This is a genomic window from Catenibacterium faecis (assembly GCF_014306455.1).
Classification (GTDB): domain Bacteria; phylum Bacillota_I; class Bacilli_A; order Erysipelotrichales; family Coprobacillaceae; genus Catenibacterium; species Catenibacterium mitsuoka_A.
On record NZ_JACRWG010000007.1, the window covers coordinates 1 to 57,529 of the forward strand.

The following is a 57,529-nucleotide window of genomic DNA, read 5'->3' on the forward strand; positions in this document are numbered from 1 at the left end:
TCTGAATTGAGTTATAATATGTTATGTAGTTAGGTTCATTATTTAAACATTCATTCATAACCTAATTATATCAAAAAATGCGGCACTTCTCATTTATTTGAGATGTGTCGCATTTTTCTGTTTTAGAAAACTGTCATTTATTTCGAGACAGCCTCTTCTTTTGTGTCTTGTAGTATATTAATGGATTCAATATAATTTATATATAAGAGGTGAACAGATATGATAGAAACTATAATTAGATATATAATTATTGCGATTGTGCTAGGTGTAATTGGTGAAGTGATATCTCATTTATCTAGTAAAACGATTGATGAAAACATAAGTACTACACATTATAGAGTCAAAGCACCAGCGGTGTTGAAGTATGCGTGTATGTCACAGTTCATTCTAGGATTGATTATGTTTCTTGTATTTAGTTATTTTTATCTGAAAGGCAATGAAACAGTAGAAATGGGACATCTGTATGTTTCTTCTATCTTTGGGGCTATTGGCTTATATGGTGTGGCCTGGGCATCTATATGGGGTGTAAAAGTAGATGATTCGCAATTAGAGATACATAGAATATTTCATGTTAAGAAGGTATTATCTATCACTGATATTGGACAAGTAATTATTGATAAGAAGGAAGCAATGATCTTGTATGATAAGATGGGTAAGAAATTGATTAAGATAGATGCTTTATCGGATCATTATGATCATTTACTGAATCTATTAAAGTCACAAAATATAGAAATATCAAATAAGCACCTTAAATAAGGCGTTGTCAAAGGCTTACTTAACGTATCTAAGAATCATTTCTACTATAATTGAAATATAGAAGGGAGGTATTCTTATGTGGGATGATGTTGCAGGTAAAGCTTCACATGTTAATAGAGATAAGTATGTTGTATTGCAGGTGGTACTTACTGAAAAGTTTCTAGGTACAGGATCTGGTACAAAGAGTTTGACGAATTTACAGGCTGAAATCAATAAGCAGGCTGAAAAAGGATATAGGTTACACACTATTTCTACTTCATCTTCTGGATCAAAAGGATTCCTTGGAGGAGATAAGATTCAGGCAACAATGGTATTTGAAAGAATAGACTAAAAAATGAGCTGTAACGCATATGTTACAGCTCACTTTTTAATTGATTTTAATAATGATTTGTTTAAATCTAGAAAGTCGATGTTTATAATCGTTTGATGCTTCAACGAGAATATGTAGAATATCACCTGATTCAACATCTTCAGGTATATCAATCTTGATAGAATCATCTAAACTAACAGAAACATTTCCTTTATAACTAGAAGCCTCTTGATAATACTTTGTTTTATAGAGCACATGTTCATCTTTAGTTATATGAAGCTCTACAGTTGTACCTTTATCAGCTTTGATGTCAAGAGATTCCTGGATAGATAGTACTGGCGCTTCTTCTTTATCATCAGTGATACACCAAGAGGCTCTTGCTGCAAGATCTCTTTGAATAGAAGAAACATAATACCACATAGATTCTGTATGTTTATCATTATAGAGGTCTTCTACAGGATTCCAGTAATTTAAAATAATACCCTTAGAATTTTTCTTAGTATTATCTTTTATATATCTTCCAGACAATCCTCCATATGAGAAATCTTCAAGACATCTTAACCCCCATGGCAGTAAACAGAAGAAAGTAGGGGAATCACCTTCAGATAAGAAATCATAAGGAATATGTGTACCCATACCATATTTCTTTCCCCACCAGTCAACAAGAAGGTTCTTGTTTGAACCAAATTGTGATCTATTTTCTTCACCTTCATAATACTTATCATCAGCCCAGGTAGCGTAACCACTCATTAAAGCACCCTTATTAAGAATATGTTTTTTCATGAAATCAGCTCTAAGAGTCTCTTTACTGCTTCCTTCAGGCATATTATTCCAGCCGTATCCATAACTATTCATCATCACACATTTCACAAACTGAATGTTTGGATAAACTTCTGAAATATAGTTCTGATACGTATTATCCTGTTCACCACAGGCAGTTAAAACAACTTTCTTTTCTATTTTTTCTTTGATTGATAACCAGTTTTCATCATCTTTATATTCCTGCTCTATATCATAAAGAGCACGGGCGATTGTATTAGTACCACCCCAAACTTGAATATAAAGTGGTCTAGGATCATCATCTAATATTTTTTCTCTAATTAATTCTGAGCCTGGTGTAGAAGCATCCATTTCTCCTGGATATCCAATATTCCCGATTTTGATAAGACTTCTTAAATGATCAGGAGAAGGGTATTTGGCATCATGAGTCACAAGATGTTTATAGTCTACAGCATAATCATCCATTACGTCCTGCATCCATTTTATGCCAGTCCAGCGATAAGGCTGATCATAATCAGCCTTATCACTTGGTCCAGTCTTTCCTGGTTGTCCTTTCCAATGAAAGATGGATGATGTCTGTACGATACCCTGTATTTCTATATCATTAGCATAAAGTAGAATATGTCTTAATGAGTTCTGATCATCTACTTCAGCATCCTGAGTAATAATTGTTCGTAACATAATTATTTACCAACTTTTACTTCAATGATTTCTTCTTTTGCAGTTTTAGCACCATAAGATGCAGGAACAATTTCTTTATATTCAGTAGTGTTAGTAATAATGACAGGAGTTACATTATCATAACCAGCTTTTTCGATAGCTTCTAGATCAGCTTCAACAAGTAAATCACCAATACTCACTTTTTGCCCTTCTTTGACTAAGACATTAAAACCTTTACCATTCATATTTACAGTATCCATACCAATATGAATAAGTACTTCAGCGCCATTATTAGACTTTAATCCAATTGCATGTCCAGTCTTGGCAGCCATAATGACTTCACCATCAACAGGAGAATAGATATGACCATCGGTTAATTTAAAAGCAACACCTTCACCCATCGCTTTTGAAGAGAAGATAGGATCATTCACATCTTCTAAGGCAATCATCTCACCAGTGGCAGGAGAACTGATTGTTTCATCTTTTAAAGTAGTGTCTTTTTTTGTTTTAACTTTATTTTGTGGAAGCATAGAATCATTAAAACCAAATAAATAAGTACAAATAGCTGAACCAAAATAAGCAATCGCACAAGCAATCACAAAACCTACAAAACCAGGACCGATATAGCCAGGAAGACTTAAAATTGATGTACCAAGTAAAGTAGGACAGCTAGTACCAGCGGCAGCTACAATCATACCGGCAATAGATGAAAATACAGCAGCAATCGCAAATGGTCTCTTATAAGGTAATGTAACACCATAAATAGCTGGCTCTGTAATACCTGCAAGTACTGCAGAGAATGCAGCAGAACCAGATAATTCTTTTAATTTTTTATCTTTAGTTTTTAAGAATACACCTAGTGTAGCACCAGCCTGCGCCATGTTGTTAGGTCCAGTAATAACGAATAATGTATCTCTACCATAAGTGGCGATATTATTCATAACGATAGGTACAAAGCCCCAATGAAGTCCAAAGATAACGGCTGCAGGCCAGATCAAGCCGACAAAACCACCAGCGATAATAGGGTTGAATCCCATAATAGCTGTATAACCTGATGCAAGTAATTTACCAAACTTATCCATAACTGGACCAATCACTAAGAATGTAGCAGGTACCATAATAGATAGTTCTAATAATGGTGTTAAGAATAGCTTACATACTTCTGGTATGATTTTCTTTAATAGCTTTTCTAATTTACTTTGAACATATACAGAAATAATGATTGGCATGACAGAAGAAGCGTAGCTTACAAGAGTGACTGGTATAGTAAGGAATGTCAATTTCGTACCCTCTGAGTATGCGGCAGTCATAGTTGGATAAAGAAGTGACATGGCAATAGACATCGCAATAAATGGATTACATTTAAATTTCTTTGCAGCAGTATAACCTAAGATAATTGGCATAAAATTAAACACACTATCTGCAGCTGCATAAAGAATTTTGTATGTTCCCATATCAGCAGTCAGTATATTCAATGTAGTACATAGAATAAGTAATGCCTTCAACATACCGGCACCACACATAACACCAAGCATTGGTGAGAAGATGCCAGAAATAGTTTCTAATAATGTATTAAGAAGGTTTTTCTTTCCTGTATCTTCAATTTCTTCAGTGTTACCAGTATTAATATTTGTACAGCTAAGTACAGCATCATAGACAGTATCTACTTTATTTCCAATAACAACCTGCACCTGTCCTCCTGCTTTCATTACAGTAATAACACCTTCGGTCTGGTTTAAAACATCCATATTAACTTTGTTTTCATCAATAAGCTTAAATCTTAATCTTGTTGCACAATGTACAAGTGAGATCACATTATTTTCTCCACCAACATTTTCTACAATCTTTTTAGCTAAAGAAGTATAATCCTTTGCCATTTGTATTTTCCTCCAAAATTGATATTTGTTAAGTTAACTTACATGCATATCATAATCTTCTGTGAAAGCGATTAAAATATCATAAACACACTTGCAGACTGTCAAAATCAGATGTTATAGTTGAAATAGGTGATAATGATGAAAATAGAAGAATTAAGAAGTAGGATTACTCCTCTAACTAAAAAAGAACAATATTATAAAAGTCACCCGAATCATTCAGGTGACTATATTGAAAAGTATTTTAATGAAGATGATGAAAATCTCATTCAATTCACAATTGATAGGAATAAAAACACAAAAGGAAAACATACTTTATTTTATGATGGGCAGATAATTACAGATGAAATTCTTTCATTTCCTATTTATTGTTCAAAACAGACAAGATATTCATTTGTGCCACTACATACAAGAAGCTATGTAGAAATGAAATATGTCTATTCTGGACATTGTTATGCAATTGTTAATGATAAAGAAGTGATACTTCATGCAGGAGATATGATTCTTTTAGATGTTAATTCAAAGCATACAGTCTTAATGCCTGCAGAAAATGATATTATCTTTAATTTTCAAATGGATCGTTCTTATTTTAGTGACTCATTTATTAGCAAATTTTCTTCAGTCAACCCGATTGTGACTTTCCTGACAAATATTATAGATCAAAAAGCACAGCATAATGATTATATTATTTTTAATAATAGAGAAGATGATCATGATTATGTAGTGCACCTTATAGAAATGATTTTATGTGAGTATTTAGATCCTTCTTTGTTTGCAATTTCTATTCTTGATTCTTATTTTTCTCTTCTGTTTATAAAAATGGCTCAAAGATATCAGATGAATATGGAACAACAATTTAAAGAAAATAATAAGAGCTATATGACAGAAATCATTCAATACATAGAACAACATTATCAAGATTGTACTCTTATGGAAACGGCTGAGAAGTATGGCTATAATCCGGATTATCTTTCACGCGCTATTCAAAAAGCAACAGGATATACCTTTAAGAAGTTAGTAAACTATTATCGTATGGAAGCAGTAGGAAAGGAACTTATCAGTACTAATAAACCTATTTATCTTATTGCACAGGAGAATGGTTTTTCTAATTTAAACTACTTCTATAAGAAATTTAATGTTTATTTTGGTGGTTTTCCTGCAGACTATAGAAAACAATTCCAGGCAAAATAAAAAGAGGCGAATGCCTCTTATAATTTTGCGGCTTTCTGGAAGAAGTAGAATCCAATCACAAACATTACTGAAATTATTGCTACGCCATAGTTCATATGTCCTGTAAGCTGTGAAATGAGCCCTACAAGAGTTGTACCCATGAAGGAAGCCCCCTTGCCACAGATATCAAATAAACCAAAGTATTCACCTGATTTATTAGGTGGAATAATCTTCGCAAAATAAGAACGAGATAATGCCTGAATAGCTCCCTGGAACATACCTACAAAAATAGCTAAGATCCAGAATTCCCATTGTTTATCTAACTGAATCGCAAATAAGGCAATACCAGTATAGGCAATAATACATACTTTAATAAGTTTATCTGTTGGGTATTTCTTAGATAAACGTCCAAAGATGAGCGCAAATGGGAAAGCAACAATCTGAGTTACTAATAAGGCAATTAATAATCCATTTGTATTAAGTCCAAGGGCACTGCCATAGGCAGTGGCCATTTCAATGATTGTATAAACACCATCGATATAGAAGAAGAAAGAAATCAAATAGAAGAATACTTTCTTGTCTTCGTTTAAAGTAGAAAGAGTATGTCCTAAACGTTTAAAACTATCACGAATAGGATGTTCCTGTTTCTCTACGAAATTTACCTGTTTATAGTTCTTTAAGAGTGGTAATGTCATGCCCAGCCACCATAATGCATTGATTAAGAAGGCGATTGTCATAGCACCGTTAAATGGAATACCCATCTTTTCATAGAATAAGACGAACACTAAGCTGACTACAAAAGGCACACAGCTTCCAATATAACCCCATGCATATCCTTGAGATGAAACATAGTCCATACGCTTGTCATCTGTAATATCTAGAAGCATGGAATCATAGAAAATCAGACTTGCATTATAACCAATCTTCGCAATAACGAATACACCTAAGAATATAATCCAAGACTTAGGAACTGAAAAACAAGCTAAGCCCATTACACCTATGATCATACTAATAGTAAAGATTGGTTTCTTGTACCCCTTTGTATCCACAATAGAACCAAGCACTGGTCCAATAATAGCGACAATAAGAGTTGTGAAAGAAGATGCATAACCCCAATAAGCTAAATAGTTGACTTCACTGATCTTTGCGAGAGATGCAAGATAGTTAAAGTAAATCGGGATGATAGTAGCAACAAGTAGGATAAAGGCACTATTACCGACATCATACAAGATCCAGTATTTTTCTAGTTTAGTTAGTTTATTCATAGTTTCTATTAAACCTTTCATTTAAGTAATCATCATCAAGATGGTCAACATACTCATTAATGAGTGATACAGCTAAAGGTACTGCTTCATCCTTCATTTCTATTAAATGATTGATATCATTGGCAGCATGTTCATCTTTTTCATAGTTAATAAGTAATCCTTTATATTCTTCATACATACCACCTAACTTCATTACACTTAAGACAAAGTTTCTCTTTAATTTAGTAGGAGCAACAAGCCACTTTAAGATAAATAGTAGATCATGTAATGCTTTATCTACTTCTTCAGCCTTTAAATCAAAGAAAGGTGCAATGCCCAACGCAATTGCATAATCAGGATGAATATGAGTTGTTAAATTGGCAGTTAAAGGATCTTTTCCAACTCTTACAAGTAATTCTCTATCTAATTCAGATTCTAGTAAGCTATGAGTCATAGATAAAGTATTCTCTAATACACCAATTTCAGGATGTAAAGAACTATCTAATGTAAAGTGAGTAATAAATCCAATAGTATAAGCGAGTGTTGCATCTGTGGCATCCTGTTTAATTAGTTCTTTTGCATGTTTAAAGAAAGAATTGGCAGGAAGCTGATGCATTCCAAATCCTAATGATTTAACTGGATTCTTTTTATAGACGTCATAATAAAAAAGAATATCTGGACCATGAATCCCAATATGATATAAATCAATATAGGGCATAATCCTCTTCTTGATGCTTTCATCAAGCTGATCTAAAACCTGTTCACCAAAAACATAATGTGTATAACCTGCTGGCATAAAAAAACCTCCTAGAACCTATTATAAGCAAACATTTCTTAACATATATCAATTTTAGATTACAATTGTGTTAAGATTGTGTATCTTTATTATACAGTAAACATTCTATTTTGTTGAAAATTTCAATCATTTCAAAAAAATAAATACAAAATTTATGCAAAAGACAATAACTGTTAGGAAATAGAGTATGTTAAAATATTAATTTTATGCTATAATGTTTTATACAGACAAAATGAAAGGGGTTACTTTATGGAAAAGACACTCGAATATGCAGGAATTAAAAACTATACAGGAAAAGCACATTATAATTTATGTCCTGCTAAATTAGTAGAATGCGCTTTAAAGCGTAAAGAAGGATTATTAACTGACCAGGGTGCGTTAGTTGTAAAAACAGGAAAATATACTGGTCGTTCACCACATGATAAATTTATTGTAGATACACCAGAGGTACATGAACAGATTGCCTGGGGTGATGTCAATGTAGCCATGAGTGTAGAACACTACAATGCATTAAAAGAAAAAGTACTTGAATATATGAGTGACAAGGAATTATTCGTATTTAAAGGCTTTGCTGGAGCTGATAAGAAATATCGTCGTAAATTCACTGTCATCAATGAACTTGCATGTCAGAACCTATTTATTCATCAATTATTGATTAGGCCTACAAAAGAAGAATTAGATAATTTTGGTCTGACTGATTATACAATTCTCGTTGCACCAGGGTTCCATTGCATTTCTGAAGTGGATCATACTAACTCAGAAGCAGCTATCATCATTAACTTTACAGAACGTACTGTTATTATTGTAGGTTCACAATATTCAGGAGAAATCAAGAAATCAGTATTCACAATCATGAACTACTGCATGCCTTTACAGGAAAACATTCTCCCTATGCATTGTTCAGCAAACATGGATCCTCGTTCTGGAGAAACAGCTATCTTCTTTGGATTATCTGGTACAGGTAAAACAACACTTTCTACAGACCCTAATAGAATGTTGATTGGTGATGATGAACATGGATGGAGTGAAGAAGGTATCTTTAACTTTGAAGGTGGATGTTATGCAAAGACAATTAACTTATCTCCTACAGGAGAACCTGATATCTATCGTGCCATCCGTTTTGGCTCAGAACTAGAAAATGTAGTTGTAGATGCAAAAACTAGACAGCCGGATTATGATGATGGTACACTTACAGAAAATACACGTGTCGGTTATCCTATTGAATATATTCAAAATGCCCAGATTCCAGGAGTAGGTGGAGTGCCTAAAGTTGTTATTTTCTTAACTGCAGATGCCTTTGGTGTATTACCACCAATCTCTAGACTTGATCATGATGCTGCAATGTATCAATTCGTTACTGGATTTACATCTAAAGTTGCAGGTACAGAAAGAGGCATCAGCGAACCACAGCCTACATTCTCTACATTATTTGGAGAACCATTCATGCCTCTAGATCCAGGTATCTATGCACAGCTACTTGGGTCACGTCTAGAAGCTTATGGTACTAAGGTTTATTTAGTGAACACTGGATGGAATGGTGGACCTTATGGTATTGGATCACGTATGAAATTATCATATACACGTGCTATGGTCACTGCAGCAGTCAATGGATCATTAGATAATGTCATCTATTATTATGATTCACGCTTTAATCTTCATGTCCCACAATCATGTCCTGGAGTCCCAGAATATGTATTAAACCCTAAGGATACATGGGCTAATAAGGAAGCATATGAAGATATGGCTAATGAACTTGCTATGATGTTTGAAGCAAACTTTAATACTAAGTATCCACATATGCCAGAAAATATTAGAAAAGCAGGACCACATCCTAAGAAATAAAAGCCACTTTATGTGGCTTTTTTGGAGGTTTTATGAGAGAAATAGGTAAGAGTAGAATAGAATATCCAGATACTTATATCGTGGTAGATATAGAAGCAACAGGATTAAATCCTGAAACAGAAAGACTTATAGAAGTTGCAGCTATTAAGTATGTCAACCATAAAGAAGTGGCACGCTTTAGTGAACTCATTAACCCTTTAAGAGATCAATTACCTGTAGACTTACTAGATAAGGATAAGACTATCTATATAAGTGATTTTATTGAGAATCTCACTGGCATTTCTAATCATATGTTACATGGTGCAAGAGGAGAAAAAGATGTTCTTAGAGAGTATATTAAGTTTATAGGGAATGATGTGATCATTGGTCATAATGTCCGCTTTGATATTCGTTTCATCTATGATGCACTTCTAAGAGATTATGGAGTCCTCTTTCAAAATGATTATATCGATACATTGAAGATTGCAAGAAAACTATTGCATGAAGATTTGAAACGCTATAGACTTAAGGATCTTGCAGATCATTATCATATTGATTATTCTCATGCACATCGTGCAGTGAATGATTGTGAAATCACGCATGATGTATATGAAATGATGATGGAAGATATCTTTGATAACTTTGGGACAATAGAGAATTATCGTAAGAAAAGAAAGAATAAGAAATAGAAAGGATGATCATAAGATGTTTGTTGAAGAAGATGAATTAGAAAGAAATAAACAACTATTAGACTTGCGTACAAGTGTATTGGAAGCTGAAGAAGAAAGATTAAAAGGAAAACCTACAATGAGTATTTCTGAAGCTAGAAAGGCACTTGATAAGAGAAGGGATTAAATTATCCTTTGCAGTATCGTATAGGAAAAAGAAAAAGATATTAAAAATAATTGTCATAATCATAAAAATATAATATAATTCTTCTCACATATATAAATAAGGGGGGGGAGAAATATATATGAACAAAACAAAAGGACACTTTATTGGTCTTGTCCCGTTGATCATCTTTCTAGTACTTTATATGGGTGTAGGGCTATTTTCAGGAAGCTTTGATAATATGCCACTTATGGTGGGTATATTAATCGCAACAGCGGTTGCTTTATCGCTCAATAAACCTAGCGAAAGACTATCTTTAAATGAAAATATTGAAATCTTCTGTCATGGCGCAGGAGAAAGTACTTTAGTACTTATGGTATTGATCTTTATTCTTGCGGGTGCCTTCTATGGTGTCGCAAGTGGTATGCATGCTGTAGATTCAGTTGTTAATTTGGGGTTATCTATATTGCCAAGTAATATGATCTTACCAGGTTTATTCCTTATTGGATGCTTACTAAGCTTTTCAATGGGAACTTCTATGGGTACAGTCACTGCATTAATGCCTATCGCTATTAATATTGCGTCTAAAACAGGTATCAATGTCGCATTTGTCAGTGGTATTGTCGTAGGTGGGGCTATGTTTGGTGATAACTTGTCTTTTATCTCAGATACTACAATAGCCGCTACGAGAACGCAGGAAGTACAGATGAAAGATAAATTCAAGACAAATATCATTATGGTTTTACCTGCAGTTATTGTGAATCTTGTATTATTGCTTGTTCAGAATCCATCTATTTCACAAAGTGCAGCGAATCATTCATACTCATTAGTGAATCTGATTCCATATGTACTTGTTATTGTATTATCACTAGTCGGTATGAATGTCTTACCTGTTATGACCATTGGTGTGATTTCAGGTATTATTATTGGTGTGATTCATGGAGATTTCACTCTGCTTAAATCTTTGACTGTTATCCATGATGGTATGAAGAGTATGCAGGATATGGCATTAATTGCCTTATTTGTAGGTGGACTTGTAGGACTTATGCATCATCTAGGTGGTATTGATTACTTACTAGATAAGCTTACAAGCAAAGCGCATTCTAAAAAAGGCGCAGAATTATCTATTGCCGCATTAGTCAGTTTCTTGGATATTGCGACTACCAATAATACAGTATCGATCATTACAGCAGGTCCTATCGCAAAAGATATTGCAGATGAATATGGTGTATCTAGAAAAAGAGTCGCCTCTATTCTAGATGTCTTCTCATCAGCGTTTAATGGTCTATTACCTTACGCAGGACAATTACTTGTCGCTGCAGGACTTGCAAAAGTCTCACCAACTGATATTATGGTATATAATTGGTATTCAATGCTGATGATAGTATCAGGATTGGTATTTATACTAATTGGAGATAGAAAGGAAAAGAACTAACATGAACAAAATCGCAAGCTTTACAGTGAATCATTTAACTTTATTACCAGGTATTTATGTATCTAGAAAAGATAAGGTAGGAGAAGAAGTCATTACTACTTTTGATATTCGTATGACAGCACCTAACAGAGAACCTGTTATTAATACAGCTGAAATCCATACAATGGAACATTTAGGTGCTACTTTCTTAAGAAACCATAAGGAATGGGCTGAAAAAGTGATTTACTTTGGTCCTATGGGATGTCGTACAGGATTCTATATGATTCTTGCAGGAGATCTAGAATCTAAGGATGTTGTAGGATTAGTGACTGAAATGTTTACTTTCATGGCTGAATTTGAAGGTGATGTTCCAGGTGCTGCAGCAAGAGATTGTGGTAACTATCTTGATATGAACTTACCTCTTACTAAGATTGTTGCGAAAAGATTCTTAGATAATACTCTTAAGAATATTACAGAAGAACATTTAGTATATCCAGACTAAGACTTCCCTGGAAGTCTTTTTACCTGTACGTACATATATTGATTAATTACTTACTTGTATGTATACTAATAAAGAGAGGTATCATTATGCATTTATTTCTAACAAGCTCAAACTTAACATTAAATGGTCAATATATTAATGAAGAGAATGGTTTCCGTTCTCTTCTTTTTGATGTTCTTCCACATCATATTCGTTGTCTTTATATAGCATCTGATCCAATTGATACGATTCATAATGATGAATGGGGAAATTATCAAAAGAAAGCCTTGATGAATAGTCATTTCTTAGTAGATATATTTACTATCCTGGATGATCGAAACAAAGAGAAGACAGAAGAACTAGTGAAAGAATCAGATCTTATCATACTTGGAGGAGGGCATGTTCCTACCCAAAACAAGTTCTTTAGAGAAATCCACTTAAAGAAGTATTTAAAGGAGTATGAAGGTGTGATAGTAGGTGTCAGTGCCGGTTCTATGAACTGTGCTAAGACTGTATACGCCATGCCTGAACTTCCAGGAGAATATCTTGATAAGAAGTATCAAAGATATCTTCCGGGATTAGAACTCACCCAAACAATGATCATTCCGCACTATAATGAAATACATGATGATTGTTTGGATGGTGTTCATATATTCAAAGATATAGCTTATCCTGATAGTGCCAAAAGAACATTTATAGTATTAGTGGATGGTAGCTTTATACATATTCATGAAGGAAAAGAAGTCATTTATGGGTTATCTTATAAAATAGAAAAAGGAAAACAATCACTTATACAAGAAAAAGATTGTATGTTCACATTGGATTCATAAAGAGGGGTTATATTATAAATGTATTAAGAAACTCCCTTAAAAAATATCTTAATACACAAGAGCAAAAGAAAATTGTTTTTAACTCTCCCCTTAAAACATAATTGTATACAAGAAGGACGTTTCAATGCGAAACGTCTTTTTTGTATATATTTGCGATTGAATGTATATAATATAAGTGATGAAAATATCAAAAGGGGGGTGTTTTATATTACTGCAATGTCCACTCATCTATATGCAAGAATTGAATCTAAAGTAAAGTCTTCTAAGAGAATAGTTGATATGAGTGTATTATCAGAAGAAGAGTTGAATGAAGAATTAGAAAAAGGATATGCTGATGTACAGGCTGGACGTACAAAAAACGCAAAAACAGCTTTCGACAATATTCGTAAGGATTATCAGTTGAACACATAAAAAACAGTAAACAGTCTTTCATTTTCCGATTGACTGTTTTCTTTTTGTAGAAAAAAACAAGCTGGATAACCAGCTTGCTCGTTATTCTATTAATCCTGTATCTCTTAATAAGAGTTCTAGATCTGTACCTTCTACATTCTTTAATACAGTCTTTAAAAGCATCTTTTCCTTGAAGTTTAATGGTAACTCATTAATCTTCTTTTTATCTACTGCATAATAAGCTGCTCGTAATAATTCTCTGATATCATATTGAGAACCCCATACTTCAGGTACACCACGATCTACATTCAGTAATGTATAAACACTTTCCATACCTGTACGCATAGAATACTCAGTAGTAAAGATAGTATCTCTTGGTGTTTCTGCGAACTGTCCAATAAATGCAAAGTTCACTGCACCTTCTGGTACAACTTTAGGACGGTCTACATTCTTTCTAGGCTGGAAGAAGGCATTGATATAAGGCATAAAGCATGTTGTTGTATTACATGCATTTTCTGAATAGTCTTTGATCTTGCTTTCATCCATACCAATATGGTAAAGCCATTCCTGACAGATTTCTTCACCTGTACAATCTCTCATAGCTTTCTTGATATAGTTACCTTCTGTATCAGTATGAAGAGCATAGAGCCATACAAGTACTGTATCTTTATTCTGAGATCTAAACTGTGGCTGACGGTTAATAGTCCATGATAAGAACCAATTATTAACGCTATCCTTAACAGTCACAATACCACCAGTAGTCACTTTACCAGCACGAGGATCACGTTTACAAATATTCATAATATGTTGAATAATATCTTCATTAGATGTTTCTACAGTGGCACTCATCCAGTTAGTCGCTTCTGTATCACTGCAGAATACATCAGGATGTCCATATTCGTCATGTTTAGCCTGTTTCGCAATATTTTTCCACAAATCCCATGATTCACCTTGACCATTCACAATACCAGATAAATCAGGTGCATGTGTCTGATCACCATAACATGATGTATCAGTACAACATCCATTAGTAATAAAGACTAAATCATCTGCAGTTAAAGGAATAGACTGTTCTTTATTATCTTTTACATAAATGAGTTCTTTAGCTGTTTTCTTACCATCTACATCCTCAATAATGACATTCTTGACATTCATACCAAACTGAACATCTACATCATGTTTCTTTAAATATTCAATTAAAGGTAAAATCATACTTTCGTACTGATTATACTTAGTAAATCTTAAAGCACTAAAGTCTGGTAAACCATCAATATGGTGTACATAACGGCATAAATAACGCTTCATTTCTAATGCGCTAGACCATTTCTGAAATGCAAACATAGTCTGCCAATACAACCAGAAATTAGTTTCCCAGAATGATTCAGGTAATACATCTGAAATCTTCTTATCTTCAAGATTTGCTTCAGGTGTAATAAAGAGCTGAGACAATGCCATGGCACTATCTTTATCTAGTTTAAATAGTTTATCAGTATGCGCATCTTCACCCTTATTGACTGTTGCACGACATAAAGAGTAGTTAGGGTCATGCTTATTAAGCCAATAGTATTCATCTAATACAGATACGTTAGGTGTTTCAATAGAAGGTACATCACGGAATACATCCCACATGATTTCAAAGTGGTTATCCATTTCACGCCCTCCACGCATATAGAAGCCTTTGTGAACATCTTTATAACCATCACAGCTTCCTCCTGCAAGCTCTAGCTTTTCTAATAAATGAATATGATTGCCAGGCATCTGTCCATCTCTTACGAGATAGAAGGCAGCAGTTAAACCTGCTAAACCTGTACCAATAATATAAGCTGATTTCTTTTCAACACCCTCTGGTTTTTCTGGGTGTGCAAATGCTTCATAAGTTCCTGATGAATAATACATAATTCATACCTCCTTGATATGACTCTAGTATAAATCAAGTATTAAAATTTTTATTTAGACAAACAAAAAGCCATGATAAATATCTTATCATGACCAATCAAGTGTAAAAATTTTAATCAAACTATTAGTTTTGATGAATTTCAAATCTTTTAAGTGCTCGATGAATACAACCATCCATAATTTCATTCATTTTATTAGACAATAACTCAGGAATTTCTTTCATCTTAAGAGAAGACGGATAAATCTTTCAGGGTAGATATTTGTATCTAATAGTAATTTATGTATTTTATCTAAGATAATCCATGAAAGAAGATGATGCATATCAGTAAAGTGATAATAGAATGTCATACGGTTAATACCACATTCTTTTGTGAGATCACCAATCGTAATCTTATTGAAAGGTTTTCTTAAGAGTAATACTTTTAAAGAATCTTCTAATGCATGTTTTGTAATTTCACTCATAAGTTAAATGAATCTTTCTTTTTCTTCTTATATATAAGTAGAGAAATAACTGCAGTAAATACTTCTGTAATCCAGAAAGCATGCCATACACCAGTTGGTCCAAGTAGTGAAGAAAGAATATAAGCACATGGAAGAATAATGACAACATATCGACATAAAGAGATAATGAGTGATGGAATACCCATACCTAGTCCTTCGAGTACACCTCCTGAAGTAAGTGAGAGTGAAGAGAAGACAAAAGAAATACTGATAATACGTAAGGCAGTCACACCGGCATCAAGTGTTTCTTTATTCTTAGTAAAGAGTCCCATGATTTCTTTAGGGAATACAAAACAAAGAAGTGTTCCAGCAATCATAATAATTAAACTTAAACCAAGAGTGAGCTTATAGATCTTATTAATACGATCATATTCTTTAGCCCCATAGTTATATCCAACAAGTGGTCTAATACCTTGGATGATTCCATTAGATGGCATAAAGACAAATGTCTGAAGCTTATAATAGATACCTAGTACTACGACATAGATAGCTGAATAAGAAATAAGAATCGCATTTAATACAGAAATAAGAACAGAAGGTAAGGCAATATTAAGAGTGGCAGGAATACCAATGCCATATAACTTTTTATAATATTGAGTACTTTCTAAAGCTTCCTTATGAATACGTAGTGGTAAATCTACCTTATAATAATATAGATATAGAATAAAAGGAACTGTCTGACCAATACCAGTCGCAATTGCAGCTCCCGCAATACCCATTGCAGGAATAGGACCTAAACCAAATATTAAAATAGGATCAAGAATAATATTTGTGACACATCCTATAATCATAATCTTCATAGTGAGAGCCATACGTCCTAAAGACTGATAGATCTTTTCAAAGGCAATACCTACCTGAATCACAAAAGAGAATGAGAAGGCAATACGTCCATATAATATCCCATCCTTTAATACAACAGGATCATTTGTAAAGAACTTTAAGAAGTTAGGAATAAACACAACACAGACAACCATTAAAATTAGACCATGGATTGCTGAAAGTAATAATCCCTGTGCCATAGAATTTTCAGCTTTCTTATGATCCTCTGTACCTAGATAGAACGCAATCACAGCATTCATGCCCACACCAAACCCTACGGCAATCGCAGTAATAAGGTTCTGAATAGGGAATACTAGAGATAAAGCATTCATCGCATTCTCACTAATACGCGCTACAAAGAAGCTGTCTACGATATTGTAGAGAGAATTAACAAGCATGGATAACACCATTGGTAAGCTCATCGATAATACTAAAGGGAGTATAGGTTTTGTTTTCATATAATCTTGATTCATAATTTTCCTCCTAAACATACAAAAAGCCACACAACGTAAAAAAACGCTGTGTGGCGAAAATAAGATTTCTCTGACAAAAATCCACAACCAAAAGGTTTTGTACATAGACACTATCATATATGGGATATGATGTCAACTTTTTTATGCATACGGTATATATAATACAAAAGTATGGTATTTATAATTCCTAAATCGGGATTATTGCAATGAAAAATGATAGTGATATAATGGGGGCATAGTAAATAGGAGATATATTTCGAGGAGTAACTGTATTTATCTAGAATTATAAGTTGATAGGGATTAGATGAATATATAAGTTATATGTATGAATGTCCATATACATATTGAGTATATCTTCGCTACTTACTTACAATTATGAAAGGTAGGAGATAAAATGGTAGGAATTATCCTTGCGAGTCATGGTAAATTCGCAGAAGGCATTTTCCAGTCAGGATCTATGATCTTTGGTGATCAGGCTAACGTTAAAGCCTGCACATTAATGCCTAGCGAAGGACCAGATGATATTCGCAGAAAAATGGAAGAAGCGATTGCTGGTTTTGAAAATCAGGATGAAGTATTATTCCTTGTAGACCTTTGGGGTGGAACACCATTCAATCAGGCAAGTGCTTTACTTAATGGACATGAAGATAAGTGGGCAATTGTCACTGGTTTAAATTTACCAATGTTGATTGAAACTTATGCATCTCGTATGTCTATGGAAACAGCTCATGAAATCGCTACACATGTCACTGAAGTGGCAAGAGATGGTGTTAAACCAAAACCTGAAACACTAGAACCTAAGAAGGAAGAAAAGGCAGCAGCTGCTGCACCAGCACCTCAGGGCGCTATTCCTGAAGGAACAGTTATTGGTGATGGTCACATCAAGTATGTATTAGCAAGAATTGACTCACGTTTATTACATGGTCAGGTTGCGACTGCATGGACTAAGACAACTCAGCCAAACCGTATCATCGTTGTATCTGATGGTGTGGCTCATGATGATCTTAGAAAAGAAATGATTATTCAGGCAGCACCTCCAGGTGTTAAAGCTCACGTAGTACCAATCGATAAGATGATCCAGGTTGCTAAGGATCCACGTTTTGGTAACACAAAAGCATTAGTATTATTTGAAAACCCACAGGATGCACTTCGTGCAATCGAAGGTGGCGTTGACATCAAGACATTGAACTTAGGTTCTATGGCTCATTCACAGGGTAAAGTCGTTTGTACTAAAGCCGTATCAATGAGTCAGGATGATGTAGATACTATTGAAAAGATTATGGCTAAGGGTGTTAAGTTTGATGTACGTAAAGTACCAAATGATTCACCTGATAACATCAATGCAATCCTTAACAAAGCTAAAGAAGGATTGTCTAAATAAGGGAGGAAATAATTTATGTCAGCAATTTCAATTGTGCTGATTGCGATTGTTGCTTTACTTGCAGGTATGGAAGGTATTCTTGATGAATTCCAGTTCCATCAGCCTCTAGTAGCATGTACGTTAATCGGCTTAGTTACTGGACACTTAAAGGAAGGTATCATCCTTGGTGGTTCATTACAGATGATTGCCCTTGGTTGGGCAAACGTTGGTGCTGCTGTTGCACCAGATGCTGCTCTTGCATCAGTTGCTTCAGCAATCATCATGGTATTAGGTTTACAGGGTGGTAGTACAAACGTTACTAACGCTATCAATACTTCTATCGCTGTTGCAGTACCATTATCAGTTGCAGGTTTATTCTTAACAATGATCTGTCGTACTCTTGCAATCCCTATGGTTCACTTCATGGATGGAGCTGCAGAAAAAGGCGACTACAAGGCTATTGAAAGATGGCAGGTTGCTGCAATCTTAATGCAGGGTCTTCGTATTATGATCCCAGCAGTTATCCTTTGCTTCGTTCCAGCTAAGGTTGTAACAGGTGCATTAAATTCTATGCCAGCTTGGTTATCTGGTGGTATGGCTGTTGGCGGTGGTATGGTTGCCGCTGTAGGTTATGCAATGGTTATCAACATGATGGCTACAAAAGAAACTTGGCCATTCTTCGCTCTTGGTTTCGTTTTAGCAGCTATCTCAGAACTTACATTAATCGCATTAGGTGTTATTGGTGTTGTTCTTGCTTTAATCTATCTTGGATTAAAAGACAATGCTGGTAAAGGTAATGGTGGCACTGGAGGATCTGGAGATCCACTTGGTGACATCTTAAACGACTATTAATCTGAAGGAGGACGAACATTATGGCAGATAAGATTACACTATCTAAAAAAGATAGAATGGACGTATGCTGGCGTCATCAGTTCCTTCAGGGTTCTTGGAACTATGAACGTATGCAGAATGGTGGTTGGTGTTATTCAATTATCCCAGCTATCAAGAAATTATATAAGACTGAAGAAGATAGAGCCGCTGCATTAAAGCGTCATCTAGAATTCTATAATACACATCCTTATGTATCAGCTCCAGTTATGGGTGTTACATTAGCACTTGAAGAAGAACGTGCAAATGGTATGCCTGTAGATGACCAGACTGTACAGGGTGTTAAAGTTGGTATGATGGGACCTCTTGCTGGTGTTGGTGACCCAGTATTCTGGTTTACAGTAAGACCAATCTTAGGTGCATTAGGTGCTTCACTTGCATTATCAGGAAGCATTGTTGGACCATTATTATTCTTCGTAGTATGGAACATTGTACGTATCGCATTCTTATGGTATACACAGGAATTCGGTTATAAAGTAGGTACTTCTATTGCTAAGGATATGTCAGGAGGACTTCTTGGTAAAGTTACTGAAGGTGCTTCTATCCTTGGTATGTTCATCATCGGTGCATTAGTACAGAGATGGGTATCAATCAGCTTTACTCCAGTAGTATCTCAGGTTACTCAGTCTAAAGGTGCTTATATCGAATGGGATAAGTTACCAAAGGGTGCTGCAGGTATCAAAGAAGCATTAACTCAGTATAACTCACTTGGTGCTAATGGATTAAATCAGGTTAAGGTTACTACTTTACAGCAGAACTTAGACCAGTTAGTCCCTGGCTTAGCAGCATTATTACTTACATTATTATGCTGTTACTTATTAAAGAAAAAGGTATCTCCAATCGTTATCATCATCGCATTATTCGTTGTTGGTATCGTTGCAAGAGTTATCGGTATTATGTAATGACTAGAGGCAGTTTCACTGCCTCTTAATTTTAAGGAGGAAATAAAATGGCACAATCACAAAATACAAAAGTTGATTTTTCAATTAAAGCAACTTCACTCAATGGTTTAACTAACTATGGGGATGTCATGGTAGGGGATAAGGCCTTTGAGTTTTATAACGAAAAGAACAAAGAAGACTTTATTCAGATTCCATGGGAAGAAATTGATTATATCAGTGCTTCTGTATATTTTAGTAAGAAAATTGCACGTTTCGCAATTTTCACTAAAAACAATGGACATTTTACTTTCTCTACACGTGATAATGTGAAAACATTACAGGTGGTTGGAAATCATTTTCCAAAAGAAAAAATGTATCGTTCCCCTACGTTCTTTACCATTATTAAACGAGGATTAAGATACATTTTTGACTCCAATTATCGACATAAAGTAAATGGTCAGGCTTAATTGCCTGGCCAATTTTTTTGTATTCCATTAAGAATAAAGTCTGTTAGAAGACTAGATAATTCTTCTATAGAATAATCATAACTGTTTGTAAACCAATTCATATATACAGATATAATACCAGGAACACACAAATCAACTGCTACTTTAAATCTTTTTTGATCTAGTGTTTCTGTTTCTTCAATACGCTGTTGTACATATTTTTTAAGAATATCTACAATTTTTACAATAAGAAAAGAACGGTTATTTGTTTTAAAAAGTAAACCATAGAATTCTAAATCATGATTTACTGTTTCTGTAAACTTTATGAAGATTTCGGTTAAGAAATCAGCCATATTAGTAAACTCGATTGTACCGATATTTTTAATAAAGGCTGCGACTACTAGATTTTGTATTTCTTCCATAACACCATTGACATCTGAATAGTAGTTATAAAATGTCTTACGATTAATATTGGCTCTTTTCGCAATATCTGTAATTGTGATTTGATTTATATCTTTTTCATTTAACAGCTCTACAAAAGCTTTAAATATTGCATGCTTTGTTTTGATAACTCGTTTATCTGTTTTTTTCTCCACTATTATTACCCACTTTCTATACAATATGTATCTTTAGCAACATTTCTATTATGTTCTGACCATATATTGTTTCATTTATTTATATTATAATACAGGCAGATTGTAGGTTTCAACAAGAGGGGATATATAAATGACATATATTATTCAAAAAAAATTACGTTATTTAGAAACTGCTGGTCGCTTAAATGAAACTAAGAATTATATTCAACATGGTTCTATTACTGTCTATGCACATTGTGTTAATGTAGCGCGTATGAGTGTCAGAATAGCTAAATGGCTCCCAATACAGGTTAACATGGATGCTTTAGTCATTGGTGCATTACTTCATGATTATTTCTTATATGACTGGCATGATGGAAAAGGAAGACATTTCCATGGCTTTACTCACCCAGAATGTGCTAAAAGAAATGCAGAAATGGATTACACACTCTCACCACGAGTTAAAAATATTATAGCCAGACACATGTTTCCTTTAACTCCTGTTCCTCCTACATGCACTGAAGCATGGATAGTATGCATTGCAGATAAAATCTGTGCCATAGAAGAGACGTTGTTTAATAGATAAGCTAGAGTTTCTAGCTTTTTATAGGAGATGAGCGTAAAACCCATTACCTTTAGGTGATGGGATATAAGCGACAAGAAATTATATATTTTGCTGAAATGATGATATTACATTAGTATATGCGATATAATAGGTACATGGAGAACATCTCTCTAAATCTTTAGAAAGGAGAAACGCTATGTATCTTACAGTAAAGCAACAAGTAAAACATCTTTCAAAAGAAGATTACAAAAATATTAAGCATCTTTGCCATATAGCAAAGAATCTCACTAATCAAGCAATCTATAATGTAAGACAGTATTACTTTAACGAGGGCGACTACCTTAATTATGAAAAGAACTATGCTCTATTAAAAACGTCTAACAATTACAAGATGCTGAATTCAAATATGGCTCAACAGATACTTAAAGAGGTTAATGGCAGTTTCAAATCATTCTTTGGACTACTTAAACTTGCTAAAAAAGGCAAGTATTCTTTTAAGGATTGTCGTTTGCCAAACTATCTTCCAAAAGATGGATATACTACGCTTGTCATAGGTTTTGTAAGACTTAATGGTAATAAACTGATTTTACCATATTCAAATGCTTACAAGAAAACACATAAATGTGTAGAGATTACCATCCCACCCATATTACTTGATAAGAAAGTTAAAGAAATCCGTATCATACCGAAAGCAAACGCTAGGTTCTTTGAAATTCAATATATCTATGAAGCTAAATGTATTCAAAGAAACTTAAATATAAATAATGCACTGGCAATTGACCTTGGTATTAATAATCTTGTAACAGCGGTATCAAGTAATGGCAAGACATTCATCATTGATGGTAAGCGACTTAAATCCATAAATCAGTGGTACAATAAGCAAAATGCACATTTACAGTCTGTAAAAGATAAACAAAATATTAGGAAAAGACCTACCAATAAGCAAAAAGCCAATACTCGCAGCAGGAATAATAAGATTAATGATTATATGAACAAGACTGCTCGCACAATCATAGATTATTGCATCAATAATGACATTGGAATACTTGTAGTTGGCTATAATGAAACTTTCCAGAAGAACAGTAATATTGGTAAAGCCAATAATCAGACATTTGTAAATATACCTTATGGACAACTTCGTTTTAAGTTAGAGTACCTTTGTGAGATTAATGGCATTGTCTTTGTAAAGCAGGAAGAAAGCTATACTTCAAAAGCATCATTTTGGGATAAGGATGATATTCCTATTTACAATAACGATAACCCGCAAAGCTATACATTTAGTGGAAAGCGAATACATAGAGGTATGTATCAATGTTTAAATGGTAAATGTCTTAATGCTGATGTAAATGGTGCATTAAATATCTTGCGTAAAAGTAATGTTGTGTCCCTTGTGGGGCTATACAGTAGAGGCGAGGTGGACACGCCTGTAAGAATAAGGATTGCCTAGCAATAGGTGGAAACTTAAATATCAAACTTCTTAAAAAGAGCCGTTAGGCTCTCTGAAGCCCATTACCTTTAGGTGATGGGTAGTTCACTTTGATTTGAACACTAAAATAACGATATGAGTAATCATAACTGATCACTCCATGATACTTATTGACTATATTCATAATAGAACGCATTCCAAACCCATGACCATAATCTTCTTTAGTTGTATTGAAGTTTGGGTTATCAATAAGTGGATTATTGATGCTTGTATTCTTAATATCTATAACGAAATCATTACTCTCTTTATAAATATCAAGAATAATCTTCTTAATAGACTTTGATGTACAATTCTCAATCGCATTATCTAATAGATTACCTATTAATACATAGAAATCTACTTTATCCATAGGGATATCATCATTAAATTGACTGGCAATAAATTCAATATTATTATCTTTAATCTTAGATAATTGAGAAGCTAATATAAGATTTAAAGATGCATTACCCGTATTCACTGTTTGTGTTTCGTTGATTCTATGTAATTGGTTATTAATATGATTATGAAGTGATTCATAATCTTTTTTTTCACAATCATCCAGTAATGACAACAACATATGATTCATATCGTGTTTAATCTTTCTGATTTCGTTCATATGAGAAATGATATTTTCATAATTCTTCTTATTGAATTTCAGTTCTTCATTGTTTAATTTTACTAGATAATTCTCTTTTTCTATACTTAGTATTCTATTAACCATCTGGTAGATCAACATCACAAGAATGGTAATCAATAAAATTTCTATAGAACTTTCAAGGGGAAGAGAACCTTTTTTGAAAATAGTAATAAGATAAGACAAATAGATAAGTGTTAATACAGAATGGATACCAAGATAGAAGGCGGTATATTCTCTGATACGTTTCATATAATTTTTGAATAAATGTCCTGTAAGAATTAAGAATACACATAAAAGGATATCTGACCCTGAGATTGTATCATGAATAGGTAAGACTAAATCATATATAAAAATATTGATACCCCATGCTACAATCACATAGGTAAGAACCTTAAGAAAGATAAAATAGAGAGAGATAAATAGACATTCTAGAAGACTGTCCTGCTTAAAAATCATTAAGCATAAACCTAATATACATATACTTATAAGTCCATTATGTATGAACATAGAAGAAATAATAGAAACAGACGATAACAATATAACTGAACCAGTAAACTTGATTAGATTCTCTTTAATGCTGATAGAATAGACATAATAGAAGAATGACAACAACATCAAAGATAATGCGATGAAACTTATATTATTTGTTTCTAACATCAATGATGTACCTCCTTCATATACTCTAATACAAGCTTTTTCTTTCTTCTACTTATTGGTATCTGGTAATGCTCACTTATATATAATGTTGTACCTTCTAGCTTAGTCACCTTTTTCATATTTGCGAGATAAGAACGTCCAACTCTTTTAAAATGATTAGAATTAATTGTCTTTTCTACATCACCTAACTGCATATTGACAGTAATAGAAGATGTATCAAAATGTATCTCTGTTTGATGATTGAAGCTTTCACAATAAAGAATAGACTCTTTTCTTAATATATAGGCATTTCCATTGATATAGAATGTCACACTTGGATGTAAATGAGATAAATGATAGTTGATTTCTTCTAATACATCAGGCATTTCTATATCTAGATTCTCTTTTCTAATAAAGTCAAAAGGATGTATATTACATGCTTTATAAACCAGTTCATTATGACTGGTAATAAAGATAATTAACGTATTTTGATGTCTTTTTTTATACTCTTTCGCAAGTTCTAATCCTGAAACATGAGGCATATCGATATCAAGAAATAAGACATCAAAATATATATCTATAGGAAACTGTAAAGCATTCATATATGTATTAATCTCTATATCTGTAGATGAGAAGAAATCACTTATATGATGACAAACATGTTTTAAGTCATTTTCTTCATCATCTACAATCGCAATTTTGTATACCATAGCTATCATCCCCTTATCATTGACGCTTTTAAATAGACCATTAACGATCACACAATTGAATACATATTATGTATTATCTAAAATGAAATAAACAAAAGAACTATTAAATATATTCTAACATATTATGGAGACTAATTATGAAACAATTCTTCTACTTATTTAAATCCAAAAAGAAACTTCTCTTATTTTCTATTTATTTCATTGTAGTTGTTACAGGAATATTTATCAGTTATAAAGGGGCTTTTAGTTCTATTCCTAAAAAAGAAATGATACTCATGAAATCAAAGGATCCTGAAATGGGTTTAGATTTCTTCTATTACTTACAGGATTCAGGACTTACACTTATATTATATGTCCTCACTACTCTCATTGTACCTAATATCATTAGTGCTGATCTCTTACTGTATGAGCATAATAAATTCAATCATTTTCTGATAACACGTATGTCTTCTTCTCTTTATCATAAAAAAGAAAGACGATTCAATTTCCTTGCGTCATTCATTCTTATTCTTATGACTCATCTACTTACAATACTAATCATTCATCTTTTCTTCTTTAAGATATCTTTTTCTATTAATCCAATCTATATGAATGCGACAAGACAGACTAATCTATTATCTAGTTCATTATTTCTTAATCTTATTATCTATATGGTTCTTTCATCAATTGGTTATGCAATCTTTTCTCATTTCTTGTTCTCATTACAGTACTTTATAAAGAATGTTTACCTCTATAGAACGCTTGGATTACTTGTATCTCTTATTCTTTATATTGGGGCATCAGTTTTATCTCATACATTCTATAATACATCAGGAAGTTTGCTTGCTACATTGGCTTATTTCCTTAATATCATAAATATTCTTACTCCAAGCATTATTAAAAGTCCTGTTCTCAACAATAATCCTCATCTTTTCTATATTGGTACAGCATTACTCTATTATCTCTTGTCATCTATTCTTTTTGGAATGAGGGATTATCATGACTCCACTACTTAAGCTTATTAAGAAACAGGACACTATTTCACTTATTATTTTGATTCTTCTTATTCCTGTAGTCACAAGATTAAGTAAAAGAGTAAACTTCATCTATATTCTTCTTACAAGTAACTATATCACCTTGATTTAGAATATTACTTATCTAGTGATTATGTATAAGAAGGTGATGATCATCAATGGGATTAATCATACTTTGATTACACGTAAGGGCTATAAGAATTCAAAACAAAATATTTATGCCTTTATGATCATGGCTACACTTCTTTTTTTAGCTATTCTCTATGGCTTCTTATTTCTTGTATATGGTATCTCTCAAATGAGTATCAACCTTCTATTGATGTTAGTTATTTATACATTTCTATTTCTATTTGTACTTACAGTTCAATAGAAAATCAAATATTCTCTATATTGCTTTACCTATCATTATTAATTTAATTTGTCATTATATGTTCTTCTAGGAGGAGATAAATATGTTGAAAGTCAATCATATTAAAAAGAGCTTTAAACAAAACACTGTATTAGAAGATATCAATCTAGAAATTAATAAAGAAGAATGTCTCTATATACATGGAAAGAACGGATGTGGTAAATCTACACTCTTTAAGATCATCTGCGATATTATTCAAACTGATTCAGGCACTATTGAAAAGGAGTCTGATACATATATTGGTGCACTTATAGAAAATCCAGGATTTATTGAAAATGAATCTTTAAGATTCAATCTTGAGTTTCTTGCTTCAATCAATCATCACTATAATGAAGAAAGAATAAGAGAACTATGTCATATGTACTCATTAGATTATGATAGTTCTTCCACACTTAAGAATTATTCTGTAGGTATGAGACAAAAAGCAGGTATTATCCAAGCGGTTATGGAAGATCAGAATCTTATTTTCTTTGATGAACCAACTAGAGGGTTGGATGAAGAGAGTATTATCGTATTTGAGAATATGGTCAATACACTAGTAGAAGGTGGTAAAAGTGTAGTGATTGCATCACATGACCGCTTAGCACGTGTAAACTATACTCATATCTATTTACTAGAAGAGGGGAAGCTTCAATGTGAAGACTATTAAGAACTATGTTTCTCTCTTCATTCTATTTCTTATATGTAAAGAAGTATTTCATATCACCTTTATTGATTATGCAGATATCAAATACTTCTTTCCTCAAAGACCTATTTATATTGTTTTTTCACTTCTAGTTAACTATTTTTATTTGAAAATAGTGTTTGATTGTATCTTCCGGTATATTGAAATAGATATATTTTCAGTCATCAGAATGGGAAGAAAGAAGTATCATACAACGATGTTCAAAAGAATAGTAGATACACTAGTTGTATTTGTTTTGTTTTCTATTCTCACTGATTTCTTCTTCTATGATATTTGTATCTTAGGACTTATAGGAACAGTCTTCATTGAAATAGTTGTAGGACTATGTATGTCTTTATTCTATAAAAGATTAGGAACGCATACGTTCATGATTACATTTATACTTATCATTTTATTTAAATATCTCATTACTTTGGCTTTAGGAATTATGTCTTGAAGCCTTTTGTGTTATGATGGTTTCTAGGAGGTGTTCTATGAAACTCATATTTTGTGATATGGATGGTTCATTACTAAACCGTCGTTCTAAAATCTCACCACGAACACTAGAAACACTTATTAAACTACAAGAGAAGGGAATAGGTATTATTCTCTCTAGTGGTAGACATATTAATAGTCTAAAGAAGTATGGTAATATGCTTCATTTTGAAAAATATCCAATGAGTGGCTATTCCTGCAACAATGGCCAAGCTTATCATGATCATTTAGGTAATAAGATATTTGAACATGAACGTTTAAACTATGACGATTATCTAAAAGTAAGAAAATATGCGAAAGATCATCATTATGGCTTTATCGTATATATAAAGAATAAAAGAATCATGTTTCACTATAACGAATCATTACTTGTTCGATTACTACATTTGCATATTCCAATACACGTTGATACAATCTTTGATAAGTTTGTCTATTTTGGACGTCCTTCTTTTGACACACAAGGACTAGATTATTCTTGTTCTTTAGTTGATCCTTATTGGCTTGAAATAGGACCAAAAGGTGTAGATAAAGGAACAATGTTAGAAAGAATTGCAGAGTATCGCCATATAGATTTAAAGGATACCATCGCTTTTGGAAATGGTGAAAATGATCTCCCTATGCTTATAAAAGCAGGAACAGGTGTCGCAATGGGGAATGCACTTGAACATGTGAAAGAACTATCCAATGCAGTATGTGATGATTATGATCGTGATGGAATAGGTAAATATCTGGAGGAATTACTATTATGATGAATATGACAAGTTATTATGATTTTTCAGGACAGAAATTTGGTTATCCCCTCTCTTTAAGTATCAACAGCTTTGATCGTCATATCTTCTCTAGACAAAATAGTTTAGAACTCTCTTATGTCTTGCAGGGAGAATATCAGATAGTGACAGAGAAGCTTACTTCTAAACTATCTAAAGGTGAACTTGTGATGATTGCTCCGGGAGATATACATTTAATCTCTCATAAGAAAGATGGAGTGATTCTTACAATACATATAGATTTTGATCGTATGACTTCCGCTTTGAGTGGGAATAGTAATGAGGCTTTTTCTACAATGATTGTCACAAATCAGGCCTATGATCAATTAAAAAATAAGATATCAGGAATCCTCAAACTTATTAGACAGGAAAACTATAACCTCTATACTTTGAATGCCTATATGATGGATATCCTCTCTATTGCTTCTCAGGTCTCATTCTCTATGTCTTCTTTACCTTTACAGGATGAAGCCCATAAGAACTATATGCAGGCTATTTTATATATAGACTCACATTATAATGAAAATCTTACTTTAGGTGATGTAGCAGATACACTTTCATTTAGCTTAAGTTATACGTCTAAACTTTTTAAGAAGTTTACTGGTATTACTTTTATTAAATATTTAAACAGTGTACGCATTCGTGCTTCTCTAGAAGATCTATTAGAAGGAATAAAGAATATATCAGAGATATCAGATGAATGTGGTATGCCTAATTCTAAAGCTTATACAGAAGCATTTAAAGAAATCTATGGTATATCACCTAGCAATTATAGAAAACGTTTTAAGAAGAATTTTGCGCCTACTGTAGAAAAAGAAATGAAACTTCATGACTTTGATAGTATACTAGAAGAATTTATTAATGAAGAAGAAACAATCTATGAAGATGAAAAGTGTAAGATTACTTTAAATGCAGAACATATTAAACTAGAAACAGAAGAAGATATTAAAATATCAAATAAAGGTAAGCGTATACAAATTGTTTTATAACAGTCATATATTGTCTTCTCTTAACACTAAGAAGGCAAAATATGACTGTTTTTATATATAAGCATGATTTTTTATTCACAAGAGGAGTGATATAATGTGGACGAAAGAGAGGAAAATACAAATGAAGGAATTTTCACATTTATTTTCACCTATTAAAGTTGGTGAAACAGTCGTAAAAAACAGAGTTTTTATGCCTCCTATCAGTACAAACTTAGCTGATAAGGGTTATGTCACTGATGCACTTGTTGCACATTATGCAGCGCGTGCAAAAGGTGGTGTTGGTTTAATCGTTACTGAAGTTACTACAGTAGAACCAACATATATCTATTTACCAGGAGATATGTCTATTCATGATGATAGCTTTATTCCTGGATGGAAAAAATTAACTGAAGCTGTACATCAGTATGATTGTAAGATCTTACCACAGTTATTCCACCCAGCTTATATGGCTTTCCCAATTCCTGGTACACCAAGACTAATCGCACCAAGTAATGTAGGACCATATTATGCAAAAGAAGCACCCCGTTCAGTCACTAAAGAAGAATTAAAGGTTATTATTAAACAGTTTGGTGAAGCAGCTTTAAGAGTAAAGACTGCAGGAGCTGATGGTGTTGAAATCCATGCAGCACATGCGCATGGTTTATTAGGTGGTTTCTTATCTCCTTTATATAATAAGAGAACAGATGAATACGGAGGAGATATTTCTTGTAGATTAAGACTTACTTTAGAAGTTATTGAAGAAGTACGTAAGATGTGTGGTAAGGACTTTATTATTGATGTACGTATTTCTGGTGATGAATATACTGATGGTGGTTTAAACATCAACGATATGATCTATGTTTCTAAGACATTAGAAAAAGCAGGTGTTGATATGCTTCATGTTTCTGGTGGTACAACTATTGCGAGAGGAAGTTCTATTCCAGCACCAGGTACTAAGATGGGTTCACATGCATTATTAAGTGAAGAAATCAAAAAGCATGTATCTATTCCAGTGGCAACAGTAGGACGTATTACTGAACCTTGGATTGCGGATGAACTTATTGCGAATGATAAAGCAGATATCTGTATGATGGGTCGTGCTAACTTATGTGATGCAGAATTTGTAAATAAGGCAATGAATGGTCATGTAGAAGATATTAGACCATGTATTGGATGTTTACGCTGTTTAACAGGCATCATGTTTGGTAAACGTGTATCTTGTACAATCAATCCATCATTAGAAATTGAAAATGAAGATACAATTAAAGAAGCAGAAGAAAAGAAGAATATTCTTGTCATTGGTAGTGGGCCAGCTGGTATGGAAGCTGCATTTGTAGCTCATAAGAGAGGTCATCATGTTGTTTTATGCGAAAAGGATGATAAGTTAGGTGGAGAAATGAACTTAGCTGCAGTTCCTATCGCAAAACAGGATTTAACACTCGTTATCAAGTATATGGCTCATAAACTTGAAGGTGTTGATGTAAGATTAAATACAGAAGTGACATTAGAGATGTTAAAGAATGAGTTTAAGGATTATGAAGTTATTGCAGGTACTGGTGCATCTCCAATCGTTATTAATCCATTTACACAGTTTAAATCATGGATGACAGCTGATGATGTACTTGCTGGTAGAGCGTTCCCAGGTCGTAAGATCGTTATTATTGGTGGTGGATCAGTAGGATGTGAAACAGCTGATTACTTAGCACCATTAATTAATGACTTATTCCCTAGAAATAGAGATGTCACAGTACTTGAAATGGCCAATGGTGTTATGATGAATGAATCTGGACCAGGCAGAAGCTTACTTGTAAGAAGAATGATGCAGAAGGGTATCAAAATCATTACAAGTGCTAAGGTAGAATCAGTGACTGAAACTGAAATCAACTATACTCAAGACGATGTCACTCATACTATCAAGGATGCAGATACACTTATCTTTGCGGCTGGTTATAAGAAGAACCCTGCCGTAGAAGAAATGCTTCAAGCAAGTGGTCTAAACTATCATATGATTGGGGATGCCCATGAAATTGGTAATATCAAGACAGCTATTACAGAAGGATATAACATCGCAAAAGACTTATAAAATAATCGACCCTCTCAAAAATGAGAGGGTCTTATTATTTGTGATATACAAATGTCTTAATGATTGTCTGTAGTTCCTGTTTTGATTCCTTCTTATTACTATTGAGCCATCCCATCATAATATAGTGGAGGGGTGTTAAGAAAGAAATCATAAAATATTTGAAGTACTTCTTAGTAAAAGGATTATCAAATTCACGAAGAGAGACTTCATCTAGAAAACGCTGCTTCTCCTGTGATAAAAAATCCTGGTAATACCACTTCTCTAATGTAATGAATATGGTTGCATGCGCTTCATAGACATCAATTACTTTCATAATAAAATCATCAGACTCTATATAGTCTTTGTCGTCTATTCTATCTAGATAAGTATACTTAAATAGATTGAAATAGATTTCCTTTAAAACCTCATCCTTAGAACGATAATGGAGATAAAAGGATTGTCTTGATAAATCAGCATTATGACATATCTTTCCTATTGTCAGATCTTCATAATCACTCTCCTTTAGTAACTCCAAAGTACTTTCATAAAGTCTTTTCTTCGCTTCTTTTTTCATAGTGTGATCCGCCTTTAATTCAATTTTACCTTATTTCAAGGCAATAAAAAAGCATCAACTCTTTTGGAGTTGAAACTTTTCGCTTTATATGTCATATTTTACATTTATTTGTTTTGAAAAGCTCTGTTATCTATCTCTATCACATTCCAAAACAAAGCATATCCATCTTTACCGCCACTATTAGCCCAGGCACTTTCCTTGTGTATCTCGCCACGAGGACTCCAGTCATACTTATCTTCCTCACATGATTCAATGTCAATATTCAATGAATCAAATGTCTTAGATGCACTCTCGTACAATGCCTTCACTGCTTCAACGCGCGTTTGAAATAATCCTTCTACTTCGATGTTTTCTCCGTTTTCCATGTCACCATAAATGACTGCATACATAGTAACACCTTCTTTCTTCATCTATTATAGTCTCTTTACTTACGACTGTTAAATAATAAGAAATATAATTTCTTGTAAACATGATATTACTGTACTTATTTACACAAAATTATGCTAGAATGCATGTATATCATAACTAGGAGATTAATATGAAAATAACAGATTTGATGAGTAAAGAAGCTATCAAGATTCATGGACATGCCTCTAGCAAGATGGATGCAATTGAACAAATGGTATCTTTAATGTATAGACAGGGCAATGTCTCTGATAAAGAAGTATATAAAGAAGCAGTTATAAAAAGAGAAAATCTTTCTACTACAGGGATGGTAGATGGTATTGCGATTCCTCATGCAAGAACAAATGCGATTACTCAAGCAGGTATTGCGGCAATGACATTACCTGAAGGTGTTGATTATGAGTCTATGGATGGGCAACCTACTACTCTTATTTTCTTAATAGCTGCACCGGATAATGGAGATAATGTACATTTACAGGTATTAAGTGAATTATCTACATTATTAATGGATCATGACTTCTGTGAAGATTTAAAGAATGCAGGTAGTCCTGAAGAATTCTTATCTATTATTGATTTAGCACAAAGTGAGAAACATGAAGCAGAAACAGTAGAACATCCAGAAGTCTTAGCAGTCACTGCCTGCCCTACAGGAATAGCCCATACTTATATGGCTGCAGAAGCATTAGAAAAGAAAGCTAAAGAAATGGGTGTATCTATTAAAGTAGAAACACAGGGTTCAATAGGGGTTAAGAATGAATTGACTCAAGAAGATATAGAAAACGCAAAGGGTGTTATTATTGCGGCTGATAAGAATATTTCTTTAAATCGTTTTAATGGTTTACCACTTTATAGCTGTCCTGTGGCAAGAGGAATTGATGAACCTGAGAAGCTTATTCAGATTATCCTAGATGAACAAGCACCTGTTTATAAGGGTGGAAAAGTAAAAGTAGAGAATAACCAGGAAAAGGGATGGCGTATTCCTTATAAACATTTAATGAATGGTTTCTCTCATGCTTTACCTATTCTAGTGGCAGCAGGATTTATTAGTGTACTTACATATAGTTTTACATTTAATAATACACAATACTTTGATATATTGAATGTACTTGGAAATATCCTTCATTTATTTGTCTTGCCTGTATTTTCAGGCTATATTGCGATGAGTATTGCGGATCGTCCAGCCTTAGGACCAGGACTTGTATGTGGTTATATTGCCTATAGTGGCTATTCACTGAAATGGACCTATAACCCATATGACGCTCTAGCAAACTCATCAGGCTTCTTAGGAGCTATAGTAGGAGGTTTTCTTGCTGGATACTTAGTACTTGCAGTAAAAAGATTGTTTAAGAATGTTCCTGATATGTTTGATGGTATTAAACCAGTTTTACTTTATCCAGTATTAGGAGTACTTGCATCTGGTATAGCAATGACAGTACTTAATACATATTTAGTTAAGGGTCACGCATTCATTATCAATCGTCTCTATGATTTACCACTTATTTCAGTCGTTATTATTGGTGCATCACTTGGTGCGATGATGTCTATTGATATGGGTGGACCTATTAATAAGTTTGCTTATCTATTTGCGAATGCTTTAGTCTTTACTGAAGCTTCTAATTCAGATGTGATCATGGCAGCAGTTATGGGTGCTGGTATGATTCCACCTCTAGCAATTGGTTTCTCTACACTTATATTTAAGGAAAGATGGACTAAAGAAGAAAGAGGTACTACTTTAAAGAATATTATTATGGGCTTATCATTTGTATCAGAAGGGGCCATTCCTTTTATGAAGAAGGATCAAAAGCACATCCTACCTGCATGTATCTTAGGTTCATTCATTACAGGCGCATTATCTGCATACTATAAATGTGGTATAAAGGTACCTCATGGTGGTATCTGGGTTATCTATCTCATGACTAATCCATTTAAGTATGTCATAGCACTTCTAGCTGGTACAATTGTAGCAGGTCTTATTATTACATTTACACACAAGTCTGAGAATTAACTCAGGCTTTTTTGACGTAAAAAAAGAGGCGCCTTGGCACCTCCCTCGATTGCAGGCTTCACGAGTATCTGCAATCTGATCACAAAAGTAATATAACCTATATGGCACAGTAAGTCAATTGTGGATGATCTAAAATGTGCTTTTTAGACGACTATGATTATATTTTATGGAATTTTGTGATATGTTTCCAGTTAGATGGAAATCCCATATATTCATATAGCTTGTCTAGTCTTAAATTTGAAATCTTCTTCTCGTATTGATTGAAAATATGTACCAGTTGCTTTTTGAATACTAAAAAATCAGCTTGTGGTAGTAGATAACGAAAGGTGATAACTACACAAAATAAATCATTTTTTCCACATATATATTTTGAGCCACTTTTTGGTATGTTTAATCTTTTGTGTATCAATGTGTCAGGAATATCAATGTACGTGTGATAAGAAAAAAGTCTTTCATTATGAGCACATACGTTTCTATAGAGTGTTAACACTTTTAGATATTTAATCATTTCGTTTTTCTTGATATTTCCAAAATCCTGGCAGATGAGTCCTTGTATATTTTGAAGTAGAAATTCAAACATTTTGGATATCTGACCGAAAGTAAGGGCATTACAAGTCACCCACAGTGGAATGTTATGATATTTATTGCGCTGGTAAACAAGATATTTGTGATTCTTGTTTTTTGTTAGATATATTATCTAGCATTTGAATTAGTTTTATAATTCCACGCATATTTTTAGGAATCATGTTGTAGTTGTTGGGATTAAGGTATTCTTCTTGACGTTCTCCATGTTTTTGACAGAAGTGGTAAGAAATAGATGAACGTAGTTTTCTTTCTATACGGCATAAATACTTGAAGAATAATTCACGTAAATCTTCATCTAATTCGTAAAGAGCAACAATATCTTCAAAACAAGTATTATTGATGTATTTACGGGTATGAATATCAATAAATAGATGTTTGTAGCCATCGATTAATCCGTAGTAACTGAAATTTTTTAGGGTTGTAATCGCAAAATTAGTATCAGTAATTATTAAATTTTTTTCGTTTTGTAACTTATCAACCTGAGCGGTATACGTAATAAATGGTTTGTTCATATGCACCTCATAACAATATCTATTATGTGAACTATACAACTTGATGTTTTGTATTCGAAGTTGGTGTTTAAGTACCAAAGATGACTCCTCTACATTTAATATACCTTTTAAATTTGGAAATTACTTTTGTGATTTACATTATTTTTGCACAAAAAAAGAGAGGGGCCTCGGCACCCTCCCCCGATTGCAGGCTTCACAAGTATCTGCAATCTGATCGCAAATAAAATATAACCTATATGTCATAGAAAGTCAATTGTTAATAAGTGATAAATCAGAAAATTTCTGTTAATAAGTGATAAATCAGAAAATTGTAGAAATGCTTCAGAAAGATACAAGAATAATTTTACATTTTACGTTTCTCATGGAGGTATAAGTAAAAACTTTATATAATTAAGGTATATGATTACAATGAATAAATAATTGCTATTACATGAATTACTTAATATGGTAAATAAAGACAAGTGGGCTGAAATATATAATCCAGACAATTATTTCAATATAATCCCACATGATCATGATTCTTTAGAGAATTATCAAGAATCAATAGAAGATTAAGGTGATACTATGGGAAGAATATCAACACTATTTCAAACAATTAAAAATCTAAACAAAGATCGATGGGTCAGAAAATATAATCATCACCAACGATTTTTTGTCGATGTAGATTGGTATGATACTGAAGAAGACTATTTAAATGCACTACGTGATGATTGGAAATCTGAAGCAGATCCATTTGATGAATGTGATCATTATGTTGATGTAACTAAATATGATAATTTTGAAGACTATGAAAAAGCAGTTAATATATGTTTAGAACACCTTGAATGGATTGAAGAAGTATCTAGATATGGTGACTTTGATATTGACCCACAAAAATATAAGAATGAAGATACTTATCTAGATGCTCTGACAAAGAGAATAAAAGAGAAGTATGATCCTGAAAATGAATTTTATTGTATTGATCCTCTAGATTATGATTCACCTTATGAGTATCAATATGAAATAGATGAAAGAATACATTGGCTGGAATTATATGATCCAAATCATCAATATCCTGTTGATCCAAGTGAATTTAGTGATGAAGAAAACTATGTAGAAGCTGTCAATGAGTGGAAAGACTATGTTGCAAGTCTTGATGAAGAATTAGATGAAGAAGAAGCTTTAGAGTCTGATGATATGGATGATTATCGTAATAAAGCACTAAAACAAATGTCTAGAAAACGTCCAAACTCTGTTGAGTATCATTTGGATAATATAGTAGAAGTGCCTCAAAAGGAAAATATATCTGATGATGATAAAAAATCTTGGGAAGATAAACATAATTTCTATAATTCATTTAGTTCAGTTGATCCTACACAGTATGATCGTGAATTAGATTATCTTGATGATTTACGTAAACAATGGAAAGAATACTATGATCCTTCTGATATGTATGATGTAGATCCAAAGGATTATGATAATGAAGAGGAGTATATGGAAGCCATTAAACAATACATTAAATCCAAGTATAGGTAATATTTCTCTATGTATATTTGTTATACTCCGATATGTAACATACGCTTACATTTATGATAAACATAAAACATATAAACAAATTTGCTTTTTTCGCAATAAACTGTTGACAAATGAAAATATCAGACTATTATATAAGCATACATACGAAACAGAGCGATGAACAAGATACGATTTCTAATCCGCTTCCTATAGAGAGCATCCAGTTGGTGGAAAGGATGCAGGTAATGATTATGGGACCATCCCTTGTGAGCTGTTTTCTTGAAAATAATAGTAAAGAAATCCGTAATTTCTGCGTTAAAGAAATAGCATTCATGGGATGTGAAGTGGTGATGTAAATCACAATCTAAGTGGTACCGCGGAAACGAAGGTTTTCGTCTTAGGCAGTCATTCTAAGACGAAAGCCTTTTTTATAATCTGTTTTATATGTATAAAGTAATTCTGGGGGGAATTTATTTATGAATGGTTTACTTTTACTTGGATTAGCAGCCCTTGTCCTAGTAGTAGCTTATCTATGTTATGGTCGCTATTTAGTAAAAACTTGGGGTATTGATCCTAATGCAACAACACCTGCTGTTGCAAAAGAAGATGGCGTAGACTATGTACCAACTAATAAATGGACAGTCTTTGCTCATCAGTTCTCATCTATCGCTGGTGCCGGACCAGTTACTGGACCAGTTATGGCTATGATGTTTGGTTGGTTACCTGCATTCTTATGGGTAGTCATCGGTGGTGTATTCTTCGGTGCTGTACAGGACTTCGGTGCACTTTATGCTTCAGTTAAATCTGAAGGTAAGTCAATGGGTCAGATCATCGAAAAGTACATTGGTAGAACTGGTAAGAAATTATTCTTCTTATTCTGCTGGGTCTTCACATTAATCGTTATTGCTGCTTTTGCAGACATGGTTGCTGGAACATTCAATGGTTTCAGTGTTGAAGGAGTTAAGCTTGCACCTAATGCCAGTGCTGCTTCTATCTCTATTCTTTATGTATTTGTTGCTATGGCATTTGGTTTATTATTACGTAAAGTTAACCTTGAAGGTTGGCCAAAAGTAGTACTTGGAATTGTATTAATCGTTGCAATGCTTGCAGTTGGTATCAAATTCCCAGTATATGCAACTAAACAAACTTGGATCTATTTAGTATTCGTTTATATTTTCTTTGCATCTGTTACACCAATGTGGTTATTAAAAAGCCCACGTGACTATTTAACTACATTCCTATTTATCGGTATGATTGCAGCAGCAGTTGTAGGTGTATTTATGAGTAACCCAACTGTTACTGTACCAGCATTCACTGGATTCAAATCAGCTACAGGAAGTTACTTATTCCCAACATTATTCGTAACTATCGCTTGTGGTGCCGTATCTGGTTTCCATTCACTTGTATCTTCAGAAACATCTTCTAAGATGGTCAAGAATGAAAAAGATATGCTTCAGGTTGGTTATGGTTCAATGTTGTTAGAATCATTACTTGCAGTATTAGTTATCGTTATCGTTGGTTCATTACCAAACTTAAAACAGACTGGTGTCTTAGATTCAGCTCTTGCTAATATGGCTTTAGCTGATACAGCTACACCTTTCACTAAGTTCTCTGCTGGTGTTACTGGCTTAGTAGCACAGCTTGGTTTACCACAGTCTTGGGGACTTTGTATCATGACTATGTTTGTTTCAGCTCTTGCACTAACTTCTCTTGATGCAGTAGCTAGAATCTCACGTATGTCTTTCCAGGAATTCTTCGAAGTAGAAGAAGGAGAAACTCCATCACAGTTAGTATCTGTCTTAACTAATAAATACGTTTCAACACTTATTTCACTCTTCTTTGGTTATTTATTAAGCTTAGGCGGATATGTTAACATCTGGCCATTATTCGGTTCAGCAAACCAGTTACTTGCTGCAATGGTATTAGTATCTCTTGCTGTATTCTTAAAGGTTACTGGAAGAAAAGGCTTCATGTTATATGTACCAATGGTATTAATGTTCATCGTTACTATGACAGCTTTAGTACAGGCTATCTATGCAATTGTAATGAAGCTATTTGTTACTGGTGGATTTGTATTAATGACAGATGGTTTACAGTTAGTCGTTGCCGTATTATTAGTCGCTCTTGGACTTATGATTACTTTCCATTCAACTGGTAAGTTAGTTAATTCAAAAGCTGAATAATTTATACTAAAGTCCCTACATCTAGGGGCTTTTTTTCATGTTTTGAAAAGTGAAAAATTACTCATAGAATAACTTTACACATACTCATATATTTATAAAAAAGGATTATATTGATATAACCATTACGCTTAGGATAAATACAAATATTAGGATTTTTCAATCATGAAAATGTGAAATAATGCCAGTTTTGTAATTGTTAAAATCATAAATAACTATAATAGTGTTACATATTGAAAGAAATTTACAAAAGGGTATTGACGAGTAAAAAAATGTTTCTTAAAATAGACTTGTGTCTAGAGAGCGGACACAGCAAACTGCCCTGAAGCATGTTCTATAACTAGTCATGTAGAGCATGCTGGTTCCTAGAACCGGGGCACTTTGTTTTATATATTCAGACACGATTCTTAGGAGTCGTGTCTTTTTTTCTTATTGAGAAAATAGTTGTCCCCCTTTTGATAAATACTATATAATACCTAAGGTTATTGAGGGAGGAAATTATGAAACGCTTACAAACGAAATACAATTGTATCCAGTTCTTATATTGGATTACTAACTGTACGATTTTTGGTTATATAGCCATCTTTCTACAATATAAAGGTTTATCAAATACAGAGATAGGGATCGTTACTGCGATGGGAAGTATTATGATGCTTATACTTTCAGCTAATATTTCTAACTTACCAAATAAGTATGAAGCACTCACACCACATAATGTTATCTTAGGAATCTATGCTATACTATTCGCATCATTTAGTGCTCTTTATTTTATGACACTACCTAAAGTAGTCGTCATGGTACTATATATCGCATTATTATTCTTGAGTACTTGTGTTGTTCCATTTTTATCACAATTTGCGATGGATTATGTCAAGATGGGTCATGATATTAACTTTGGACTTGCAAGAGGACTTGGGTCATTCTCTTATGCATCAAGTGCCTTTTTAATGGGATACTTAGTAGAATGGTTAGAACCATCTGTTATTTATATTGTCTTTATTGTTTCAAGTATTCTATTTATCATTAACCTGCTTGTCCTACCACATTCTACTATTAAGAATGAGTCAACAGAAAAACCAGCCAATCCATTTGGCTTGATTACTAAATATAAGAAGTTCTTCTTCTTTCTATTAGGGTTTGGATTTGCGATTGCAGGTGCCACTTCTTTATCTACTTACTTAATTAATATAGTTAAGAAGCTAGGTGGGGATTCATCGTTCTATGGTATCGCCATATTCTTTATGGCAGCAAGTGAAACACCATTCATGACAATGACTTATCGCTTAAAGAAAAGATTTGGACCTGAGAAGCTTATTGTCTTTGGTCTCATTATGTATATCTTTAGAAACTTTCTGATTGCATTAGCACCTAGCCTATTTGTCTTATTAATAGGTATGGTATTCCAGGGATGTTCTTATGGATTGCTTTTTGCTACTTATACATATTATTGTAATGATGTCTTGTCTGAAGCAGATCAGATGGCAGGACAGACACTTATTACAATGATGGCTAATGGTTTTGGCTTCTGTTTAGGAAATTATTTAGGTGGTGTCTTGCAGGATACATTAGGACTACAAAGTATGTTGATTTTTGCAATGGCTGTTACACTTGTAGGTGCTCTTATTGGTGTATGTACATATAAGTTAATGAAGGAAGATTAGTCTTCCTTTTTTTTTTTTTTTTTTTGCTTCAAAAAAATGAGTGTTAGGGGTTACATAATGGTATTAAAATGTTATAATTACCACGTTATGAAAATATTACTGTTTTTTGTATTTTGTAATTATTTTTAAAACAATTACTATATAATAGTAGTATAAATAAGTACAGAAAAGGGGATTAACATGAGTTTTTTACAGAAATTAGGTAAGTCCCTGATGCTTCCAGTGACTATTATGCCTCTGGCTGCATTATTAAAGGGTATTGGCTATTGGATTGATCCTATTGGGTGGGGTGTCAATAATCCATTTGCGGCATTTCTTATATTATCAGGTGGTGTAGTCATAGATTATCTTCCTATCCTTTTTGCGATTGCTGTCGCAATCGGTATGACGGATAAGAAGAATGCATCATTGTCTTTAGCAGCAGTCATCAATTATCTCATGATTACTAAAATACTCTCTCCTGAGGGTATTTCATTGATCTCGGGTTTACATATAAGCCAAGTCTCTATAGCCTTTAGTGAGACTGATAATGCGTTTATCGGGATTATGGTAGGATTGATTGTTGCCTTCTGTTATAAGAAGTTCAATCATATAGAATTACCTGGTCCTTTATCATTCTTTAGTGGTGAAAGATTCATTCCTATTATTTCAGGTATGATTACACTTTTATTTGCTGGTGTTTTTATGTATGTCTGGCCGATGCTTTATGAAGCATTTATTCATTTTGGAACATGGATGGCAGGATTAGGACCAATCAGTGCTGGTTTATATGGATTTTTTAATAGACTCCTTATACCAACAGGATTACACCATGCCCTTAATTCTGTCTTCTGGTTTAATATTGCGGGTATTAATGATATTGGACGATTCTGGGGTACAGTATCAGGTGGTATTAAAGGTGTTACTGGTATGTACCAGGCAGGATTCTATCCTATCATGATGTTTGGTTTACCAGCAGGCGCACTCGCAATCTATCAATGTGCCTCACCTGATAAGAAAAAGAAAGTAGGCGCATTGATGTTCTCAGCTGCTCTTGCATCTTTTTTAACAGGTATTACAGAACCATTAGAATTCTCTTTTATGTTTTTAGCACCTAGTTTATATATCGCCCATGCAGTCATGACAGGAATTATGATGTTTATAGCTGCATCATTCCATTGGCTTGCTGGTTTTAGCTTCTCAGCTGGTCTTATAGACTATATATTGAGTTTTAAGGCACCATTCTCCTATCATGCAAACTATTTGATCCTTTTAGGAGTCATCTGTGGTGTGCTCTATTATATTGTATTTAGAACTATGATTCTGCATTTTAATCTCATGACACCAGGACGTATGAAAGAAGAAGTCAGTACAAAACAATCATTTGATTATGATGATCTGGCTATTTGTTTTGTGGAAGCTCTTGGTGGTAGAAGTAATTGTATATCTGCAGATGCCTGTATTACACGTTTGAGAGTAGAAATAAATGACATACATTCTATTAATAAAGACGAAATATCTCAATTAGGCTACGAACATGTCACAATTGCAGGTAACCATAATGTACAGATATTAGTAGGCACCAATGCCCAGTTCATTGCGGACGCAATGAACGATATATTAATGTAAAGGGGACTATTATGAGAATTATTAAGATCTTCAACAACAACTCCATTGCGGCTATCTCACCAGAACTAGGAGATATTATCCTAACAGGTTCAGGAATAGGATTCCAGAAGAAGGTAGGGGATAGTGTTGATTCCACTAAAATAGAAAAGACATATATGTTTAAAGAAGACCCTCATAAAAGATTAGAAAGAGAAGATGATATCTCTCCTGATTGTTATGAGATGACTGATAAGATTGTCTCTCGTGCAATTAAGAAGCTTAAATCACGCTATTATGGGGAAATATTCCTCACTATGACAGATCATATCTCCTTTGCCTTAAAACGTAAGCAGGAGAATATCAGAATCCCTTATGTCGTACTTGGAGATGTAAGTATTCTTTATAAGAATGAATATGAAATAGGTTTATGGGCATTAAGCTATATTAAGAAGAAAACAGGGATCACATTAGATCTAGAAGAAGCCAATTATATAGCCTTGCATTTAGTGAACTTTTCAATGGACAATAATACCCATAATGCGACTAAGATATTAAGCTTTGTGACTGATATTATCGGTATTATTGAAAATAGTATGAAGGTGACTATTTCTCCTCAGTCACTCAGTTATGCAAGACTCTCTACGCATTTAAAATACCTAGCTGAACGTATCTTTACAGGACAGGAAATAAACCTTAAAGACACAACAGAAGACATCAGACAACTATTAAAAGAGAATTTAAGACTCTCTATGTGTATTAACCGTATTGTGAAACATATTAAAGAGAAATATAAATATGATTTATCACCGGATGAACAGACATTTTTATGCATACATATTAAACGTATCATGCAGTAAAACTATAAAAAGATGCATGTTGACTTTGATTTTAGCGTAAACTATAATGAATATGAAAGAAGGAACAACCAGTAAGCGGTTGCCCTTGGATTTGTATGTTTGAAATAATTACCTCAAACTTTTGCCGAGAGCGAGGTAGTTATTTTTTTGCGTTCTTATCAATGATAATAAGAAGCATTTTGACAACAAGTGTCAGTAAAGAAACGATCAATGTTAAGAATGCTAACATAATCATGATTACTTAATAAATTGTCATTATGCATTACCTCCGTTCGCAACTGAAGAGAAGCGTTCGTTGGGTTGCGTACCTTCGTCATGATGACCAAGGATAACCACCTACTGTATACGGTTCTCCACATATGAGTTATATCAATTGATTATCAAGAAGTGTTAATAGAATATAATGTATTGGTATGATTAAATTATCAGTTTCATGTTCTGCTGACTTCAAATGCCTAAAAATATCATAAAATAAGATATGAAAACGCTTGCTTAATATAAAAGATACTGTTATACTGATTGAGTCAATGTGGATTGTTACTCTAAGCAGGCAAGACCAAATAAAGATTATGACATACTAAAATGGACCCTGTAAAACAGGGTCACGAAATAAATATCCTTTTTTTATCGTGTCCTTTTTACAGGGTCCATTTTATACATTTTTTTGTCATACTTTATTTGGTCTTTATTTTTTGTAAAAATCCATGTTTGAATACTCATTTCATCAACTAGGAGCATGAAATGAGACAAAATATTAAAGAAAGGAAAAACAAGATGAAAGGAAAGAAAGTCATTACTTATGCAGTAAGTTTTCTTGTTGCATTAGGCTGTGTATCAGCTTTTCCGGTGACTGTAAAGGCTGATACAGGGTATGAAGTCTATCCTAATCCACATTCTATGAATTATAGTGATGGGGATTATGAAATGACAAGTCAGGTCAATGTTGTCTATGAAGATGGTATTGATGAAGACACAAAAGCAAGACTAAATGAAGTTCTTGCATTAAAAGGCATGAATGCAAGTGTTTCTAGTGAAAAGAAAGCTGGAAAGACAAACATTCTTGTTGGTGTGAAGGGTTCTAAACAATATGTAGATTCACAGTTTGGAACAACTTCAGCAGGTTTATTTGATAAACTTGATTCTTATGCTTTAAAGTCTGATAAAGGCACTATTTCTATCTTAGGTAAAGATACGGATGCTGCTTTTTATGGACTTACAAGCTTATATCACATTTTTAAACAGGTAGAGGGGAAAACAATTAGAAACTTCTCTATCGAGGATTATGCGGATGTTGCAAGCCGTGGATTTATTGAAGGTTATTATGGGAATCCATGGTCAACAGAAGATCGTTGTAAATTGATGGAATGGGGAGGCTATTATAAGCTTAATTCTTATTTCTATGCTCCTAAAGATGATCCAAAGCATAACGCTAAGTGGCGTGACCTTTATACAGAAGAAGAAATCAATACAAAGATCAAACCACTTGCAGAGGCTGGAAACAAATCTAAATGCCGCTTCGTATTTGCCTTACATCCTTATATGAATCACCCAATCCGTTATAACTCTGAAGCAAACTATCAGGCTGACTTAAAGGTTATGCAGGCTAAGTTTAAACAGGTTATTGATGCTGGTGTTCGTCAGATTGCGATTCTTGCAGACGATGCTCCTAATGTAGGTGGTGCTAATTATACAAGAATGTTGACAGATATGTCTAACTGGCTTAAAGAATTACAGCCTTCTTACCCTGGCTTAAAGCTTACATTACCATTCTGTGTTCAGGAATATATGGGATGGGGTCAGTCTTACTACCGTGACTTCCCTGAAAACGTACAGATCATTATGACTGGTGGACGTGTATGGGGTGAAGTAACTAATAACTTTACTTCTTCATTCACTAATACTGCAGGTCGTGGTCCTTATATGTGGATCAACTGGCCATGTACTGATAACTCTAAGAAGCACTTAATCATGGGTGGCTATACAACATTCCTTCATCCAGGTGTTGATCCTTCTAAGATACAGGGTATTGTATTAAACCCAATGCAGCAGTCAGAACCAAGCAAAGTTGCAATATTTGGTAATGCATGTTATTCATGGAATATCTGGAAAACTGAAGAAGAAGCAAATAAGTGCTATAATGCTTCATTCAAATATGTGGATCATAATGGTTATGAAGAAACTGAAGCATCAACTGCTTTAAGAGAATTATCTAAACATATGATCAACCAGAACATGGATAGCAGAGTGACTCGTTTAGAGGAATCTGTTGAATTAAAAGAAAAACTCAATGCATTTAAGACTAAATTATCTAAAGGTGAAAAGATCACTGATGAAGAATTTGATGACATCATCAACGAATTCACAGTATTACAGAATGCGTCTCAAACTTATCGCGCAAGCGGTAATGAAAGAATCAAGTCTCAGATTGTTTACTGGTTAAACTGCTGGGATGATACAACAAATGCTGCTTTAAACTATATTAAAGGTATTAAAGCTGCACAGAATGAAGAAGATAATGCAGCTATCTGGGACTATTATGCCAATGCACAGGCTGCTTTTGAAAAGAGCAAGTCTTATGGCTTCCACTATGTAGATCATTTAGAATATGCTGAAGTAGGTGTACAGCATATCGTTCCATTTATTAAATCATTAGATTCTTATTTATCTGAAGTTGTATCTACAATCGTTAATCCAGATAAACAGATTGCGAAATATATCACTAATCGTGAAGATACTCCAGATGGTAAAGAAGATAACATCTTTGATGGTAATGCTTCTACAGAATTAGTTTACAAGAGCCCTAATACTATTTCTGCAGGTACTTATGTAGGTATTAAGTATTCTAAGGCAATTGATGTAAACCATGTCATCTTTAGAATGGGTGCGAACTCTAACCCTAGAGATACATTCTTAAAAGCGAAAGTACAGTATACTACTGATGGTAAGAACTGGACTGATGTAAATGAAACAATCTATGAATTACCTAACAATGTAGAATTAACAGACCTTAACTTAAAAGGTGTTAAGGGTATCCGTATGATTGCGACTGAAGATAAGAGTAACACTTGGTTAGGTGTAAGAGATATCTTAGTTAACCCAACAACTACTCCTTCTACAAGTACTGATAAGGGTACATTATCTATGACTAAGATTGGTGTAAAGGGTGGTTCATTAGATAACTTATTAGATGATAATGAATCAACATATGCGCATTTTGCTGAATCTCCATATAAAGCAGGAGAAATCAAGGACTATATTCCAGTAGATGCAGCAGTGACTCTTACATTCAATAACCCTAAGAAGTTAGGTACTATCAACTTCGTACAGGATAGTGGTACTGATAAGATCACTAGATATGCATTAGAATATACAGAAGATGGTACAACTTGGAAGACATTAAAAGAATATGCAGGTGATGCCACTGTTCATTTAAATGTAGAAGACCAGGATTTGACTGCTAAGGCAATTCGTGTAAGAAACCTTGAATTAAATCTTTCAAGTAATACAGCAGGTTATTGGTGGAAGGTAAAGACATTCAACCATACTGATGTAGTGAATGAATATGATGACAAGGCTGTTTATACAAATACAGACTATAAGTTACATTCTAAGAGTACATTAGACCAGACTGCTTTAGTGTATACAAAAGAAATGACTTTGGCACCTAAACAGTATGTAGGTGTGAAGTTATCAAGAGTTAAAGATTTAAAACAGTTAGAACTTGATTATAGTGGTGAAGTTGTATTAGAAGCTTCAGTGAATGCACATGACTGGGTAGAAGTAACTGATTTAAACAAGAACCTTCCAGATGCACGTTATGTACGTTTAATCAATAAGAAGAGTTCTGATGTGAAGTTAACTATGAATAAGTTTGTGGTACATTCTACAGAAGTCACTGCACCATACTTATATAAGACAACTATGACTATCAACCCATCTTGGGGTGTTGCAGAAGATTCTAGAAACAATGGGGCTGCATTTGATGGCAACATTGATTCTACAACTGAATTTGGTGACCTTCCACAAAAGGGTCAGTATATTATCTATGACTTAGGTCAGATGCGAAATATCGATAAGATTGCAATGTATTGTCAGGATAGTGCCTATAACTATATTAGAGATGGTATTATCAGTGTTTCTAGTGATTTAGAAAACTGGACAGATGTTGTGACAATCGGTGATGGTGTTGAAAACACTGGTGATTCAATGGTTAAATGTATCGATTCTGATGCAGGATACAAAGCATCTAGTACATATCCAAATAAAGTATATGTATCAGGTACTGCCAACCATGTACCAGCACGTTACTTAAGAATCTTATTTACAGCATCTAACAATTCTAGAGCTGTTGTATTCAACGAAATCATGATCAATGATGGAGAATATGCACCAGAAGACAATGACCCTACATTTGATTCTAATGTCACAGAAGCAAAAGGTTATAAGCCTCAGTATATGATTGATGGTGACCTTTTAACAGCTTATAAACCAGGATCAAATAAAGCAGGTTACTTAACTTATACTCTTTCTGATAAACTTAATGTGAAGAAATTCAACATTATCCAGAAGGGTGAAATCAGCAATGCAAAGGTATATGCACTCATTGATAAAGAAGTAACAGCTAGAAATGTACCTGAAGAAGATAAAGAATGGGTACAGTTAGGTACTTTAAGAAAATCTTTAAATGAATTTTATATCCCTCATGGTAATGTATATAAGTTAAAGTTTGAATGGGAAGAAAACCATATTCCTACTATTTCTGAAATTATTACATTAACTGATGATGAATATAAGATTGAATGTGCTAACGACTTAAAGAACTACATTGACTCTTTACATGTAGATGAAGATAAGTACACTGCAACAAGTTATAAAGCATATAGTACAGCAAGAACTAAAGCATTAGAAGTATATAACACTCAGATGGGTGAAAAGGATGCCTTAGAAGCTGCAAAAGCTGAACTTAAAGCCTCTTATGATGCATTAGTAGTACGTGGTGATTTAAAAGCTCTCGATCAAGAAATTAAAGATATTGAAAAACTTTCTAAAGATGACTATACAGAAGAAAGCTACAACGCATTAGAAAAAGTATTAGTAGAAGCAAAGAAACTAGTGACTAATAAAGATGCGACTGTTGATGAAGTCAATACAATGATTGAATCATTGCGTCAGGCTAAAGCAGGACTTGTCACTAAAGCATCTATGAGTAAACAGGAACTTAGAAACTACATTGATTCTAATAACTTAAAGAATTTAGATACTTCTATTTACTTAACTTCTACAGTAAATCCATTTAATGAAGCATTAGAGAATGCAGAAAAAATCTTAAATGAAGATGCAACTGTTACTGAAGTAGAAGATGCTTATAAGGCATTACAGGATGCAAGAAAGAACTTAGTTCTTAAAGCAACTGATACAGAAATAAAAGCATTAGAAAATAGAATGGCTTCTTATAAAGAAGAAGACTATACAGCATCTAGCTGGAAAGACTTTGTACTTGTATTAGATGAAATCAAAGAAGAATTAAAAGCTGAACACACAAGTGCTGAAATTGAAGCTTTAACTAATAAGTTAGAAGAAGCTTCTAAGAAGCTTGTGACTCGTGGTAATACAGCTGAACTTGAACTATTACTTGAACAGGCTAAAAAGACTGATAGTAAGTTATATACAGAAAAGAGCTATAAGAACTTATTAGATGTCATTGAAGCAACTGAAAAAGCATTAGAAAATAAGAATGAATTAACTCAGGAAGAAGTAGATGCATTAACTGGAGACTTAAGAAAAGCGATGGAAGCATTAGAAAAGTTACCAGTAATTACACCAAGTATTCCTGAAGAAAAACCTACTACTCCTTCTAAACCAGAAGAAACAACTAAACCAGAAGTAAAACCAAGTACTAAACCAGCAACTGGTGATACTACTATGGTAGGAGTATTCGCATTCTTCTCAATGATCTCATTATTAGGTTATGTATTATTAAAGAAGAAAGAAGCTTAATTTTTAGGAAGAACCTCGTTGGAGGTTCTTCTTTTTTAGCTGTGGTAATAAATATAACATATAAATATGTTACAAGGAGTGTAAAAATGTTACAAATAACAAATTTACTTGGTGAAATTGTTACATATAATAAGGTGATGTGCTATACTAGGTTTTGTCAACCACGTTTTTATACATTTTTTGTAAAATATGTATACTTTCGTGCTGTTTTGGGAATGGGAGATATAAAAGATGAAGAAGAAGTTGGGTTTCATGACTGATCATCGTTTTATTATCGGTGTTCAGATAGTATTAAGCATCATACTTATGATTAGTATCATATTTGTAAAAGTTTTACCCATGCGTTATTTGATAGTGATTGGTTCTTTCTTGGCAGTACTTGCACTACTTGTCTATTTAGTCGCAAAACCAGGACCTATCGTATCTAGAAAGGTACAGAAAAGACCTCTTGCAGGTAAGATTATTTCTATTGTTATTAGTATATTCTTAATTATAGGATGTATCTTTATCCAGTCTGGTAAAGCAGCCTACAATAAAGTAACTAGCGAATATGATTATGTAACATATTCACTCGTAGTTAGAAAGAATAGTAAATATAAAAAGATGGATGATCTCTTAAAGAAGACAGTAGGATATAATCCTAATGGAACTAAAATAAATGAAGCATTGAACCGTTTAAGTAAGAAAGTATCTAACTATGGTGTGAGTGAGTTGTATGGTGTAGAAGCAATTGTAGATGCCTTATATGATAAAAAGGTAGATGCAATACTTATTAATGAAGGTTCTAGAGATCTAGTTACAGACTATAAAAAGAGCTTTGATAAAGATACAAGAGTGATCTGGACAACAAAGTTTAAATCATACAATAAGATTAAAGAAGAAAAGACATTGGATGTATTAAAGGATCCTTTCTGTGTATATATTTCTGGTATTGATTCTCGTGGAAGTGTACAGGAAGTATCACGTAGTGATGTCAATATCTTAATGACTATTAATGTTCCTGAACATAAAGTATTATTGACTAGTATTCCTAGAGATGCTTATGTGACTTTAGCAGATGCTTCTCAGAAAGATAAACTCACACATTCTGGTTTAACAGGGACTCAAAATACAGTTAAGACAGTAGAAAACTTCTTAGATGTAGATATTAGCTATTATGCAAGAGTTAACTTTGAATCATTAGTAGAAGTAGTAGATGCTTTAGGTGGTGTTGATGTTTATTCAGATAAAGACTTATCTGTATGGAATGGACAGCCTATTAAAGAAGGATGGAACCATATGAATGGTCAGATGGCTTTAGCCTTCTCTAGAGAAAGACATGCCTATACTACTGGTGATCGTCATAGAGCACAGAACCAGCAGGCAGTATTACAGGCTATTATTAGAAAGATGGCATCTCCTGCAATCATTACTCATTATACTGATATCTTAAAATCTATTGAAGGTACATTTGTGACTGATATGCCGATGAATGAAATGGCTAGAATTGCGAATGATCAGTTAAATACTAATGCATCATGGTCATTCCAGTCTTCTATGGTAGCAGGTAATGGTCTTATGATGAAGGGTGGATATTATATGCCTGATACAAGACTTTATTACCTTATTCCTGATGAAAATAGTGTAGAACAGAATAAGCAGTATATTAAGAAAATGTTGAAGGGTGAAGAATTCACTGTAGAGTAAGCAGACGAAAGTCTGCTTTTTCTTTTTTCTCATTCAGAAGCTTCAAACAGATGTATATATTGACTTTGGTTTGATTGTAAACTATAATGGAGACGAAAAGAGGAACAGCCAGTAAGCGGTTGTCCTTGGATTTGTTTTTAGTAAATGACTACCTCAAACTTTACCAGGGAGCGAGGTAGTTATTTTTTTACGTTCTTATCAATAATGATAAGAAGTAATCTAACAACAAGTGTTAATAAAGACATGATCAGTGTTAAACATGTCAACACAATCATGACTATTTCATACGTTGTCATTAGGCATCACCTCCGTTTTCAACTTAAAAGAAGAATTACGAAGGGTTGCGTACCTTCGTCATAACGACCAAGGATAACCACCTACCGTATACGGCTGTTCCATGTCTGAATTATATCATAGAAATCTATAGGTAGGAATAAGTTGTTAATTATTACAGTTTTATAATATATGTTAATATATTGGTATGATTTTGATATGAGAAATTCTCAGATCAATCCTAAAAAGATGTATGTATTGACTTTGTTTTAAACGTAAACTATAATGAATATGAAAAGAGGAACAGTCAGTAAGCGGTTGTCCTTGGATTTAAGTGGAGAAAATAACTATCTCAACTTTCCCGAGACGAGGTAGTTATTTTTTTGCGTTCTTATCAATGATGACAAGAAGCAATCTGATCACAATACTGAATAATGATATGATCAATGTCAAAAAAGATAACATAATCATGATTATTTCGTATGTAGTCATTAGGCATCACCTCCGTTCGCTTATAATAGAAGCTTGCGAAGGATTGCGTCCCTTCGTCATGACGACCAAGGATAACCACCTACCGTATACGGCTGTTCCATGTCTGAATTATATCATAGAAATCTATCGGTAGGAATAAGTTGTTAATTATTACAGTTCTGAAATAAACATTAATATATTGGTATGATTTTGATATGAAAAATTCTTAGATTAATCCTAAAAAGATGTATATATTGACTTTACTTTGATTCTAAACTATAATGAAGACGAAAAGAGGAACAGCCAGTAAGCGGTTGTCCTTGGATTTAAGAGTAGAAAATAACTACCTCAACTTTCCCGAGACGAGGTAGTTATTTTTTCGCGTTCTTATCAATGATGACAAGAAGCAATCTAATAACGATACTTAATAATGATATGATCAATGTCAGAAAAGATGACATAATCATGATTATTTCGTATGTAGTCATTAGGCATCACCTCCGTTTTCAACTATTAAAAGAGAAATGCGAAGGAATGCGTCCCTTCGTCATGACGACCAAGGATAACCACCTACCGTATACGGCTGTTCCATGTCTGAATTATACCATGAAAATCTATAGCTTGGAATAAGTTGTTAATTATTACAATTCCGTAATATATACTAATATTGGTATGAATCAAATGCTACAAATTCTATGATTAGTCCCGAACAAATGTATAAATTGACTTTGTTTTGAACGTAAACTATAATGAATATGAAAAGAGGAACAGCCAGTAAGCGGTTGTCCTTGGATTTAAGTTGAGAAAATAATTACCTCAAACTTTGCCAGAGACTGAGGTAGTTATTTTTTTGCATTCTTATCAATGATGACAAGAAGCAATCTGATCACAATACTGATATGATAAATTTTAAAAAAGATAACTGATACAAATTATTGTTATGATGATGCATCTTAAATGAGTGGTATATATTAATGTTTCTCTCATTTTTTCTATTTGTTTGTGTAAAGAATTTTTTTGTGTTAACTTGACGATGTAAGGAATTTCATTGTAGAAGGAGAATAAGAAATGGAAAGTGTATTAGATAATATTACTGTGCTATATGATCAGTTATTTGATGCTGAAAAGAAGATTGCGAAGTATATATTAAATAACCCAAAAGAAGTCGTAGATATGACTGTATCTGAACTTGCAGAAACAAGTGATGTATCTATTGCATCTGTATCTAGATTTTGTCGTAAGGTAGGTTTAAAAGGTTTTGCCCAGTTAAAGATTTCTTTAGCACAGGAATTAGTGGATACACATAAGAGTGGTGAAGTATCTAATGAAATATCAGTAGAGGATATACCACAATCATTACAGAATATTCTTGCGAATAAGATTACTGAACTCAAACAGACAGTAAATCAGATCAATACAGACGAATTTAAAGCGATTTTAGAGGGTATTAGAGATGCTTCTAGGGTACAGGTAGTAGCGGTAGGAAATACGATTCCTGTGGCTATTGATGCAGCTTTTAAGTTCAATGAATTAGGTATTCCTACAACTGCAGGTACTATATGGGAAACACAGTTATCTTATTCTTTTACTTTAGGTAAAGGAGATGTACTTATTGCAATTAGTAACTCTGGTGAATCAGATAAAGTATTAGAAGCAGTTAAGATAGCCAATAAGAATGGGGCTATGACTTTAGGTATTACTAATAGTGCTCTTTCTGCCATCGGAGAAGAAGTACAATATCATATTACGACTGCAACAAGAGAAAAACTTTTTCTTGATGAGTTCTGTTTTTCTAGAGTTTCTGCAATGACTGTTATAGAGGTTATATTCTTATTCTTAACAGTGATGGTAGAGAATGCACATAAGTCTATGATCCAGTGTGAAGAGATGTTTGCGGTAGATAAGAGATAATATATTAGTATAGTGACCGATAACAGAAAAAGTATGATAAAGATGTTTTTACATCTAATTATCATACTTTTTTAGCATTATACAAAGTAAATTATTTACATGAAATCTATTGACAAAGAAAACCTTTACATCATATAATAACGCTGTAATAAAAAGATTTTTATAAGAAAAGGAGACTATGTAAATGATTTACACAATTACTTTTAATCCTGCATTAGATTATGTCATTACAGTTGATCATTTCCAACAGGGATTAGTCAACAGAGTATGTGAAGAACATATCTTCTGTGGAGGTAAGGGCATTAATGTTTCCGCAATTCTTAAAGAGTTAGGTTATGAATCTGAAGCTTTAGGTTTTGTAGCTGGTTTTACTGGTGATGAAATTGTACGTCGTGCTAAGAGTGAGTATGATATCAAGACTGATTTCATCAAGGTAGAAAAAGGTATGTCACGTATTAATGTAAAGATGCGTAGTGATGAAGAAACAGAAATCAATGGTATGGGACCTCAAATCACTGATGAAGATGTAGAAAAGTTATTTAAAAAACTTGATACATTAAAAGAAGGTGATGTCTTAGTACTTTCTGGTTCTATTCCTAAATGCATCAGTCCTAGAATCTATGAAGAAATTCTAGAAAGATTACAGGACAAGGGTATCTTGTTTGTAGTAGATGCAACTGGACAGCTATTAGTTAATGTATTAGCTTATCATCCATTCTTGATTAAGCCTAATAATCATGAAATTGAAGAAATCTTTAATGTTAAGTTAGAAACTGAAGAGGATCTAGTGAAGTATGCAAATAAGCTACAGGAAATGGGTGCTCGTAATGTATTGATTTCACTAGCTGGTGATGGTTCTTTATTAGTAGATGAAAATGGCAATACACATCGTTTAGGTGTATGTAAGGGTACAGTAAAGAACTCCGTAGGTGCTGGTGATTCTATGGTAGCTGGTTTTGTAGCTGGTTATTTAAATAATGGAGATTATGATGAAGCTTTAGCACTTGGTACTGCATGTGGTGGAGCAACAGCATTCTCATATTCACTTGCGAAAAGAGACTTCATTGATGAATGTCTCGCACAATTAAAGGGAGAATAAACAATATGAAAATTACTGAGTTATTGGACTTAAAGGGCATTGAACTCAATGTCTCAGTGAGTTCAAAAGATGAAGCAATCAACAAGCTTATTGATTTAATGTGTGCAACTGGTAAGATCTCAGACAAGGATGCATACAAAGAAGGTATTTTAGCCCGTGAAGCATTGACTTCTACTGGTATTGGTGAAGGAATTGCGATTCCTCATGCTCAGGTTGCAGCAGTTAAAGCACCAGGGTTAGCAGCTATGACTGTGCCTGATGGTGTTGATTATGAATCATTAGATGGTCAGCCTGCTCACTTATTCTTTATGATTGCAGCTCCAGCTGATGGAGGAAGCACTCATTTACAGGCATTAGCTAAGTTATCCGCATTATTAATGGATGAAGGTTTCCGTAAAGATTTATTAAATGCGAAGACACCAGAAGAATTCTTAAGCATGATCGATAAGAAGGAAGCAGAAAAAGATGCTGAAGAAGCAAAAGAAGCAGAAGCTCCAGTCACTACTGGATATAAAGTATTAGCTGTTACTGCCTGCCCTACAGGTATTGCGCATACTTTCATGGCTGCAGAAAACTTAACTAAAGCAGGTGAAAAGCTTGGTTATCCATTAAAGGCAGAAACAAACGGTTCTGAAGGTATTGGAAATGCCTTAACTGCAGATGAAATTAAAGCATGTGATGGTATTATCGTTGCAGCAGATAAGAACGTAGAAATGGCTCGTTTTGATGGTAAGCCAGTATTAATCGTTCCAGTCACTGAAGGAATCCGTCATCCTGAAGAATTAATTAATAAGATTAAAAATGGTGAAGCACCTATCTATCATGCAAGTGCTGATGCAAAAGAAGCTGTATCAAATGAAAGTGCTGGTAGAAGCTTCTATAAGCACTTAATGAATGGTGTAAGTCATATGTTACCATTCGTTGTTGCTGGTGGTATCATGATTGCCATCTCATTCTTAGTAGATGATAAGAGTGCAGGAGCTAAGTTTGGCTCTTCTACTCCTCTAGCAGCTTGGTTTAATAACATGGGTAACGTATCATTTGGTATGATGTTACCAATCCTTTCTGGATTTATCGCCATGTCTATTGCGGACCGTCCTGGTTTAGCTGTAGGTTTTGCAGGTGGTTTACTTGCTAAATCTGGTGCGACATTCTTAGATCCTAGTGCGGCTAAAGTAGCTGCAACACCTGGTTTCTTAGGTGCATTATTATATGGTTTTGTTGCTGGTTATATCGTTCTATTACTAAAGAAGGTATTCAAAGGCTTACCAAAATCATTAGATGGTGTTAAACCTATCCTTTTATACCCATTACTTGGTGTATTCTGCATGGCAGTATTCGCTAGTGCCATCAACCCATTAATGTCTATCATCAACCAGGCATTAACAAACTTCCTAAGTGGTTTAGGTAACTATGGTATTATTCTTGGTGTTGTTGCAGGTGGTATGATGTCTATCGATATGGGTGGTCCATTCAATAAGGCTGCTTATGTCACAGCTACAGGATTACTTGCAAGTGGTAACTACATCTTAATGGCAGCTGTTATGGCTGGTGGTATGGTACCTCCTCTTGCTATTGCACTATCTACTACATTCTTCAAAGATAAATGGACTGAAGAAGAAAGAAATGCGGGATTAGTCAACTATATCATGGGATTATCATTTATCTCTGAAGGGGCTATTCCTTTTGCAGCTAATGATCCAATCCATGTTATTCCATCATGTGTTATTGGTTCAGCTATTGCTGGTGGTTTATCAGTTGCTTTCAATTGTCAATTAAGAGCACCTCATGGTGGTGTATTCGTTATTGCAACAGTAAGCAACTGGCCAATGTATTTAGTATCAATCATTATTGGTGCAGTAGTAGGCTGCTTTATCCTTTCTACATTAAAGAAAAATAAGTAACAGAAATACAGGAATATGTTGAAAAGGCTTACAACATATTCTTTTTTTGTGCACCAATAGTATAAAAAAGCGCTTTAAAAGTAAAAAACTTAAAAATTATGAAATATATAATTATTTCATGCAATTGTACCGATTTTTTTGTCAACCGAAATTGATAATGTCTCAAAAATAATCAAACATTAGCACCACAGCGGTGCTTTTGTTTTGCAGCATAATTCGCAAAACTGGCTTTTTTCCATGGATGATCCATTGGAGGAATATACTTTTTCTTTTCTTTCTTAGGTGCCTCCTGAGGAGTATCAAATTCCTTTGATACTAGTTCATGTTCAGCTACTTCTTCCATCAGATAAAGATTATCAGCGATATTTGCCAGAAGCTGTCCATCAAATGTCTCTATGACCATGCAGTTAGTCTTTCCTGCAAAAAATCTTCTGTCTCCATTTTCGGTCACAGGAAAATAGAATTTACTTTGGAATCTAATGCAGTGGCCACTATCAATGGTTCTAGTTGAAAGTACTGCAAGAGTACGATTGATTTTCTCCATAGATGGTTGCTTCTCATATACCGATTTGGTACTATTAAGATGTAGAGCGAACTGATTATTGTATTTTTTTATGTAGTGGTTTAAAAATACATTTGCGTCCTCTATATTGGTGATATGAGCGTGCCTTAGTTCGACTGGTAATCGTGACTGGAGCGTCTGGTTGAGTCTTTCGACTCTGCCTTTTGCTTGGGGTACGC

50 protein-coding genes, 1 pseudogene and 1 other annotated feature are annotated in these 57,529 nt (G+C 33.6%); of the genes and pseudogenes, 35 read left to right on the top strand and 16 right to left on the bottom strand.

Annotation, left to right across the window (positions count from 1 at the left end):
* Positions 1–219: 219 nt before the first annotated feature.
* Together H8909_RS03200 and H8909_RS03205 are read left to right on the top strand one after the other, a co-directional pair.
* Entirely contained in the window at positions 220–756 is a 537-nt protein-coding gene (locus H8909_RS03200) for a DUF6560 family protein (RefSeq protein ID WP_187011807.1), read from the top strand.
* A 76-nt stretch (positions 757–832) separates the two neighbouring features.
* On the top strand, positions 833–1,087 hold the full coding sequence (locus tag H8909_RS03205) for a DUF4177 domain-containing protein (RefSeq protein WP_187011808.1): 255 nt from the start codon (positions 833–835) through the stop codon (positions 1,085–1,087).
* Between the two features lie 36 nt (positions 1,088–1,123).
* On the opposite strand, the gene H8909_RS03210 is transcribed toward H8909_RS03205, so the two are convergent.
* Positions 1,124–2,527 (bottom strand): DUF1593 domain-containing protein, encoded by a 1,404-nt coding sequence (locus tag H8909_RS03210; RefSeq protein ID WP_187011809.1) that lies wholly within the window; start codon positions 2,525–2,527, stop codon positions 1,124–1,126.
* A 2-nt stretch (positions 2,528–2,529) separates the two neighbouring features.
* Positions 2,530–4,383, bottom strand: a complete 1,854-nt coding sequence (locus tag H8909_RS03215) for a beta-glucoside-specific PTS transporter subunit IIABC (protein ID WP_187011810.1) — start codon at positions 4,381–4,383, stop codon at positions 2,530–2,532.
* A gap of 138 nt (positions 4,384–4,521) precedes the next feature.
* Here H8909_RS03215 and H8909_RS03220 point away from each other — a divergent pair, with 138 nt between their 5' ends.
* Positions 4,522–5,571: an AraC family transcriptional regulator gene (locus H8909_RS03220; protein WP_187011811.1), complete on the top strand. Its 1,050-nt coding sequence runs from the start codon at positions 4,522–4,524 to the stop codon at positions 5,569–5,571.
* 17 nt (positions 5,572–5,588) lie between these two features.
* Here the strand turns inward: H8909_RS03220 and H8909_RS03225 are convergent, their stop codons facing one another.
* Both H8909_RS03225 and H8909_RS03230 read right to left on the bottom strand, forming a co-directional pair.
* On the bottom strand, positions 5,589–6,836 hold the full coding sequence (locus H8909_RS03225) for an MFS transporter (RefSeq protein WP_187011812.1): 1,248 nt from the start codon (positions 6,834–6,836) through the stop codon (positions 5,589–5,591).
* Positions 6,808–7,590: a zinc dependent phospholipase C family protein gene (locus H8909_RS03230; RefSeq protein ID WP_187011813.1), complete on the bottom strand. Its 783-nt coding sequence runs from the start codon at positions 7,588–7,590 to the stop codon at positions 6,808–6,810. The genes H8909_RS03225 and H8909_RS03230 overlap by 29 nt, the downstream gene beginning before the upstream one ends.
* Positions 7,591–7,839: 249 nt before the next feature.
* Here H8909_RS03230 and pckA point away from each other — a divergent pair, with 249 nt between their 5' ends.
* The 7 genes from pckA (at position 7,840) to H8909_RS03265 (ending at position 13,378) form a co-directional block, all read left to right on the top strand.
* Positions 7,840–9,432: a phosphoenolpyruvate carboxykinase (ATP) gene (pckA, locus tag H8909_RS03235; RefSeq protein WP_187011814.1), complete on the top strand. Its 1,593-nt coding sequence runs from the start codon at positions 7,840–7,842 to the stop codon at positions 9,430–9,432.
* A 32-nt stretch (positions 9,433–9,464) separates the two neighbouring features.
* The gene (locus H8909_RS03240; RefSeq protein ID WP_187011815.1) at positions 9,465–10,100 is read left to right on the top strand and encodes a 3'-5' exonuclease; all 636 of its coding nucleotides are present in this window, start codon (positions 9,465–9,467) and stop codon (positions 10,098–10,100) included.
* A gap of 16 nt (positions 10,101–10,116) precedes the next feature.
* The gene (locus H8909_RS03245; protein ID WP_187011816.1) at positions 10,117–10,266 is read left to right on the top strand and encodes a hypothetical protein; all 150 of its coding nucleotides are present in this window, start codon (positions 10,117–10,119) and stop codon (positions 10,264–10,266) included.
* Between the two features lie 118 nt (positions 10,267–10,384).
* Positions 10,385–11,677: a Na+/H+ antiporter NhaC family protein gene (locus tag H8909_RS03250; protein WP_187011817.1), complete on the top strand. Its 1,293-nt coding sequence runs from the start codon at positions 10,385–10,387 to the stop codon at positions 11,675–11,677.
* 1 nt (position 11,678) lies between these two features.
* Positions 11,679–12,158 (top strand): S-ribosylhomocysteine lyase, encoded by a 480-nt coding sequence (locus H8909_RS03255; protein WP_006504607.1) that lies wholly within the window; start codon positions 11,679–11,681, stop codon positions 12,156–12,158.
* Between the two features lie 86 nt (positions 12,159–12,244).
* Positions 12,245–12,967 carry a Type 1 glutamine amidotransferase-like domain-containing protein gene (locus tag H8909_RS03260; RefSeq protein ID WP_187011818.1) on the top strand — a complete coding sequence of 241 codons (723 nt, stop codon included), beginning with the start codon at positions 12,245–12,247 and terminating at the stop codon, positions 12,965–12,967.
* Between the two features lie 198 nt (positions 12,968–13,165).
* Entirely contained in the window at positions 13,166–13,378 is a 213-nt protein-coding gene (locus H8909_RS03265; RefSeq protein WP_226793564.1) for a hypothetical protein, read from the top strand.
* Between the two features lie 81 nt (positions 13,379–13,459).
* Here H8909_RS03265 and H8909_RS03270 read toward each other — a convergent pair whose 3' ends face one another.
* The 3 genes from H8909_RS03270 to H8909_RS03280 form a co-directional block, all read right to left on the bottom strand.
* The gene (locus H8909_RS03270; protein WP_187011819.1) at positions 13,460–15,253 is read right to left on the bottom strand and encodes an oleate hydratase; all 1,794 of its coding nucleotides are present in this window, start codon (positions 15,251–15,253) and stop codon (positions 13,460–13,462) included.
* 219 nt (positions 15,254–15,472) lie between these two features.
* Positions 15,473–15,715: a TetR family transcriptional regulator gene (locus H8909_RS03275; RefSeq protein ID WP_187011820.1), complete on the bottom strand. Its 243-nt coding sequence runs from the start codon at positions 15,713–15,715 to the stop codon at positions 15,473–15,475.
* Positions 15,712–17,046 (bottom strand): MATE family efflux transporter, encoded by a 1,335-nt coding sequence (locus H8909_RS03280; RefSeq protein ID WP_187011821.1) that lies wholly within the window; start codon positions 17,044–17,046, stop codon positions 15,712–15,714. Before H8909_RS03280 ends, H8909_RS03275 begins: the two co-directional genes overlap by 4 nt.
* Before the next feature lie 394 nt (positions 17,047–17,440).
* On the opposite strand from H8909_RS03280, the gene H8909_RS03285 reads away from it, so the two are divergent.
* Genes H8909_RS03285 through H8909_RS03300 form a run of 4 tightly spaced genes read left to right on the top strand, consistent with a single transcriptional unit; the run spans position 17,441 to position 20,642 of the window.
* A complete protein-coding gene (locus H8909_RS03285) occupies positions 17,441–18,427 on the top strand; it encodes a PTS sugar transporter subunit IIB (protein ID WP_187011822.1) in 987 nt (328 codons plus the stop codon).
* 15 nt (positions 18,428–18,442) lie between these two features.
* Positions 18,443–19,258 (top strand): PTS mannose/fructose/sorbose transporter subunit IIC, encoded by an 816-nt coding sequence (locus H8909_RS03290; RefSeq protein ID WP_129981475.1) that lies wholly within the window; start codon positions 18,443–18,445, stop codon positions 19,256–19,258.
* A 20-nt stretch (positions 19,259–19,278) separates the two neighbouring features.
* Positions 19,279–20,196 (top strand): PTS system mannose/fructose/sorbose family transporter subunit IID, encoded by a 918-nt coding sequence (locus H8909_RS03295; RefSeq protein ID WP_187011823.1) that lies wholly within the window; start codon positions 19,279–19,281, stop codon positions 20,194–20,196.
* Between the two features lie 47 nt (positions 20,197–20,243).
* A complete protein-coding gene (locus tag H8909_RS03300; RefSeq protein ID WP_187011824.1) occupies positions 20,244–20,642 on the top strand; it encodes a DUF956 family protein in 399 nt (132 codons plus the stop codon).
* Here H8909_RS03300 and H8909_RS13595 read toward each other — a convergent pair.
* The gene (locus H8909_RS13595; protein ID WP_187011825.1) at positions 20,639–21,217 is read right to left on the bottom strand and encodes a TetR/AcrR family transcriptional regulator; all 579 of its coding nucleotides are present in this window, start codon (positions 21,215–21,217) and stop codon (positions 20,639–20,641) included. The two genes, H8909_RS03300 and H8909_RS13595, sit on opposite strands and share 4 nt — an antisense overlap.
* A gap of 130 nt (positions 21,218–21,347) precedes the next feature.
* On the opposite strand from H8909_RS13595, the gene H8909_RS03310 reads away from it, so the two are divergent.
* Positions 21,348–21,782: an HD domain-containing protein gene (locus H8909_RS03310; RefSeq protein WP_187011826.1), complete on the top strand. Its 435-nt coding sequence runs from the start codon at positions 21,348–21,350 to the stop codon at positions 21,780–21,782.
* Between the two features lie 175 nt (positions 21,783–21,957).
* Positions 21,958–23,208: an RNA-guided endonuclease InsQ/TnpB family protein gene (locus tag H8909_RS03315; RefSeq protein ID WP_187011827.1), complete on the top strand. Its 1,251-nt coding sequence runs from the start codon at positions 21,958–21,960 to the stop codon at positions 23,206–23,208.
* Between the two features lie 43 nt (positions 23,209–23,251).
* Here H8909_RS03315 and H8909_RS03320 read toward each other — a convergent pair whose 3' ends face one another.
* Together H8909_RS03320 and H8909_RS03325 are read right to left on the bottom strand one after the other, a co-directional pair.
* Positions 23,252–24,520 (bottom strand): sensor histidine kinase, encoded by a 1,269-nt coding sequence (locus H8909_RS03320; RefSeq protein WP_187011828.1) that lies wholly within the window; start codon positions 24,518–24,520, stop codon positions 23,252–23,254.
* On the bottom strand, positions 24,520–25,209 hold the full coding sequence (locus H8909_RS03325; protein WP_187011829.1) for a LytR/AlgR family response regulator transcription factor: 690 nt from the start codon (positions 25,207–25,209) through the stop codon (positions 24,520–24,522). The genes H8909_RS03320 and H8909_RS03325 overlap by 1 nt, the downstream gene beginning before the upstream one ends.
* Positions 25,210–25,346: 137 nt before the next feature.
* Between H8909_RS03325 and H8909_RS03330 the strand changes: the two genes are divergently transcribed.
* The 8 genes from H8909_RS03330 (at position 25,347) to H8909_RS03365 (ending at position 31,608) form a co-directional block, all read left to right on the top strand.
* On the top strand, positions 25,347–26,204 hold the full coding sequence (locus tag H8909_RS03330; RefSeq protein ID WP_187011830.1) for a hypothetical protein: 858 nt from the start codon (positions 25,347–25,349) through the stop codon (positions 26,202–26,204).
* Positions 26,188–26,334, top strand: coding sequence for a hypothetical protein (locus H8909_RS03335; RefSeq protein ID WP_187011831.1), 147 nt, complete (start codon positions 26,188–26,190; stop codon positions 26,332–26,334). Before H8909_RS03330 ends, H8909_RS03335 begins: the two co-directional genes overlap by 17 nt.
* Positions 26,335–26,355: 21 nt before the next feature.
* Positions 26,356–26,592: a hypothetical protein gene (locus tag H8909_RS03340; RefSeq protein ID WP_187011832.1), complete on the top strand. Its 237-nt coding sequence runs from the start codon at positions 26,356–26,358 to the stop codon at positions 26,590–26,592.
* Positions 26,593–26,674: 82 nt separating this feature from the next.
* The gene (locus H8909_RS03345) at positions 26,675–27,280 is read left to right on the top strand and encodes an ABC transporter ATP-binding protein (protein WP_187011833.1); all 606 of its coding nucleotides are present in this window, start codon (positions 26,675–26,677) and stop codon (positions 27,278–27,280) included.
* Entirely contained in the window at positions 27,267–27,752 is a 486-nt protein-coding gene (locus H8909_RS03350) for a hypothetical protein (RefSeq protein WP_187011834.1), read from the top strand. The genes H8909_RS03345 and H8909_RS03350 overlap by 14 nt, the downstream gene beginning before the upstream one ends.
* Before the next feature lie 37 nt (positions 27,753–27,789).
* Positions 27,790–28,539, top strand: coding sequence for a Cof-type HAD-IIB family hydrolase (locus H8909_RS03355; protein ID WP_187011835.1), 750 nt, complete (start codon positions 27,790–27,792; stop codon positions 28,537–28,539).
* A complete protein-coding gene (locus H8909_RS03360) occupies positions 28,536–29,546 on the top strand; it encodes a helix-turn-helix transcriptional regulator (protein ID WP_187011836.1) in 1,011 nt (336 codons plus the stop codon). The genes H8909_RS03355 and H8909_RS03360 overlap by 4 nt, the downstream gene beginning before the upstream one ends.
* A gap of 121 nt (positions 29,547–29,667) precedes the next feature.
* Positions 29,668–31,608: an oxidoreductase gene (locus H8909_RS03365; RefSeq protein ID WP_187011837.1), complete on the top strand. Its 1,941-nt coding sequence runs from the start codon at positions 29,668–29,670 to the stop codon at positions 31,606–31,608.
* A gap of 34 nt (positions 31,609–31,642) precedes the next feature.
* On the opposite strand, the gene H8909_RS03370 is transcribed toward H8909_RS03365, so the two are convergent.
* Both H8909_RS03370 and H8909_RS03375 read right to left on the bottom strand, forming a co-directional pair.
* The gene (locus H8909_RS03370; RefSeq protein WP_187011838.1) at positions 31,643–32,161 is read right to left on the bottom strand and encodes a TetR/AcrR family transcriptional regulator; all 519 of its coding nucleotides are present in this window, start codon (positions 32,159–32,161) and stop codon (positions 31,643–31,645) included.
* Positions 32,162–32,265: 104 nt separating this feature from the next.
* The gene (locus tag H8909_RS03375; protein WP_187011839.1) at positions 32,266–32,571 is read right to left on the bottom strand and encodes a hypothetical protein; all 306 of its coding nucleotides are present in this window, start codon (positions 32,569–32,571) and stop codon (positions 32,266–32,268) included.
* Positions 32,572–32,699: 128 nt separating this feature from the next.
* Between H8909_RS03375 and H8909_RS03380 the strand changes: the two genes are divergently transcribed.
* Complete coding sequence (locus tag H8909_RS03380; RefSeq protein WP_187011840.1) at positions 32,700–34,571, top strand: PTS fructose transporter subunit IIABC; 1,872 nt, start codon at positions 32,700–32,702, stop codon at positions 34,569–34,571.
* Between the two features lie 157 nt (positions 34,572–34,728).
* On the opposite strand, the pseudogene H8909_RS13740 reads toward H8909_RS03380, so the two are convergent.
* Positions 34,729–35,668, bottom strand: a pseudogene (locus H8909_RS13740) (Abi family protein).
* Positions 35,669–36,232: 564 nt separating this feature from the next.
* On the opposite strand from H8909_RS13740, the gene H8909_RS03390 reads away from it, so the two are divergent.
* From H8909_RS03390 to H8909_RS03420, 7 genes are all read left to right on the top strand, one after another.
* Positions 36,233–37,183 (top strand): hypothetical protein, encoded by a 951-nt coding sequence (locus tag H8909_RS03390; protein ID WP_187011841.1) that lies wholly within the window; start codon positions 36,233–36,235, stop codon positions 37,181–37,183.
* A gap of 147 nt (positions 37,184–37,330) precedes the next feature.
* Positions 37,331–37,565: a binding site (T-box leader), on the top strand.
* Positions 37,566–37,638: 73 nt separating this feature from the next.
* On the top strand, positions 37,639–39,345 hold the full coding sequence (locus H8909_RS03395) for a carbon starvation CstA family protein (RefSeq protein WP_187011842.1): 1,707 nt from the start codon (positions 37,639–37,641) through the stop codon (positions 39,343–39,345).
* Between the two features lie 497 nt (positions 39,346–39,842).
* Positions 39,843–41,003 (top strand): MFS transporter, encoded by a 1,161-nt coding sequence (locus H8909_RS03400; protein ID WP_187011843.1) that lies wholly within the window; start codon positions 39,843–39,845, stop codon positions 41,001–41,003.
* 180 nt (positions 41,004–41,183) lie between these two features.
* Positions 41,184–42,611: a PTS transporter subunit EIIC gene (locus tag H8909_RS03405; RefSeq protein ID WP_187011844.1), complete on the top strand. Its 1,428-nt coding sequence runs from the start codon at positions 41,184–41,186 to the stop codon at positions 42,609–42,611.
* 11 nt (positions 42,612–42,622) lie between these two features.
* A complete protein-coding gene (locus H8909_RS03410; RefSeq protein ID WP_187011845.1) occupies positions 42,623–43,447 on the top strand; it encodes a PRD domain-containing protein in 825 nt (274 codons plus the stop codon).
* 741 nt (positions 43,448–44,188) lie between these two features.
* On the top strand, positions 44,189–49,444 hold the full coding sequence (locus H8909_RS03415; RefSeq protein WP_187011846.1) for a beta-N-acetylglucosaminidase domain-containing protein: 5,256 nt from the start codon (positions 44,189–44,191) through the stop codon (positions 49,442–49,444).
* A 231-nt stretch (positions 49,445–49,675) separates the two neighbouring features.
* Positions 49,676–51,130, top strand: coding sequence for an LCP family protein (locus H8909_RS03420; RefSeq protein WP_187011847.1), 1,455 nt, complete (start codon positions 49,676–49,678; stop codon positions 51,128–51,130).
* Between the two features lie 648 nt (positions 51,131–51,778).
* On the opposite strand, the gene H8909_RS13430 is transcribed toward H8909_RS03420, so the two are convergent.
* Complete coding sequence (locus H8909_RS13430; protein ID WP_255465866.1) at positions 51,779–51,895, bottom strand: putative holin-like toxin; 117 nt, start codon at positions 51,893–51,895, stop codon at positions 51,779–51,781.
* Positions 51,896–52,245: 350 nt separating this feature from the next.
* Complete coding sequence (locus H8909_RS13435) at positions 52,246–52,362, bottom strand: putative holin-like toxin (RefSeq protein WP_238928205.1); 117 nt, start codon at positions 52,360–52,362, stop codon at positions 52,246–52,248.
* Positions 52,363–52,942: 580 nt separating this feature from the next.
* Here H8909_RS13435 and H8909_RS03425 point away from each other — a divergent pair.
* The 3 genes from H8909_RS03425 to H8909_RS03435 all read left to right on the top strand — a co-directional run bounded on the left by H8909_RS03425 (position 52,943) and on the right by H8909_RS03435 (position 56,788).
* Positions 52,943–53,785, top strand: coding sequence for a MurR/RpiR family transcriptional regulator (locus tag H8909_RS03425; protein WP_187011848.1), 843 nt, complete (start codon positions 52,943–52,945; stop codon positions 53,783–53,785).
* 184 nt (positions 53,786–53,969) lie between these two features.
* The gene (gene pfkB / locus H8909_RS03430; RefSeq protein ID WP_187011849.1) at positions 53,970–54,884 is read left to right on the top strand and encodes a 1-phosphofructokinase; all 915 of its coding nucleotides are present in this window, start codon (positions 53,970–53,972) and stop codon (positions 54,882–54,884) included.
* A gap of 5 nt (positions 54,885–54,889) precedes the next feature.
* Complete coding sequence (locus H8909_RS03435) at positions 54,890–56,788, top strand: PTS fructose transporter subunit IIABC (protein ID WP_187011850.1); 1,899 nt, start codon at positions 54,890–54,892, stop codon at positions 56,786–56,788.
* Between the two features lie 172 nt (positions 56,789–56,960).
* On the opposite strand, the gene H8909_RS03440 is transcribed toward H8909_RS03435, so the two are convergent.
* Complete coding sequence (locus tag H8909_RS03440; protein WP_187011803.1) at positions 56,961–57,332, bottom strand: hypothetical protein; 372 nt, start codon at positions 57,330–57,332, stop codon at positions 56,961–56,963.
* Positions 57,333–57,529: the final 197 nt, after the last annotated feature.

Coding starts and splice junctions, on each gene's coding strand:
- pckA (WP_187011814.1), top strand. CDS start 7,840: ATGGAAAAGACACTCGAATATGCAGGAATTAAAAACTATACAGGAAAA.
- H8909_RS03330 (WP_187011830.1), top strand. CDS start 25,347: ATGAAACAATTCTTCTACTTATTTAAATCCAAAAAGAAACTTCTCTTA.
- H8909_RS03255 (WP_006504607.1), top strand. CDS start 11,679: ATGAACAAAATCGCAAGCTTTACAGTGAATCATTTAACTTTATTACCA.
- H8909_RS03220 (WP_187011811.1), top strand. CDS start 4,522: ATGAAAATAGAAGAATTAAGAAGTAGGATTACTCCTCTAACTAAAAAA.
- H8909_RS03435 (WP_187011850.1), top strand. CDS start 54,890: ATGAAAATTACTGAGTTATTGGACTTAAAGGGCATTGAACTCAATGTC.
- H8909_RS03400 (WP_187011843.1), top strand. CDS start 39,843: ATGAAACGCTTACAAACGAAATACAATTGTATCCAGTTCTTATATTGG.
- H8909_RS03300 (WP_187011824.1), top strand. CDS start 20,244: ATGGCACAATCACAAAATACAAAAGTTGATTTTTCAATTAAAGCAACT.
- H8909_RS03370 (WP_187011838.1), bottom strand. CDS start 32,161: ATGAAAAAAGAAGCGAAGAAAAGACTTTATGAAAGTACTTTGGAGTTA.
- H8909_RS03225 (WP_187011812.1), bottom strand. CDS start 6,836: ATGAAAGGTTTAATAGAAACTATGAATAAACTAACTAAACTAGAAAAA.
- H8909_RS03260 (WP_187011818.1), top strand. CDS start 12,245: ATGCATTTATTTCTAACAAGCTCAAACTTAACATTAAATGGTCAATAT.
- H8909_RS03325 (WP_187011829.1), bottom strand. CDS start 25,209: ATGGTATACAAAATTGCGATTGTAGATGATGAAGAAAATGACTTAAAA.
- H8909_RS03245 (WP_187011816.1), top strand. CDS start 10,117: ATGTTTGTTGAAGAAGATGAATTAGAAAGAAATAAACAACTATTAGAC.
- H8909_RS03295 (WP_187011823.1), top strand. CDS start 19,279: ATGGCAGATAAGATTACACTATCTAAAAAAGATAGAATGGACGTATGC.
- H8909_RS03240 (WP_187011815.1), top strand. CDS start 9,465: ATGAGAGAAATAGGTAAGAGTAGAATAGAATATCCAGATACTTATATC.
- H8909_RS03415 (WP_187011846.1), top strand. CDS start 44,189: ATGAGACAAAATATTAAAGAAAGGAAAAACAAGATGAAAGGAAAGAAA.
- H8909_RS03355 (WP_187011835.1), top strand. CDS start 27,790: ATGAAACTCATATTTTGTGATATGGATGGTTCATTACTAAACCGTCGT.
- H8909_RS03360 (WP_187011836.1), top strand. CDS start 28,536: ATGATGAATATGACAAGTTATTATGATTTTTCAGGACAGAAATTTGGT.
- H8909_RS03390 (WP_187011841.1), top strand. CDS start 36,233: ATGGGAAGAATATCAACACTATTTCAAACAATTAAAAATCTAAACAAA.
- H8909_RS03345 (WP_187011833.1), top strand. CDS start 26,675: ATGTTGAAAGTCAATCATATTAAAAAGAGCTTTAAACAAAACACTGTA.
- H8909_RS03340 (WP_187011832.1), top strand. CDS start 26,356: ATGTATAAGAAGGTGATGATCATCAATGGGATTAATCATACTTTGATT.
- H8909_RS03270 (WP_187011819.1), bottom strand. CDS start 15,253: ATGTATTATTCATCAGGAACTTATGAAGCATTTGCACACCCAGAAAAA.
- H8909_RS03285 (WP_187011822.1), top strand. CDS start 17,441: ATGGTAGGAATTATCCTTGCGAGTCATGGTAAATTCGCAGAAGGCATT.
- H8909_RS03250 (WP_187011817.1), top strand. CDS start 10,385: ATGAACAAAACAAAAGGACACTTTATTGGTCTTGTCCCGTTGATCATC.
- H8909_RS03410 (WP_187011845.1), top strand. CDS start 42,623: ATGAGAATTATTAAGATCTTCAACAACAACTCCATTGCGGCTATCTCA.
- H8909_RS03275 (WP_187011820.1), bottom strand. CDS start 15,715: ATGAGTGAAATTACAAAACATGCATTAGAAGATTCTTTAAAAGTATTA.
- H8909_RS03200 (WP_187011807.1), top strand. CDS start 220: ATGATAGAAACTATAATTAGATATATAATTATTGCGATTGTGCTAGGT.
- H8909_RS03335 (WP_187011831.1), top strand. CDS start 26,188: ATGACTCCACTACTTAAGCTTATTAAGAAACAGGACACTATTTCACTT.
- H8909_RS03210 (WP_187011809.1), bottom strand. CDS start 2,527: ATGTTACGAACAATTATTACTCAGGATGCTGAAGTAGATGATCAGAAC.
- H8909_RS03310 (WP_187011826.1), top strand. CDS start 21,348: ATGACATATATTATTCAAAAAAAATTACGTTATTTAGAAACTGCTGGT.
- H8909_RS03290 (WP_129981475.1), top strand. CDS start 18,443: ATGTCAGCAATTTCAATTGTGCTGATTGCGATTGTTGCTTTACTTGCA.
- H8909_RS03320 (WP_187011828.1), bottom strand. CDS start 24,520: ATGTTAGAAACAAATAATATAAGTTTCATCGCATTATCTTTGATGTTG.
- H8909_RS03365 (WP_187011837.1), top strand. CDS start 29,668: ATGAAGGAATTTTCACATTTATTTTCACCTATTAAAGTTGGTGAAACA.
- H8909_RS03440 (WP_187011803.1), bottom strand. CDS start 57,332: ATGGAGAAAATCAATCGTACTCTTGCAGTACTTTCAACTAGAACCATT.
- H8909_RS03205 (WP_187011808.1), top strand. CDS start 833: ATGTGGGATGATGTTGCAGGTAAAGCTTCACATGTTAATAGAGATAAG.
- H8909_RS03405 (WP_187011844.1), top strand. CDS start 41,184: ATGAGTTTTTTACAGAAATTAGGTAAGTCCCTGATGCTTCCAGTGACT.
- H8909_RS03380 (WP_187011840.1), top strand. CDS start 32,700: ATGAAAATAACAGATTTGATGAGTAAAGAAGCTATCAAGATTCATGGA.
- H8909_RS03425 (WP_187011848.1), top strand. CDS start 52,943: ATGGAAAGTGTATTAGATAATATTACTGTGCTATATGATCAGTTATTT.
- H8909_RS03215 (WP_187011810.1), bottom strand. CDS start 4,383: ATGGCAAAGGATTATACTTCTTTAGCTAAAAAGATTGTAGAAAATGTT.
- H8909_RS13435 (WP_238928205.1), bottom strand. CDS start 52,362: ATGACTACATACGAAATAATCATGATTATGTCATCTTTTCTGACATTG.
- H8909_RS03375 (WP_187011839.1), bottom strand. CDS start 32,571: ATGAAGAAAGAAGGTGTTACTATGTATGCAGTCATTTATGGTGACATG.
- pfkB (WP_187011849.1), top strand. CDS start 53,970: ATGATTTACACAATTACTTTTAATCCTGCATTAGATTATGTCATTACA.
- H8909_RS03230 (WP_187011813.1), bottom strand. CDS start 7,590: ATGCCAGCAGGTTATACACATTATGTTTTTGGTGAACAGGTTTTAGAT.
- H8909_RS03315 (WP_187011827.1), top strand. CDS start 21,958: ATGTATCTTACAGTAAAGCAACAAGTAAAACATCTTTCAAAAGAAGAT.
- H8909_RS03395 (WP_187011842.1), top strand. CDS start 37,639: ATGAATGGTTTACTTTTACTTGGATTAGCAGCCCTTGTCCTAGTAGTA.
- H8909_RS03280 (WP_187011821.1), bottom strand. CDS start 17,046: ATGAATCAAGATTATATGAAAACAAAACCTATACTCCCTTTAGTATTA.
- H8909_RS03420 (WP_187011847.1), top strand. CDS start 49,676: ATGAAGAAGAAGTTGGGTTTCATGACTGATCATCGTTTTATTATCGGT.
- H8909_RS13430 (WP_255465866.1), bottom strand. CDS start 51,895: ATGACTACATACGAAATAATCATGATTATGTTATCTTTTTTGACATTG.